The organism is Flavobacterium pectinovorum (genome assembly GCF_900142715.1).
In the GTDB taxonomy this organism is placed as follows: Bacteria; Bacteroidota; Bacteroidia; order Flavobacteriales; family Flavobacteriaceae; genus Flavobacterium; species Flavobacterium pectinovorum.
The window spans coordinates 403,700-448,520 of record NZ_FRBX01000005.1 but is presented as its reverse complement, the minus strand read 5'-3'; the positions used below and the strand labels follow the sequence as shown (position 1 = coordinate 448,520).

The following is a 44,821-nucleotide window of genomic DNA, read 5'->3' as shown; positions in this document are numbered from 1 at the left end:
TTAAGCCTGCCGCTAGCGTTCATCCTGAGCCAGGATCAAACTCTTCATCGTATATTGTTTGCTTAAATAAATCTAAGCTAATTATTATGCGATGATTCTCTATCGGTTCTTTTCAAATCTCTCGATTCCATTACTCTTATTCTTTTGTTTTGAAATCTCTTTCAAAACGGCTGTCAATTCAATATGTCTACGAACGTGTTTCAATTTTGTTTCGCTTGTGTTTCAAAGCGGGTGCAAAAGTAGAAAACTTATTTCTAACTGGCAAATGTTTTTTGAAGTTTTTTTAAAGAAATTTTAATTTCCTTTTTCCTCTTATTTACCAATCTGTCAATGAACTTTCCGTGTTTTGCGGGGTGCAAATGTAACTTCTGTTTTTAAATCTCACAAGCTTTTTTGAATCTTTTTTTGAAAAAAATTTTCTTTCCAAAATCCGTATGCCTGTCAGTATTTCTTAGAACGTCTGTCGCTGTTGCGGGTGCAAAAGTAGCACCTTTATTTACATTTACAAGCCTTTTTTTTATATAATTTTAATCTTTTTTCTAAATCACTGGTATAACGGTTTTTACAATGCAAAGTTTTTTTGATCGGATTGGGGTTTTGTGGATTTGTGCCGCTTTGTGTGGGTTTGGATGGGTTTGCCGCAAAGGCACTAAGGCCCCAAGATTTTTGTTTTTCTTCTTTTTATTGGAATGGAAAAGGCACAAAGCTGTATTTTGGGCTGGTTTTTGTTTCGCGCAAAGTCGCAAAGGCACTAAGTTTTCTTCTTTGTTCCTGAATTTTCCTCTCTTTATCCAAATGTTTTCTTGAAAACTAATGCCCTAGCCCCGATAGTAACGAAAATCCTTTTGTGCCGGGGTTCGGCACAAAAGATTGTAGTGCATAGCGGGAAATAGCTCCTTCTAAAAACTAAATTCCAAATTCTTCAAACTCCAAAATTCCAATTGGGCGATACTTCGGCTTCAGTTCAGCAGGATAAACTATACATATATAATTAAACAAGCTTCTCCTTATATATAGGTAGCAAAAAATAAACCCGACAAGTTTAAAAAATGTCGGGGTTAGGAAAGAGTAAATCTACTCTTTATATAATATGCAAAAATACACCTTATATATAGGTATGGATAATTAGTTTAAAGCATCAATTACTTCTTTAGTGATTTGGATGCTTTTTAGTTTTTTCTGATGATCAAAAATTGGGCTGGTTACCATTAGTTCATCAATTCTTGAATAGTCGATAAACTTTTTAAGATCTATTACCAGTTGTTCCTTATTTCCCGTAAAAGTACATGCCGTCATTTGATTGACATGAAAACGTTCTTCTTCGCTCATGATATCATCTAAAGACGGTACAGGTGGCTGTAGCCCTTTGCGATCGCCACGAATGAGATTTAGAAACATCTGATACAAACTTGTTGATAAAAATTCAGCTTCTTCATTTGTATCGGCTGCAATAATATTGACGCATGCCATTGTTTTTGGCTTATCTAAAGTGGCGGAAGCCTGGAAATTTTCACGATAAAACTCAAACGCCTGAATCATTTGGCGTGGTGCAAAATGCCCCGCAAAAGCATATGGTAATCCATAAGCCGCGGCAAGAGCTGCACTTTCCATACTTGAACCTAAAATCCAGATTGGAATATTTGCGCCTTCGGCCGGAAAAGCGCGCACTTTTGCTGTAGCATTTTCGACTGAAAAATAATCCTGAAGTTTGCTTACGTTTTGAGGAAAGCGCTGCGCCTGTTCAAAAAAGTCTTTTCTAATGGCTTCGGCGGTTGGCTGATCTGTTCCTGGCGCTCTTCCTAATCCTAAATCAATTCGGTTTGGATAAAGCGTTTCTAAGGTTCCAAATTGTTCGGCTACTACTAAAGGAGAATGATTTGGCAACATGATTCCGCCCGAGCCTACACGGATATTTTGAGTTTGTCCAGCAATATATCCTATTAAAACAACTGTTGCCGTACTTGCAACGTGTGCCATATTGTGATGTTCAGCTAGCCAAAAACGCTTGTAACCTAATTTATCTGCGAGTTGGGCTATGTCTTTTGTTTTTTGAAATGTTTCTGTCGCATTGCTATCCTGTGTGATGATAGCGAGTTCTAATATGGAGATTGAAATTGGGTTTTTCATGAAAATTTTTGATTTATACAAAATTAATTCATTTATAGAGATGTCTTTTCTTTTCTAGTGTTAATAGAATTATAATGTTTTCCTTGGAAGCAAAAACAATAACAAATAAGTATATTTCAATAATTAATTATTGTTTTACGATAATTAATTATATATTTGCAACAACAAAACTAATTTAAGCACAAATGAAAACCACTCACATTGTTTCTAAAATATTATTTTACGTAACACGATTTCTGGCTATTGTTTATTTTACATTATCAATTTATTCTTTACTTACTTTAAGTACCGGATGGTTTTTAAATTTTAAAGATGACGGAAAGTATTTCCAGATTTGTTATCCTTTTACGAATCATCCGCTAATGTTGGGCGATTACAATTTACCCTATATTATTTTTGATTTTTTGTCGCCTTTGAGTCTTTACGGACTTTTCTTTTTACTGATTAGCAATGTCTTTAAAGTGTTTTTTCAGCCTAAATTATTTACTCAAAATGGTATTAAACATTTAAGAAGATTTTATTTGGGCAATTTATTTTTACCTGGTACCATCATATTTATTTCTTCTATTTTTGTTTCACTAGATAATGAGATCTCAATATTTATTGTATTACATTTTATGTTGGGAATATTTGCTTATTTTTTAGCAGCTATTTTTAAACAGGGTTTAAACCTTCAGAACGAACAAGACTTATTTATATAATCATGCCGATAATTGTAAATATTGATGTAATGCTTGCTAAACGCAAGATGCAAAGTAAAGAGTTGGCTGAAAAACTAGGAATCACGCCTGCTAATTTATCGATTCTGAAAACCGGAAAAGCCAAAGGAATCAGATTTGATACTCTGGAAGCTATTTGTAAAATATTAGATTGCCAGCCGGGCGATATTTTAGAGTACGTAAGCGAATAAATCTTTTAAATCTTAACTAAAAAAAAATCGACTCTTGATGTCGACAGGGATTTTATTGCCTATTTTTTTCAAAATAATTATTTCAATCAATCATTAAATCAATCACAAAATGAACAGTTTATCAATCAAAAATCTCAGCAAAATGTATGAGAACGGCACGCAGGCTATAAACGACGTGTCACTGGAAATTACTAACGGAATGTTTGGCTTATTGGGGCCAAACGGAGCTGGAAAATCAACTTTAATGCGAACCATTGCGGCTTTACAGGAACCTACTTCGGGAATAATTGAATTTAACGGAATCAATATTCTTGAAAACCCAATGTTTATCAGAGAAAATCTAGGATATCTTCCTCAGGAATTTGGGGTTTATCCTAAGATTTCGGCTTATCGTTTGTTAGATCATTTAGCGATTTTGAAAGGAATCGTGAATAAACAGGAAAGAAATCATCAGATTCTGACTTTATTGCAGCAAACCAATTTATTGCAACACAAAGACAAAGCGGTTCACTCTTTTTCTGGCGGAATGCGTCAGCGATTTGGTATTTCACAGGCTTTACTGGGAAATCCGAAGATTATTATTGTCGATGAACCAACTGCGGGACTTGATCCTGAAGAAAGAAATCGATTCAATAATCTTTTAAGTGAAATTGGCGAAAGCATTATTGTGCTTTTGTCTACTCATATTGTTGAAGATGTTCGGGATTTGTGTACCAAAATGGCAATTATCTCAAACGGAAAATTGATTTTGGAAGGAAATCCAAATGAAACAATCGATTTATTGAAAGATAAAATCTGGATGAAAGCCATTCATAAATCTGAATTGGCAGAATATCAAACGCATTTTAATATTATATCCTCGCATTTGAATTCGGGTAAATTGAATATTCATGTTTTTTCGGATCAGCAGCCAGATTCTGGTTTCAACTTAATTTCGCCTGATTTAAGTGATGTTTATTTTAGTGTTTTATCAAATCAACTTAAAAAATAACGTTATGCTTTTAAAATTAATACAATTTGAATGGCATAACAATACCAGAAACTGGAGTTTTTATGCCACATTTTTAGTTTACTTAATCCTGGGATTTTTTATGAGTGCTTTTGCGAATTTTTCGTTTTCCGGCGCTTACAAAAACAGTCCTTATGTTTTGACCTATGCAATTGGTTTGATTTCTTTAACGACGATATTCTCGATAACACTTCAGGTTGCGCAGAATTTTCTAAAAGAATATGAAACCAAATTCGACTCCATTATCTTCACCACTCCTATTTCTAAGTTCAATTATCTAGGAAGTAAATTTATTGTCGCTTTTGGCATAACTGTTATTTCTTTTGGCATGTTTATTATCGGGATGATGATTGGTCATTTGATGCCCTGGCTTTCAAAAGATGAAATTGGGCCATTCTTTATTTTGAATTATTTTTGGCCGTATTTGGTTTTGGTGATTCCTAATATCGTATTGTGTCTTTCTATTTTAACGACTTTGGCTTGGTTAACCAGAAGTAAACTCTTTATTTATGTTGGCGGTTTTCTGATTTACATTTTATATATCGCAGGTTCGCTTTTCTCCAACTCTCCTATTTTTGCGAATGCTTCTCCTTCGTCTGCAGCGGCGATGTCTTTTGCGGCAAAAATAGATCCGTTTGGATTGGCGGCATTTTTAGAACAAACACGATATTGGACTTCAATTCAAAAGAATAATGATCTTCTGGAATTATCCGGTAATTTTTTATTGAATAGAATGCTATGGATAAATGTTTCCTTTCTTCTATTATTTCTTTCTTATAAATTATTTCCTTTCCGAAAAACGAAAACTAAAAAGGTAAAATCATTTAAGGTTTTAAAAATTGAATCTCTTTCATTTTCTACAGAAGCACCAAAAAATATCGAATTTAGAACTTTCAAACATAATTTTCTAGTTTTAAAAAGCTACATTAAAATGGATGTTTCCTTAATTTTAAAAGGAATTCCGTTTCTATTGATAGTTATTTTATTTTCAGGATTGCTTTTAATTGAAATTTCAGATGAGATTGATGGCGGAATCAGATTGGCACAAAATATTACGAATACAGCTTTGATGATTAGCACAATTATGGATCGTTTACCTTTTATTCTAATTATCATTTTGCTTTTTTATAGTAATGAATTGATAAACCGAAGTGAAACATCTCGATTTGAAATGTTGGAAAACACAACGCCTCATCAAAAAACGGTCGTTTTAACAGCAAAAATTATTTCATTTTTTACAATTCCGCTTATTATAATTGCTTTAAGTATTTTAATTGGTTGTGGTTTTCAAATCGTTGATGCCAATGCTCCTATAGAATTTGGACTTTATTTTTCGTTATTTTATTATTTAGGTTTGCCTATTTTATTGATTTCTGTTTTAATCGTTTTTATTCAAACTGTTATACCTAATAAATATTTAGGCCTTTCGGCAGCGGTTATTATTACGATTTTGATAAGTACCGGAATTGGGGAACAGTTAGGGATTTCGCATCCATTATTAAGGTTTGGAAATCCTTTTGAAAGAGAGTATTTTGATTTGAATGGTTTTGGAAAATATCCTATTTCGTTTCATGTTTCGATGTTGTACAATTTTGGACTGGCTTTAATTTTACTAATCTTAACTGGTGTTTTATGGAAAAGAAATACTTCCATCCTGAAATCATTTCGAAGACATTCGCTGAATTCACTTCAGAAAACAACTTTTACTTTGGCAATTCTTCTTTTTATTGGTTTTGGAAGTTTTCTGTTTTATAAAACCAATATTGAATATCCGTATTTAACTGAAGAAGATCACAACAATTGGAGCGAACAATATGAGTTACAATTTAAAAAATATATTGATTTACCTCAACCAACAATAACTTCCGTTAAAAGTGATGTTGCTTTGTTTCCTGCAGAAAATCGTTATGAAGTGTCTGGGAAATATCAATTGATTAATAATTCTGAAAAAGCAATTGATAGTTTACTCCTATATATAGATCGAAATTCAAAACTAACTTCAATCAAAATTCCGAATGCTGTAAAATTAAACGACGTTTCTCAATTCAATCATTATTGGTATCGTTTAGCAAAACCGCTTAAACCTCATCAAAAAATGGAAATTTCATTTTCATTTAAATCAGGCTGGTCGCCGTTTAAAGGTCATACTTCTTTTAATTCGGTTATAGAAAATGGTTCTTTTATGCGAATAAGTCGTTATTACCCAACTTTTGGTTATCAGGATGCGAATGAAATCAGCAGTAAAAAGGAACGTTTAAAAAGGTATTTGAAATCTCAAACTCCGCTAAAAAAACTCGAAGACAAAACAGTCAGTCCATACAATTTTATTGATTATGATGCTGTGGTTTCAACTTCTCAAAATCAAACGGCAATTGGTGTTGGTAATTTAATTGGAAAATGGACAAAAAACAATCGCAATTATTTTCATTATAAATCAAATGGGAAGATTCCGTTTCGGTTTGCTTTTTCTTCTGCTAAATATCAAATTCAAAAAACAAATTATAAAGGAGTTACAATTGAAGTATATTATGACAAAAGACATTTTAAAAATGTTTCGAAATTAATACAAGATGTAAAAAATACTTTAGATTATTGTCAAACCAACTTTGGAAAATATCCTTATAAAACAATCCGTTATGCCGAAGTTTCTGCTTTCGCCGATGGTTTTGCAGCAACTTCATATCCTTCGACGGTTTTTATGAAAGAGAATTTTGGTTTTTACAGCGACCTTTCCCATAAAGATAAGGAAGATGTTATCAATCAATTAACTGCACATGAGTTGTCGCACGAATGGTGGGGAAATGCACAAATTAGTCCGGAACAAAAAGAAGGCAGCTGGATTTTAACAGAAACACTAGCGCAATACACTGAACTAATGCTTTATGAAAAAGAACATGGTGTAGAAAAAGCTCTTGAAACTTTAAAAATTCATCTGGATTTGTATTTAAGCAGCCGAAGTTATGATCCGGAAACACCTCTTTATAAAACAAATTATGATACACCGCATTTACCTTATGATAAAGGAATGCTTGTAATGCATCAATTGCAAATGTTAATTGGAGAGAAAAAATTAAATCTTGCCTTAAAAAATTTTCTAAATCATTATAAATATCCAAACCAAATTCCTGATTCTGAAGATTTATTAAAAGAAATTCATTCGGTAACTGATCAAAAATTGCATTACAAATTAGATGAAATGTTTAAACAAATTATTACCTATTCATCAAATGTCGTTTCGGTTGAAAGCAATAAAAAGAATAATTTTTATGAAATTTCTTTTAAAGTAAATTCTAAAAAATATTCTGAGAATGCAACCGGAAAACGAAAACTGATTAAAAATGATTCTATAATAGATATTGGTGTTTACGATGAAAATGGTAAATTGTTTTCTTATCCTTTTTTAATAAAAAATAATGTAGTTAAAGGGAAAATTAAACTCAAAACCAAACCTCAACTTATTGTTGTTGATCCGTATTTAAAAAATACAGACACCTTTATTAAGGATAACGAAAAGGAAATTAACTAAAGTTTTTTGCCACAGATTAGATCTTATTTCACCAACTAAGTAGTAAAAATTTGCAAATCTGTGTCTGTTTTTATTCTAATTCATTTCTCTTTTAATTTCTAATTTCTTGATTTTTGAATTTAATGTCGATGGATGAATATCCAGGATTTCAGCAGCTCCGCCAATTCCGGATATTTTTCCATTGCATTTTTTCAGAATATATAAAATATAATCTCGCTCATTTTCTAAAATGGTTTTGATCGAAAATGATTCGCTTGCTTGTTCTGCATGCATTTTTGAAGATGTCGAAAATTCCATCTCTTTAATTGTGTTTCCGTCTGTCAGCAAAATAGCTCTTTGTATTACGTGTTCTAATTCACGAATGTTTCCCGGCCAATTGTAGTTTGTAATTTGCTGTAATGCAAAATCTGAAAGTAATGGAGATTTTCGTCCCATTTTTTCACTGTATACTTTTATAAAATGATTCGCTAATTCAGGAATATCTTCTTTTCGTTTTTTAAGCGACGGAACTATAATCGGAAAAACGTGCAGGCGATAATACAAATCCATTCTAAATCTTCCGGCAGCTACTTCTTCTTCCAAATTTTTATTGGTTGCAGCAATTATTCGAACATCTATTTTTATAGGCGATGCTCCTCCAATTCTTTCAATTTCTCTTTCCTGCAAAACGCGCAATAATTTTACCTGAAGTTCCATTGGCATTTCTCCTATTTCATCCAGAAAAATTGTTCCGCCATCGGCCAGTTCAAATTTACCAATTCGTTTATCCATCGCTCCGGTAAAAGCGCCTTTTTCATGGCCAAAAAGCAATGATTCGGCCAGATTTTCTGGAATTGCACCACAATTTATAATCACCAAAGGCTTATTTTTTCTTGGAGACAATGTATGAATACTTTGAGCGATCTTCTCTTTTCCTGTTCCACTTTCTCCTAAAACTAAAACTGAAGTGTCAGATGGTGCTACTTTTCGAATGTAATCAAAAACAGTAATCATTTGAGAACTATTTCCAATAATCCCTTCAAAACCAACTGATTTATTAATTGGTTTTATTTCTTTAATAATTGTTTCTTTTTGGTCTGAGTCTGAATTTGTTTTGGGATACATTTTAGTAATAAACTGAACAAATGTATTTTCAAGATTACTCAAAACTGCTATATTTTCGGGAGAATAAACATTAAAATTTCGACTGTAAAAAGTGAAATGAAATTTTTGAATTGCTGCAATTGAAAGAGGAAAAACCAAATAAGATTTAATTCCGAAATTATGCGCTATCAGACCTTTTATAGGCGCAACCTGAAAATTATTGATTAAAGATTCTTCACTATAAACAACAGGTTTTAAATCTATTTTTGATTTTTTATAAGTCTCGTCTAATTCTTTTATAGAAATATCTGCAATTTTTGAAAACTTTTCGGGATTAATAATCTGGTAATCATCTACATTTTTACGCATGACGCCAAGATTTGCATAATGCGTTGTATTTAAAAAACCAACTTCTAAATAATCAAAAGAGATAAAAGTCTGTACCACTTTTGCAAATGCCAACAAAGCATTTTCCCATTTAAGATTTAATTTTATAATTTCTGCAATATTATTCTGCAACTGAAACTGCTGCATTAATTGCGATTCTAAACTATATTCTTGACGATAAAAAGCAATTTCCAGTGTTGTTAAAACGTCCTGCTCACGAAATGGTTTTACGATAAAACCATAAGGTTGGGTAATTTTGGCCTGATCTAAAATACTTTTGCTTGAATTGGCAGATATATAAATGAAACTAATATGGTTTTCTTTTAAAATTTGAGCCAGTTCAATTCCGTTTCTGCTTCCTTTCAACATAATATCCACAAAAACCAAATCCGGTTTTTCCGTTTGAATTTGTTCCAAAGCCTGATCAACAGAACGCGAAATTCCGATTACTTCGTAATTTGCTTTTTCGAGAATTAACTGCAAATCATGAGCCTCAATAAATTGATCTTCAACAATTAAAATTCGCTTTTTTAAAGTAGGTTGAGATGAATTATTGGGAAACTCAGAAACCGTTTTCATAATTGTGGCATTTTTAGTGTTATAAACCTGTAATTTATTGGTATAAAATTAGTTAATTATTGCAAGTAAAATAACATTTTTACCAAATATAAATCATCAAAAACAACTTTAATGTGAATTTTCTTCATATTTTTTCACAAGACCACATGTCTTTTATTTTATATTTGTTTCCGAAAACTTCCAAAAAACTAATTCTCACCAAATTATGAAGCAATTCTATTCTCTCAATTTTTTATTCTTCATTATTCTTCCATCTTTGGCACAAAATTCACCTTCAGTCGCTAAATATGATTTAAAGAAAAAAAGATTGCTCATTCAGGCCAGCTCAATGTATTTGTATAATTCAAATCAAGGTGCAATAGATGCAGACAGCGCTGTTGTTTTGGCTTGTAAAGCTTATAAATTACCTGTTTCGTTAGCTTATGATGAAGGATTTAATGATGGCTCTTACCTGATTGGAAATGATTTAATTGAAAAGAGAAAAGTTAATGCAGTTAAAAAATTACTTCTAAAATCAAAAAATGAAGACCGAATTAAATTATTACTTCAACTAGGAAATTTTTATCTTTTTAAACCTGGTACAAAACCCGACGATTTACAAAATGCATTCTTGTATACAAAAGAATCATTTGATTTGAGTAATACACTTAAAATAAAAAAATGGCAACATCAAAGTTTACTCTTATTAGGTAAATATTATTTTCAGGCTAATAATCAGGCTGAAGGAAAAAAATGTTTTTTGCAGGTTATTACCCAATGCCGAAAACTAAATGATAAACCAGGTCTTGCTGATGCTCTGGATGCTTATGGAACTCTCTTATCCAACTTAGATCCTGAAAAAGAAAAAATTCTGCAAGAAACTGTTTCGCTTTATGCTTCTTTAGGATTAGAAGAAAAAAGGATCGAAAATTACATGAAAATTACAACCATTTATTTTTGGGGAGGAAAAATCAACGAAGCTAAAAAGAGACTCTACCAAAATTTGGCCGATCTGCGAAAAATTAACTTTGCACATCAGCAATTTGCAGAAACCACAATTGTTTATATTGAATTGTTTCAGCACAATATACAAACTGCTTTATATTATGCCTTAAAAAGTGTAAAAAGAATGGAAGCTGAAAAGGATTATACTTTTGGGGACGTCTTTTATATGCGCCTGGGCGATGTTTATAATCATTACGGTCATCATCAGGAAGCGTTGGACTTATACAAAAAAAGTATCGAAATCGGTCGGCAGACAATTAATACCGGTACTTGGTATAAAAGTTTTTTTAGTGCTGTAGCTGCTTTATCATTAAAAGGAAAAACTAAAGAAGCTGTTGATTACATCAATTCTATAACCGCAGAATTTCCTCCTAAAAGTACTTTTGATAAAATGTCTGTTGCTTACATAAAAGCTAATTGTTATGAAGTGCTGAAAGATTTTGCTAAAGCCGAAAAATATTTTAAAGAAACCGACTATTATGCAAAACAGCTAAAAGCGCCGGAAACTTTTAGAGAAGTTATTCATCAATATACAATAATGGCTTTGTTTTATATCAGAATCAATAAACCCGACAGCGCCAGGCATTATAAGGACAAAGTTTTTGCTCTTTCCAAGACTTATAATCAAAACTACAATTCAGAAGCTCTACAGCTTTTATTGTATAAAACAGATTCTATTGATGGTAACTATAAAGATGCTTTAGCACATTTTAAAAATTATAAAAAAATAAATGATTCTGTTCATGGAGTTGATAAAAACAAACAGATAGATGAACTTAAAATTCAATATGAAACGGCTAATAAAGAGCAAAAAATCATTTTTTTAAACGATCAGGATAAACTGCAAAAAAGCGAATTGCAAAAATCTAAACTTTTAAATAGTGTCTCGATCTGGAGCTTGATTTTATTACTTATTACAATTGGATTATTGTACAACAGATACCGATTAAAACAACGAAATCATGCAAAACTAGAACTTAAGGAAAAAGAAATCAATCAGAAAAATATAAATCTTAGGCATTTATTGGATGAAAAAGAATGGCTTCTGAAAGAAATTCATCATCGTGTAAAAAATAATCTTCAAACGGTTATCAGTCTTTTAAATTCGCAATCGGCATATTTGGATAATGATGTGGCTTTGTCGGCAATAAAAAATAGTCAGCACAGAATTCATTCGATGTCATTGATTCATCAAAAATTATATAATTCTGAAAATATTTCGACGATTAATATGCCGAATTATATTAGAGAACTGGTTGAATATCTAAAGGAATCTTTTTCGCTTGGGCAAAGAATCAGATTTGAATTAAAAATAGATCAACTGGAATTAGATGTAGCACAAGCCGTTCCGCTTGGACTTATTTTGAATGAATCCATTACCAATTCTATCAAATATGCGTTTCCTGATGAACGAAACGGGATGATTTATGTAACGCTTGAAGCAACAACTGAGAATCATTATTTACTAACAATTTCGGATAACGGAATTGGAATTGATACTGATTTTAGTGCCAAAAAACTAAATTCGTTTGGAATGAGTCTGATAAAAGGTTTAAGTGACGATTTAGAAGCCAAATTTTCGATGGAAAACAATAACGGAACTATTTTAAAAATTGAATTTTCACAAGAATTTCCAATGAATCAAAAAAGAAAAGTAATTTAAAACCTAAATTTGTAGTGTTAAAATGAATTTCGATTTTAACCTTTTCCTCAAATGATACACAAAATTTTAATTATAGACGACGAAGAAAAACTTAGAAGTCTATTGGCACGCATTATAAAATCGGAAGGATTTGAAGTTATTGAAGCCAAAGATTTGAAATCAGGTTTTAAAAAACTCGAACAAACAGATATTGATGTTGTTTTGTGTGATGTAAAATTACCGGATGGAAACGGCGTTGATTTTCTGCAAAACATAAAAGGAAGTTTTCCTTTGGTCGAAGTTATTTTACTTACCGCTTTTGGGAATATTCCTGATGGTGTTCAGGCCATGAAAAACGGTGCTTTTGATTATATCGTAAAAGGCGATGACAACGACAAAATTATTCCGCTTCTTTATAAAGCTGTAGAAAAAGTACAATTACAAAAAAAAGTAAAACAGCTTGAAAAACGCATAGGTGATAAATATTCGTTTAATACTATTATAGGAAAATCAAAAGGAATTGAACAGGTTATTGATTTGGCAAAAAAAGTCGCCAAAACCGATTCGACTGTTTTACTAACGGGCGAAACCGGAACCGGAAAAGAAGTTTTTGCACAAGCAATTCATGAAAATAGTAATCGTGTCGGAAAATCTTTTGTGGCCTTAAACTGTAGTACTTTTAGCAAAGAAATTCTGGAAAGCGAACTTTTTGGACACAAACAAGGAGCTTTTACAGGAGCTTTAAAAGATAAAAAAGGTTTTATTGAAGAAGCAAATGGCGGAACTTTATTCTTAGACGAAATTGGAGAAATGCCAATTGAACTGCAGGCCAAATTATTACGTGTTCTGGAAACCAGTGAATACATACCAATTGGTGATACAACTCCAAAAAAATCTAATTTCAGATTAATTGCCGCAACAAACCGGGATTTAAAAACTGAAAGTGACGAACACCGTTTTCGTTCTGACTTGTATTTTCGTTTGAATATTTTCGAAATAAAACTGCCGCCGCTTCGAGAAAGAGTTAAAGATATAGCGTCAATAACAAATTATTTTGTCAAACAATTTTCTGAAAAAACGAATAAAAAAACATTAAATATTTCAGATGATTTTCTTCAGAAATTAGAAAATTATTCCTGGCCGGGAAATATTCGGGAACTTAAAAATGTGATTGAAAGATCTGTTATTCTGAATAATGGAAACACTCTAACTTCAGATGTTTTACCTTATGAAATGCAGCATCAACCTGAAAAAGCAACCAAATCAATGTCGGCTTTTTCGATGCAAAGCGTTGAAAAATTGCACATTCAGAAAGTTTTAAATTATACAAAAGGTAATAAAGCAGAAACGGCAAGATTACTGGAAATTGGAATTGCGACTTTGTATCGAAAATTAGAAGAATATAGTATTCAATAAAAAAAATAAAATTCCAATCTCGATAGTTATCCGGATAAATTCCAAATTCCATTTAAAAGCTCCAGCGGAGCAAAATATTTATAGACAATTTAATCTGTTTTACACAAAGCTCCAGCGGAGCGATGATATATCTGGGTTGCTAAATTTGTCACCCCGATGGGGTTCTAACAACAAATCTATGTTTTTCTATAAATATGGCGTTCCTCCGGAACTCAAATTTTAAAATTAAATCCCTATCATTTCAATAAAAGCTTATCATTTTGATAGGCTTTTTTTATGCCTGTTTTTTGGCACAAAACCACATTCCTTTTATTTACAACACTTTACCTACAACTTTACTTTTTCGGAACATATTTTGGCATAAGGAGGAAGAACAAAAAAATTCATTCAAAATGAAAAATCAAGTCACCTCAATCTACAAACAAGCCGAACGCTTTGCCGAGATTACTAAAAAATCTATTATTTCCGGAAATATTGTGAGAGCCAAAAAATGTCTGGCACTTGCTGAACGGTTATTTATTACAGGAAGTTTTGAAACCAAAAATGCGATTTCAAATGTCTACATTTTCTCCGTCTCCTCTTTTATGGAAATGCGTCACTGCAATATTTCTCATCTTTTTCCTCAAACGCTTAAAGCGGAATATATCAAGCAAGTTAATACTTCGGGCGTATAAAAAGTTTAATCGGTTAATTGTTTAATCGTTTAATCGAATGACAATCTAAAATCTAAAATCTGAACTCTAAAATAATCTTATGATCACTTTTCTTTTACTCGCATTGGCAGTTTTACTGTTTGCTATTTGTTTCAAATCTGTTGAATTCTTCGAAAAAATCTAAATCATGACAGCACTATTTATTGTTTCCATCGCCGTTTTTGGTTATTTGGTTTATGTATTAATCAAACCAGAAAAATTCTGAAAAATGAAAAAGTCACAATCCCCAAAAAAGCTGCTACTATATGTATTTGCGGCCTGGACATTAGCCTTTGTAACACTTATTATGTTTTTATAAAAGTCTAAAATTTATTTAATTTCTAACAAACAAAATATGAACACAGAATTATTTGGCGTCATTAGTATTTTTATCATTTCGATAGTTTTAGCGATTCCCGTGGGAAAATATATTGCTAAGGTTTATTTGGGAGATAAAACTTTTCTTGACCCGATTTTCAATCCAATTGAAAAATTTATTTTTAAAATTAGTGGAATTAATTCCACAGAAGAAATGAACTGGAAACAACATTTAAAAGCACTTTTAAGTGTAAATATGATTTGGTTCTTTCTTTGCTTTTTTGTTTTACTTTTTCAGGGATCACTATTTTTAAATCCTGATAATAATCCATCCATGACGCCTGATTTAGCATTTAACACTGCTATTTCGTTCGTTGTAAACTGTAATTTACAGCATTATTCAGGCGAAACCGGACTTTCATATTTGTCGCAAATGGTTTTAATGTTCCTGCAATTTGTTTCTGCAGGTATAGGAATGGCCGCTGCAGCAATGGTTTTCACTGCAATGCGAGAAAAAACAACCGACAAATTGGGTAATTTTTACAATTATTTCATCAAAAGCTGTACTCGCATTTTATTACCCCTTTCTGCGATTGTAGCAGTTGCTCTATTATTTAGCGGAACTCCTATGACTTTTGAAGGCAAAGATGCAATTACCACTTTACAAGGAGACAATGTTGAAGTTTCCCGAGGACCTGCGGCAGCGTTTATTGCTATTAAACATATAGGTACAAACGGAGGAGGTTTTTTTGGAGCCAATTCAGCACATCCTTTAGAAAACCCAACTTATTTAACGAATGCAATTGAACTTTGGGCACAATTAATTATTCCGTTTGCAATGATTTTTGCGCTTGGATTTTTCCTTAACAAAAGAAAATTATCCTATATCATTTTTGGTGTAATGACGGTTGGTTTTTTACTATTGGTAATTCCAACAGTTATGACCGAACTTAACGGAAATCCGGCTATCGAAAAAATGGGAATCGCTCAAACAACCGGAGCGATGGAAGGAAAAGAAGTTCGTTTTGGTCCGGCTATTTCAGGCTTCTGGAGTATTGCCACAACGGTAATTTCTACGGGTTCTGTAAACAGTATGCACGATAGTTCAATGCCGCTTTCAGGAGCTATGCAGTTGTTAGCCATGATGGTTAATGCCTTTTACGGAGGCTGTGGCGTTGGCTATTTAAACTTCTACATTTTTATCATTTTGGCTGTATTTATTTCCGGTTTAATGGTTGGTCGAACTCCTGAATTTTTAGGAAAGAAAATTGAAGCACGGGAAGTTAAAATTGCCGCTTTTATTGCTATTCTTCATCCTTTATTGATTTTAGCCGGAACAGCTTTAGCTTCTTATTTTGCTGCACATGACACAGCAATGGGGTATTGGTTTAGCGGAAACGCCACAGGCTGGTTAAACAATCCGGGAAATCACGGATTCTCAGAAATGTTATATGAATATACTTCGAGTGCTGCTAACAACGGTTCTGGTTTTGAAGGTTTGGGAGACAACAATCCGTTTTGGAATATCACTACGGGAATTGTTTTACTATTAAGCCGTTTCATTCCGATAATAGGTCCATTGGCAATCGCAGGTTTATTGGCTAATAAAAAATACATTCCTGAAAGTGCGGGAACCTTAAAAACTGATACTACCATTTTTGGAGTTATGGTTTTTGCCGTAATCGCAATTATTGCTGCTTTATCATTCTTCCCGGCTTTGGCCTTAGGTCCATTGGCAGAATATTTTACAATCAAATAAAAATGCAGCAAATATTTTTAAACACATAAAACATAAACGCAAAATATTTCAAACATAGCCCGTGGTTTCAACCACGGGAAACGAATTGCGGGAACAAAGATTCTGACATACGTTGCGTCCCAGCGGTTGAAACCGCTGGCTATGTTCTATAATCTATGTGTTTTTAGTGCATAACATTTAACAAATAACATTTAACTTTTTACAAGAAAATGACAACTAATAAATCCGCATCATTGTTTGAAAGCAAACAGGTAAAAGAAGCCTTAGCGCAGTCTTTTGTGAAGCTTAATCCAAAATTGATGATCAAAAATCCGGTAATGTTTACCGTAGAAATAGGAACTGCTATTATGCTTGCCGTTTGTATTTCCATTTTAATGGGCGCGACAGACCAAGGCAGTTTCACTTATAATTTAATTGTGTTTTTAATTTTATTAGCAACACTTTTGTTTGCCAACTTTGCCGAAGCAATTGCCGAAGCCAGAGGAAAAGCACAAGCAGATAGTTTAAGAAAAACACGTGAAGAAACTCCGGCAAGACAAGTTTTACCTAACGGCGAAATCAAAAACATCAGTTCTTCTGAATTGAAAAAAGGAGATGTTTTCGTTTGTGAATCTGGCGATTTAATTGCAACTGACGGAGAAATTATCGAAGGATTGGCAACCATTGACGAAAGTGCCATTACCGGAGAAAGTGCTCCTGTAATTCGCGAAGCCGGTGGTGATAAATCTTCCGTTACCGGAGGAACAAAAGTGCTTTCTGATAAAATTAAAGTAATCGTAACATCAGAACCAGGTGAAAGCTTTCTGGATAAAATGATTGCTTTGGTTGAAGGTGCAAGCCGCCAGAAAACGCCAAACGAAATTGCCCTGACTATTTTATTGGCAGCATTTACCTTAATCTTCGTGATTGTTTGTGTTACGCTAAAACCATTTGCAGATTATGCTAATGCGCCAATTACAATCGCAGCTTTTATTGCCTTATTCGTCTGTTTGATTCCGACCACAATTGGCGGTTTGTTATCAGCAATTGGTATTGCAGGAATGGACAGAGCGCTGCGTGCCAACGTAATTACAAAATCAGGAAAAGCGGTTGAAACTGCCGGAGATATTGATGTATTGCTTTTGGATAAAACCGGAACCATCACAATTGGAAACAGAAAAGCAACCAATTTTTATCCTGCAAAAGGAGTTACTGAAGAAGATTTTATAAAATCTGCCGTGTTAAGCTCACTAGCAGATGACACTCCGGAAGGGAAAAGTATCGTGGAACTGGCAGGAGCCGAAACTGCCAATAAATTATCAATTGAAGGTGCTACTTTAATAAAATTTACCGCAGAGACCAGAACTTCCGGAGTTATTTTAAAAGACGGAACCAACATTAGAAAAGGTGCTCAGGATGCTGCAAAAAATATTGCAAAACAAGCCGGAAATGCATTTCCCGAAGATACCGCTCAAAAAGTAATTGACATTTCTACAAACGGAGGAACGCCATTGGTTGTCATTAAAAACAATCAGGTTCAGGGTGTTATCGAATTGCAGGATATTATTAAAACCGGAATGAAAGAACGTTTTGACCGATTGAGAAAAATGGGTGTAAAAACAGTCATGGTTACGGGAGATAACCCGCTTACGGCTAAGTTTATTGCCGAAGCTGCCGGTGTTGATGATTTTATTGCCGAAGCAAAACCTGAGGATAAAATGAACTACATCAAAAACGAGCAAAACCTTGGTAAACTTGTTGCCATGATGGGTGACGGAACCAACGATGCTCCTGCCCTTGCGCAAGCCAATGTGGGTGTTGCCATGAACAGCGGAACCCAGGCGGCAAAAGAAGCCGGAAACATGGTCGATCTTGACAATGATCCAACAAAATTAATTGAAATTATTGAAATTGGAAAACAGCTTTTAATGACTCGCGGAACGCTTACTACTTTCTCGATTGCGAATGACGTTGCGAAATATTTTGCTATTGTTCCTGCACTTTTTATAACTGCAATTCCAGCGCTTCAAGGTTTAAATATTATGCATTTGCATAGTCCGGAAAGTGCGATTTTATCAGCGGTAATTTTCAATGCGATTATCATTCCGATCTTGATTCCGCTTGCGTTGAGAGGTGTTGACTACAAACCAATTGGCGCAAGTGCAATCCTTAAAAGAAACCTGTTGATTTATGGTTTAGGCGGTTTAATCGTTCCTTTTATCGGAATTAAATTAATTGATTTACTGGTAGCACTTTTTATGTAACTGCTAAGGTGCTAAGTTGCTAAGGTTCTAAGTTTTTTTGCTTAGTGCCTTAGATTCTTAACCGTTTACATCATCAAAAAAATCTTAGAAACTTAGAGACTTAGTCTCTTAGAAACTTTAAAAACAATGAAAAATATATTCTCACTATTAAAGTTCACCTTGATTACTGTAATTCTGTTTGCAGTTATTTATCCTCTTGCAATTTACGGAATTGCACAATTTGCTCCGAATCAGGGAAAAGGAGAAACTATTTCGGTTAACGGAAAAGTGGTTGGTTACCAAAAAATTGGTCAGAAATTCGATAAGTCAAATTATTTCTGGGGAAGACCTTCGGCTGTGGATTATAATGCTGCCGGAAGTGCGGGAAGCAACAAAGGACCAAGCAATGCTGATTATCTGGCTTTGGTTCAAAAAAGAATCGATACGTTTTTAGTTGTTCATCCTTATTTGAAAAAATCGGAGATTCCGTCAGATATGGTTACGGCTTCGGGAAGTGGTTTAGATCCGAATATTTCTCCAGCAGGCGCTTTGATTCAGGTGAAACGTGTTGCTAAAGAACGAAAATTATCTGAAGAAAAAGTAAAAGCTTTGGTTGAAGCGAATATTAATACCCCAAAAGTTATGGGAACTCCAACGGTTAATGTGTTGGAATTGAATGTTGCTTTGGACGGATTGAAGTAATACGTTTTTAAACCCGACAGGTTTTAAAAACCTGTCGGGTTTGACAAAGCGTTATAAAATAAATACCTACAAGGTTTTAAAAACCTTGCAGGAGAATAAAACACCTTTTTACCCCAAAAGCCCTAGCCCCGATAGTAGTGGAAATCCTTTTGTGCGGGGGTTCCGCACAAAAGATTGAAACGGATTGCTTCGCCAATTCGCACTTTCAGGCTCGGGTGCGGGAAACAGCTCCTTAAAAACCTACTAATAAATACCTACACGGTTTTAAAAACCTTACAGAAAAAACAAACACTCTTTTACCCCAATAAAAATGAAAAAAATAATACTTACAGCTTTAATCGCATTCGGTTTTAGCAATTTACAAGCACAAGAAGAATCAAAAAGTCCGTTTACGTTTTCGGGATATTTAGACGTTTATTACAGTTATGATTTTGCGAAACCGGAAGATCATACGCGTCCGGGATTTTTTTACAGTTATAACCGAAGCAATGAAGTGAACCTGAATTTAGGTTTGGCAAAGGTGAATTATTCAAAAGACAATATTCGCGGGAACTTTGCTTTAATGGCAGGAACTTATGCGCAGTATAATATGTCGGCAGAACAGGATTTATTGAAAAATGTTTATGAAGCTAATGTTGGTGTAAAGATTTCGCAAAGTCATAATTTATGGATTGATGCGGGAATTATGCCTTCTCACATTGGTTTTGAAAGTGCCATTGGAAAAGATTGCCAGACTTTAACCCGAAGTATTCTGGCTGAAAACTCTCCGTATTATGAAGCGGGAGTAAAAATTGGCTACACATCAGAATCTGGTGCGTGGTATTTGGCTGGAATGTATTTGAACGGCTGGCAGCGAATTCAGAAAATTGAAGGAAATCAAACGCCTGCTTTTGGAACGCAAATTACTTATAAACCAACTGATAAAGTGGTTTTGAATTGGAGTACGTATGTTGGAAATGAACAACCTGATATTGACAAAAAATGGCGTTATTTCAACAATTTTTACGGGCAATTTAAGGTAACAGATAAAACAAATATTACGGCTGGTGTTGATGTTGGTTCGCAACAATCGGCTAAGAATAGTGACAAATATGATACTTGGTTTTCACCGGTTTTGATTTTGCAATATAAACCAACGGGTAAAATTCAATTAGCAGCGCGAGGTGAATATTATAGTGATGAAAAAGGTGTTATTATCGCAACAGAAACGCCAAACGGTTTTAAAACTTACGGATTTTCAGCTAACTTTGATTACTTAGTTACTGATAATGTAATGTTTAGATTAGAAGCAAGAAATCTTTCGAGTAAAGATGAAATCTTCACAAAAAATAACGTTCCAACGGATACGAATACGTTTGCAACGACTTCGTTGGCGATTAGTTTCTAAATATTAAAATTATTTTTTACCATTAAGATATTAAGAAAGTTAAGCTTTGCCTTTATTAACTTAATATCTTAATGGTAAAATAAAAAACTTTGTGACTTAGCGCCTTCGTGGCAAAAAACATGAAAGAAGAAAAAGAAAATAACGCACAGCACTTTCTGGATTTAATTCAGAAATCACGAAAAGGAAAGTTTAAAGTCTACATTGGTATGAGCGCCGGTGTGGGGAAAACCTTTCGTATGCTTCAGGAAGCGCATTCGTTGTTGAAAAACGGAATTGATGTGAAAATTGGTTACATCGAAACGCATATGCGAAAAGAAACGCATGAACTTTTATCTGGTTTGCCCGTGATTCCGCGGCGAACCATTTTCTATAAAGGAAAACAGCTTGAAGAACTTGATGTGCAGGCAATAATTAACTTAAGACCCGAAGTTGTTATTGTCGATGAATTGGCGCACACAAATATTGAAGGAAGCAAAAATGAAAAACGCTGGCAGGATGTTTTGGAGATTCTGGAAGCGGGAATTAATGTGATTTCGGCTGTGAATATTCAGCATATTGAGAGTTTGAATGAGGATGTAAAACGTATTACAGGAATTGACGTTCAGGAGCGGATTCCGGATAATGTTTTGCGATTGGCAGATGAAGTTGTCAATATCGATTTGACTTCTGAAGATTTGATTGCGCGTTTGAAGGAAGGAAAAATTTATACGGCTGATAAAATTCAAACAGCTTTAACCAACTTTTTTAAATCAGAACAAATTCTGCAATTGCGTGAATTGGCTTTGAAAGAAGTTGCAAGTCAGGTCGTTAGAAAAGTCGAAAACGAAGTACCTCAACTGCACGCTTTAAAACACGAAAAATTGTTGGCATGCATTAGCAGTAACGATAAAACAGCAAAAATTGTTATTAGAAAAGCGGCACGTTTGGCAAGTTATTACAACGGTTCGTGGTATGTTTTGTATGTTGAAACACCTAAAGAAAGCAGCACCAAAATCGCATTAGACAAACAACGCCATTTGATTAATAATTTTAAACTCGCGGTACAATTAGGTGCAGAAGTCATTAAATTGGAACACAAAAATATTGCCGATGCAATTGTAATTGCGGTAGAAGAAAAACAAATTACAACTGTCTGCATCGGAAAACCGCATTTGAATTTATTTAAAGTAATTTTGTCTACAACAATTTTCAGGCGTTTGTTAAATCGGCTTTCATTATCAAATGTTGACCTGGTTATTTTATCGTAAATTTTTTTAACCATTAAGAGATTAAGAAAGATTAAGCTTTGACTTAATGAAACTTAATTACTTAATGGTTCAAATAAAAAAACTTGTTTTTAAACATCATGAGAATTAAAACTAAATTGAATCTGGGAGTTGGGTTATTATTTTTATTAATAATTATACTCACATTGGTAAGTGCTTTTTATATTTTTTCTATAAAAAAAGATACTGAAAATATTTTGAAAGCAAATTATAATACGCTGGAATATTCCAGAAATATGCTTTTGGCATTAGACGAAATTAACGCTAATAAAGAAAATGCGATTGTTACTTTTAAAGAAAATCTCTTAAACCAAACGAAAAATGTTACCGAAGCCGGAGAGAAAAAAGGTACCGATAGTCTAAAGAAAAACTTTGCTCTTTTAGAAAAAAACAGTTCTGATGAAAGTTTAAAAATGCAAATCAGACAGGATATTTTTGAGATCATGAAACTCAATATGAATGCCATAAAACAGAAAAGCGATATCGCCAAACATACCGCCGAAACTGCCAATTTATGGATTGCCATTGTGGGAACTTTGTGTTTTTTAATCGCCTTTAATTTGCTGATCAATTTACCTCATAACATTGCCAACCCAATTAAAGAATTAACGCTGAGTATTAAGGAAATTGCCAATAAAAATTATTCAGAGCGTGTGCATTTTACCAATCATAATGAATATGGAGATTTGGCAAAATCTTTTAATACCATGGCGCAAAAGCTTCAGGAATATAATAATAGTAATTTGTACAAACTTTTCTTTGAGAAAAAACGACTGGAAACGCTTATTAATAATATGCACGATCCGATTATTGGTTTGGATAATGAAGGAATTATTTTGTTTGCCAATGATGAAGCATTGAAAATCATTGGTCTAAAACTGGAAGATGTTATCGGAAAATCGGCTTCTGCCCTTGCTTTATCGAATGATTTAATGCGTTCCTTAATTTTAAAAGAACTAGATGCTGATTCGCAGAAAAAGAAACCCTTGAAAATTTTTGCTAATGGAAAAGAAAGTTATTTCGATAAAGAAACGATCAATATCACGATAACACCAACGGGTGAGGAAAAAGAAATCAATATTGGTGATGTTATTATTCTGCGAAATATTACCTTATTTAAAGAATTAGATTTTGCCAAAACCAATTTTATTGCCACGGTTTCGCACGAATTAAAAACACCAATTGCGTCTATAAAACTGAGTTTGCAATTGCTTCAAAATGCTAAAACCGGCGATATGAACGACGACCAGAAACAATTGGTTGAAAGTATTAAAGATGATAGCCAAAGGTTATTGAAAATTACAGGGGAATTACTCAACTTATCACAATTGGAAACCGGAAATATTCAGTTGAATATCGAAAAAAGCAATCCGTATGCGATTGTAAATTATGCTGTTGAAGCGGTAAAAGTTCAGGCAGAACAAAAGCAAATTAAACTCATAATTGATGCCAATGAAAACTTGCAGGATGTAAAAGCAGACAGCGAAAAAACAGGCTGGGTTTTGATTAATTATTTATCGAACGCTATTACGTATTCATCTGAAAAAAGTACGATTCTTATCAAATTAAAAAATGAAAACGATCAGATTGTATTTCAGGTTATCGATACCGGAAAAGGAATTGATGCAAGATATAAAGACAAAGTTTTTGATAAATATTTCCAGATCCCAGGAAGCCAGAAATCAGGAACGGGATTGGGTTTAGCGATTAGCAAAGAATTTATTGAAGCCCAAAATGGGATAATTGGCGTAGAAAGTAATTTAGGTTTGGGAAGTACGTTTTGGTTTTCGTTGAAAGTTTAGATTTTTTTTCGCCACGAATTCACGAATTTTGATTTAAAATAATTCGTGAATTCGTGGCGAAAAAAATTATGCATTCGAAGTATTATTTTTAATCTCCATAACCTCTCTTTTTACCTCCAAAAGCAAATCTTTCATACTTTGCGATTCTGTTTGCTCGTGTCGTTTATCACTGCGTCCGATATTGCATTCGTATTCCCAGATTTCTAAAATATCTGAGGCTTTTACTTCATAATTCGGATAAAAACGATTGTCTGATTCCAGAACCAAACTATTCTTTTTATTCTTATTGAGACGCTTGTAAACCATTCCTTCATTTTTGGTAATCAGGATATAGGTTTTGCCATCCATCACCTCTCCCAGCCTTTCTACATAACGACCAATGATGATAGAACCGTCTTCGTGTGGAGGCATCGAATCTCCTTCTACAGGAAATCCGCGGTGTTTTCCCGGACCTAAAAACGGCAGCGAAACTTGTTGCAGACTCTCAATATATTCCGGATCAGCATATCCGTTAAGATATCCGGCTTTTGCTTTTTGAGATACAATTTCAATGTAATTCTCCCCAAAACTATCTACTTGTATAGGTAAAATAAGTCGATTGCCTTCTAATTTTATCAAGTTTTCTATATTGATTTTACGTATATCGACAGACAATAATAAATCGATACTCATATGAAAATATAAAGCAATCTGCTTTAAAATATCATACGGTGCTTCTGAAGTTCCGTCTTCGTATTTAACGTATCTACCACGGGTAATTCTAAGGTTTTCAGCTAATTTCTCCTGCGATATTTTATGCTTAACCCTCAATGCTCTGATATTATCTGAAAATAAGGACATAATTAATTTGTTATAATTTGGAACAGCAAATATACAAAAAAATGTTATCATCTGTACTAATTTTGTGATGTGCAAAAAATAAATTTTTGAAGTGATTATGAAATTGATGAATATAAATACCACGAAATCAATAGAATTCTACATTCCGGATGTAAGTTCAGAAGTAAATTTGCCATTTTTTGACGTTGGTATTAGCGCCGGTTTTCCTTCGCCTGCTGATGATTTTATCGAATTATCGATTGATCTCAACAAAGAATTCATCAAACATAAATACACCACTTATTTTGCAAGGGTAAAAGGTCATTCTATGAAAAATGCCGGTATCAGTGATGGTGATTTATTGATTATTGATAAAAGTCTGGAGCCTCAAAACAATAAAATTGCTGTTTGCCAAATTGATGGCGAATTTACTGTAAAGCGTATCAGAATAGAAAAAGACATCATCTGGCTTATTGCCGAAAATGAAGATTATCAACCTATAAAAGTAACTCCGGAAAATAATTTTGTGATTTGGGGAATTGTGATTCATAGTATTAAATCTTTTTAAGTTGTTGTCAGTCTGAGCGAAGTCGAAGCCCTTTTACACAATGAAGCCCTTTGACTCTGCTCAGACTGACAGAATAAGAAATAAAAAACACGTTTAAAAATGTTTGCTTTAGTTGATTGTAACAATTTTTATGCTTCTTGTCAAAGAGTATTTGATCCACGTTTAAGGGGAAAACCTATCGTTATTCTCTCTAACAATGATGGTTGTGTTATTTCGCGTTCTGATGAAGCCAGAACTCTGGGTATACCAATGGCTATTCCTGCTTTTAAGTATGAATCTGTTTTTAAGGAAAAAAATATTTTTGTTTATTCTTCTAATTATCCGTTATATGGCGATATGAGCAATCGGGTAATGAACCTCCTTCAGACTTATACTCCTGAAATCGAAATTTACAGTATTGATGAAGCTTTCCTGAAATTTTCAGGTTATGATTTATTTGATTTAAATGTGCTTGGTTTAAAAATGCGGAAAGAAGTGACACAAGGAACGGGGATTCCGGTTAGTATAGGTTTTGCGCCTACGAAAGCTTTGGCAAAAATGGCGAATAAAATTGCCCGAAAATTTGCAGATCGTACGCAAGGTGTTTATTGTATTGACTCTGAAGAAAAAAGGATTAAAGCATTAAAGTGGACTAAAATTGAAGATGTCTGGGGCATTGGAAGAAAACACGCCAAACGACTTAAATTAAAAAAAATCAACACAGCTTATGAATTTACCCAATTTCCGGATGCCTGGGTAAGAAAAGAAATGTCTGTAGTAGGACTTCGATTGAAACATGAATTAGAAGGGAAACCAACTTTGGAATTAGAAGATGCCACAGAGCGAAAAATGATTGCCACTACGAGATCTTTTGAAAAAAAATATACTACTTATGAAGAAATATCAGAAAGAATCAGCACGTTTACAGCTTCTTGTGCAGAGAAATTAAGGCGTCAGGATTGTCATTGCAATATGGTAACTGTTTTTATTCAAACTAGTTTTTTAAAGAACGAGCCATCACATTATTCGCGAAGTATTACCATCACAACTGATTTTCCAACCAATTCGACAATAGAGCTGAATGAAGCTGCCCAAAAAGGATTTAAAGCTATTTTTAAAAAAGGCTATCGTTATAAAAAAGCAGGTGTAATTGTAATGGGCTTAACACCAAATAGTGAAACGCAGCTTAATTTATTCGAAACTTCAAATCCCAAACATCGACCTTTAATGAAGGTTATCGATGAGATGAACCAAAATTATGGTAATAATAAAATCAAATTCGGTGTGCAGTCTTTAGGACGGCAATGGAAAATGAAGCAGAACAGATTATCTCCCAATTTTTCTACTTCTCTCAAAGATGTGATTACAGTTAAAGTTTAAAATTCTAATAATAAAAGATAACCTAACACAGATTTTAATTTAATAAGATAATAGAAAATAATCGATTTCACGTTATATAATAAAGATGAAAAAGCTGGAATATGCCATAGTAGATATCGAAACCACCGGTGGAAACGCCAGTGGCAGCCGCATTACAGAAATTGCCATTATTATTCATGACGGAAAAAATGTAATTGATCGCTTTGAAACACTTGTTAATCCGGAAAAGGAAATTCCGATTTCGATTTTTGCATTAACGGGCATTAATAACGAAATGGTAGCTAACGCTCCTATATTTGATGATATTGCAGAGAAAGTACTGGAAATGCTTACTGATCGCGTTTTCGTTGCACATAATGTCAACTTTGATTATTCTTTCGTACGCCATCAACTTGAACAGGCGGGGTTTAAGTGGACGGCGAGAAAATTGTGCACCGTTCGCGCGGCAAGAAAAATAAGACCTGGATTCTCGTCTTACAGTTTAGGAAATCTTTGCAATTCATTAGATATAAATTTAGAAAACCGACATCGTGCCGGCGGTGATGCTGATGCGACAGCAATATTATTTTCCCGATTACTGGAATGGGATTATGAAGGCGAAATCGAGAAAATGATCAAGAAAACAGCACAAGATCAACGTTTGCCTCCTAATCTTCCGCCTGACGATTTTAATCAATTGCCTGAAAAACCCGGTGTTTATTATTTTTATAATCAGATGAAAAAGGTTATTTATGTTGGAAAAGCAATTAATTTAAAAAAACGGGTAGCTTCTCATTTTAGTGGACATAAAATTAATCCGCAAAGGCAAAACTTCTTACGCGATATCTACAGTATTTCTTTTGAAGTTTGTGGCAACGAACTAATGGCGTTGCTCTTAGAATGCACAGAAATTAAAACACTTTGGCCAACATACAACAGAGCATTAAAACGTTTTGAGGCAAAATATGGACTTTACCAATATGAAGCCCGCAGCGGATACAAATATCTGGCAGTTGGAAAACTAAGCAAATTTCAGGTTTGCATTCATGAATTTAATAGTCTGTATGACGCAATAAATATATTGCGAAATCTGGCCGAACAGTTTGAAATCGATCAACGATTTTGCAAATATTCTAAACAGGAAGAAGCCGAATTTTTTCCGAACCAAGACATTAAAATATTGCCTGATGTGACGATTCATAACGATCAGGTTGAAAATGCCATTGAATTTTTATTAAGTAACAGACCCACTTTTGCTATTATAGACAAAGGCAGATCGGCAGATGAGCGCAGTTTTATTTGGGTTGAAAATGGACATTTTTACGGAATGGGCTACATAGCATCTGATATTACAATTACTGAACCATCAGCTATAAAAGATTATATAACCCCTTATAAAAGCAATCAATATATAACACATTTAATTTATGCTTATGCCGAGAAATATCCACGGAAAGTTTTTTTCAGCAAGCACTTCTTAAAATAAATTTTAAAATAGAGCTATAAACTTAAACATTGACTTATGACACTATTTAACGATACCGAATTATTTACTACTGGAAATCGTGGTAAAATTGTATATAATCTGCCTGACACAGAACTAATTTTGATTGATAATTTCTTCACTAAAGAAGAATCTGATCGTTTTTATGAAAAACTGCTTCATCAAACCAAATGGAGAGAATATGAAATGGAAATCTATGATAAAACTTATACTGCACCAAGAATGATTGCCTGGTATGAAGACAAAGACAATCACGGATCAAGTCCGAATGGGCTTGACTGGACTTATGAATTGCTGACAATAAGAAGCCGGGTGGAAAAAGAAACACAGCTTGATTTTAATGCCGTATTACTCAATTTATACCGAAACGGCAAAGATGGCGTGGGGTGGCATAGTGATAAAGAACACAATACGGGACAAAATCCGATTATTGCTTCGGTGACTTTTGGAGAGACGAGAATGTTCAGACTGCGTCATAAATTTAGAAAAGATATTCCGCAGGTCGAGATTCCTTTACATCATGGTTCTTTTCTGCTAATGGCAGGAACAACCAACAGTTTTTGGCAACACGAGGTTCCCAAAACAGCCCGAAATGTGTTACCCAGAATCAATTTGACTTTTAGAAGAATTTATCGAAAAGAAGATAACGTACAACATTTTCACACTAGAAATAGTGTACAAAAATTCCTCCTCTAAAAGTTAAAACACTCACAGTATGAACCTTTTATTAGGCATACCGTATTTTTTTTAGTACTTTCGCACCCTTTTTTTCATATATATAATACCAAAATGGCTTACTCAAACAATGATTTAATGCGTTTTTTAGATGCACAAAATAAACTTTATCTTACTGCTTTTTCTGAAATCAAAAAAGGAAAAAAAGAGACACACTGGATGTGGTTCATTTTTCCTCAATTAAAAGGATTGGGCACCAGCGATACTGCAAATTATTATGCCATTAATGATCTAAAAGAGGCTTCTGCATTTTTAGAACATCCTATTTTAGGAAAACACCTTATAGAAATATCAGAGTTGCTATTGACTTTTAAAAGAAAATCAGCAGATGGTATTTTTGGAGATCTGGACGCTCGAAAACTTCGTTCGTCAATGACTCTTTTTTCTTTGGCAGAAAATACAAATCCAATATTTAAGGAAATACTGGATGCGTTCTTTTCCGGAGAAGAAGATCCACTTACTTTGACCATTATTAATTCAACTATAAAACCTTCTATTGAATCTACTGTTTTTTAACCGAAAAGTTTAGACAAAAGTTTACTACGAATGGTTTTCTGCTCGCAAATTCGCTAAGGCGCAAAGTTTATTTTCTTTGCGATTCTGATGAGTTTGCGAGATTTTTTTTCACGCCAAATCCTAAGATTTCCTGTTGTTTTTTCTCTTTTAATAATTGATTATTTTGCACCATAATTAATTCTATATTAGTACTTACTAAATCAATCTCTTAAATCAACCAAAATGACCGAAAAAATCAAAACTCTCCAGATAATACATTTTGCACTTTGTGCAGGATTAATAGTTGCTTATTTTGTAATAGGAGAAATTTCAGTTGAAAAATTAAAAACAATTCCCACTATCGATTCTTCGTCGATTGTATTTGCTATTATACCTTTTTTAGCCATTATCATGGCTAATTTTCTATTTAAATCACAATTAAAACAAGTAGATCGAAATTTGAAACTTGAAGATAAATTACCTGTTTATCAAACGGCTTCGATTATTCGCTGGGCAATTCTTGAAGGTGTTGCCTTTATAATATTAATTCTGAAACCTGATTTTTTAATATTTGGAATACTTGTTATAATATATCTTATCTTTTTGAGACCAACAGAAGAAAAAATTACTAACGATTTTTCAGAATAGTAATTTTACCGCAAAAAAAGCAACCTTTTACACAAATTCACCAGGAAAAACAACTTCACAATCTCTCTTTTTTACATTTTACTGTTTCACAATTTCTCCTAACGAAATTTCACTAAACTAAAATAAATTAGCGAAATATAGTACTTCAAATAAGCTAAAAACAAGCATAATCACTACTCTTTCAGCACTTCTTCGCTGTGGCATATATATTGGTTTCTTATAAAAAATTAATCTTAAAACCACTTTATAATGAAGAATTTTGACTACCAAAAAATAGTATTAACCCTGTTTATTATTTTAGCAAATACTACTATGAAAAGCTATGCACAAGTTGATTACGCAACAGATCCGCATTTGACACCTGCGGTAAAAGAATTTTTGAAACCACTAAATTCGGGAGGAGCACCATTAGAATCGCTTCCGGTTGCCGATGCCCGAAATGTACTTGTTGGTGCACAAAACGCATTTAAAGTTGATTTATCAGGAATCGATGAATCTGAAAAAGAAATTACTGCCGATGGATATAAAATAAAGCTCAACATTGTTCGCCCAAAAGGAGCAAAAGGAAAACTACCCGTTTTCATGTTCATTCATGGCGGAGGCTGGGTTTTGGGTGATTATCCCACACACAAGCGTATGGTTCGCGATTTAAGTGTACTTACCGGTTATGTTGGTGTTTTTGTAAACTATTCACTTTCGCCAGAAGTTAAATATCCACAACCTGTAAATGAAGTTTATGCAGCAGCAAAATGGATCGCTGCACATGGAGATGAAATAAATGTTGACGGAAGCAAATTGGGAATTGTAGGTAATAGCGCCGGCGGAAATTTAGCCACTGCAAGTGCTTTAATGGCAAAAGAAAAAGGAACGCCATTGTTTAAAGTTCAAATTTTATTCTGGCCCGTAACCGATGCAAATTTTGAAACGGAGTCTTATAAATTGTATGGAAAACAGCGCTTTCTAACCAGCACTTTGATGCAATGGATGTGGGACCAATATGTTGATCCATCAAAAAGAAATGAAATTTACGCTTCGCCTTTACAAGCTAGTTTAGCGCAGTTAAAAGGTTTGCCACCAACTTTGATTCAGGTTGCCGAAAATGATATTTTAAGAGATGAAGGCGAAGCTTACGGGCGTAAACTGAGCGATGCAGGAGTAGTTGTAACAACAATTCGTTACAATGATGTAATTCATGATTTTGGCTTATTGAATGGTTTAGCCGAAATTCCGCAAACTAAAACTTTGTTTCTTCAGGCTGCCGCCGAACTTACAAAATATTTAAAATAATTGTATCAGCAGACATATTTATAAAAAACAAAGCGCCTTAAAAACAAGGCGCTTTTATTCTATTTAAAGTCTTAAATTTTATCGCTTGAAAAAATCCTTAGAATCTTAGCAACTTAGAACCTTAGCATCTTTCTTTAACTCTCTTTTGGTTTTGTAAAATAATAAACCGGAATTCCGATTAGCATGATTAAAATTCCCCAACCACAGGTTGAAAATTTTGTAATTAATAATGAAATACAAATTGCAGTTGCAATCACGATATACAACATTGGTAAAAACGGATATCCAAAGGCTTTATAAGGTCTTTCTACATCCGGCATTTTTTTTCGCAAAATAAAGATTCCGTAGATTGTTAGGATGTAAAAAATCAAAACAATGATGATCACAAAGTCTAATAAATCTCCATATTTTCCTGTTAGACACAAAGCCGAAGCCCAGATACATTGCGCCCATAATGCCCATTCAGGAACGCTTGCTTTATTCAGAACTGCCGCTTTTTTAAAGAATAAACCGTCGTTTGCCATCGTATAATATACTCGTGCGCCCGCCATGATTAATCCATTATTGCAGGCAAAAGTCGAAATCATAATCATAATTGCAATAATCAACGTTCCAATATTTCCAAAAATATATTGAGAGGCCACTACTGCTACCCTATCCGATTTTGCTGTTGCGATTTCGTCTAGTGGAATTACAGCCAAATACATCAAATTTGTTAAAACATAAATAATTGTTACGATAAAAGTTCCAAGAAATAAACTAAAACCAACGTTGCGTTTCGGATTCTTAATTTCTCCTGCAATAAAAGTTACTCCGTTCCAGGCATCACTTGAAAATAATGATCCTACCATTGCAGCAGAAATTCCGGTAATCAAAGCCGTTCCACTAATTGGTAGCCAAGATCCGCTTTCAGCATTGTATGAGCGTGTTGTCCAGGCATCTGCCCAATTGGCATCCCATATTGAAGCTTTTGCTGCAAGCGTTAGTCCAAAAACGATTAAACCTACTAATGATAAAATTTTGATAATCGTAAGAACAGTTTGAAGAATTTTTCCGTTTTTAACACCGCGACTATTAATATAAGTCAATAAAACAATTGTCAAAATCGAAACAATTTGTGCGGCATTCAATTTAAAAGAGCCTAATTCAAAAAGTATATTTTCATCACTTAATGGTTCATAAAGATAAGCTGCAAATTTCGAAAAAGCCACACCAACGGCAGCAATCGTACCGGTTTGAATCACTGCAAAAAAGCTCCATCCGTACAAAAAGGCAATCAGTTTGTTGTAAGCTTCTTTTAGATAAACGTATTGTCCGCCTGCTTTTGGAAACATTGCACTCAACTCGCCGTAGCTAACAGCAGCAATAATCGTAATTAATCCGGAAATAAGCCAAATCAGCGTTAACCATCCTGCAGATCCTACTTGTCTGGCGATATCGGCGCTTACAATAAATATTCCTGAGCCAATCATAGAACCCACAACAAGCATGGTTCCGTCTAGTAATCCGAGTTCTCTTTTAAAATTTTCCTGGTTTTCTTCTTGCATTATTTTGTTTTTTGGGTTGGTTAAAGATATACTTTTTTCTGAAATTCTAGATTTTAGATTTTAGATGCTGCAAAAATATTTTGGGCGTGTCCCTCCGGGTCGGGCTTTCGGCTATATCTTTTGTTCCGTTTCACTTCACAAAAGGATACCGCCTCTATCCCTCACGCAAACCTCATTTCATTAGAAGTTTTTAGATAATAATTGCGTTTACGGTTCTTTGCCAAAATTATAATTATTCAATTGTTTACATTTGAGAAATAAAAAAGAGAATTAATAATTAGAACAAACACCAAAAATGAATATTGACATTCTGCTTTATATAATTTTTATAATTCCAATAGTTATTGTGGGATTTCAAATCGAAAAATTAAATCAACAAAAGATATTCCTAATTTGGATTTCAATTTCAATCTTATTGATCATTGCCGGAATTCTAATTGAAGATAACTCCAATAATGAAATGAGAAATCTAAGTTATTTCGGTTCGCAAATGCTTTTTATCTTTTTAATTATTCAAAAAATAACCAGAACGCTGTACTTCAAAATATTTAAAAGAGAACCGGAAATTGGAAAATTTCCAAAACACAAAATTGATTATCTCTACACTTTTTCATTATTATTTGGAACTATGATTCTTCCTTTTCTAATAGATGATTATATCTTTAAAAAGTTCTAATTAAAACAGAAGAAGTAGTCAACAATATTCCTGGACAAAGAAAAATAATTCAATGAAGAAACAACAGATATATTTATTTTCAATACTTCTAATTGGCGTAACATTTTACACTTACACTTTTGTGCCTGCAAAATTTAAAATTGAAGGAGGCTCTTGTTATCAAGGAATAACAGCTCTAATTTGTAGATTCTTTTTAGAAATATGTGCCATTCTAAATTTAACAGCATTGTTTTCTTTATTTAAGTCAAAGGTAAACAGAGCAAGAACTTTGAGTATAATTTCTGTTGTCATTTGGTCTTTGCTTACCATTTCTCATACAGTTAGTGAAAATCAGGAGGATTTTATAATTGCTATCAAGTATTTTGCTCCTTTTCTAATTATTACTATTTTGCTTATTATCCTTTGCCGTATTAAAAAAACTGAACCTTTAAAAAGCTAAACATCATTTTTCATTCAATGACTTCTAAAGAAGAAATAATAAACAAAATCGCTCAGGATAAAATTGACTTTAAGACTGGGTTAAAACTTTTATTGGAAGATGAAGAATATAATTTTGAAGGACTTTTTACAACATTAAAAAACTACATATTTAATGCTATTCCGAATAAAACCGACTACAATTCAGAAACTTATCAGAAGGCAATAAATACCATTCCTTTAAAACCGACTTATACTCCAATTGTAATTCTAAAAAATTATTCTACAAGAATTGCATTTAACAAATTGCTTACACTTCCCAAAATTGAAAATAAAAAAACAATAACCGCTTTGCTTTGGGTCTTTAAAATTACTGATACAGAAAGAAGAAATACAGAATGTAAAAATGGTTGTGCCCATTTTTGGCATCAAATTGAATAAATAAAAGCATCTATTTTTCACTCTATTAGTTAAACAAAAACTTTTTTTATTTGGCACTTCTTTTTCTACCAGAGTAAGAATGAATTTGTTTCAAATTTTAAACGACAGCCTCTAAAATACATACAAAATACTAAAAATCAATACATTAAAAATTAATCCGTTTAAAAAATAAAATTAACCAGAAAAAACAAACCGTTTGTAAAACCGTAATATTTTTTTACTAATTTTGAGTTAAGCGATATAATGATGTTAAATTTTAAAATTTTTATTAACATTTGTTTAAAAATTAGAACAATCTCGCTCCAAAGATTATTATCAAGGAATATCTTTTTTCCACAAGAGACAACCAAAAATCAGAATCAGATTATCAACCAACAAACTCGAAAACTATGTCTAAATCCCAATTTTTTAAGAAGTTGCGTTTTGCAAATGTTTTCATACTTATTTTAATAGTTTTTGTTTGCTGTGCTTTATTAATTTGTATTAACTTTTTTACCATCAAAACATTATCTGCAACCAGAGCTTATGTAAATGGTGAATCACATTATTCAAAAGGACAAAAAGATGCTTCCCGCCATTTAATAACCTATTTATACACTAAAGACAAAAATCAATGGAAATTATATCTTGAAGAACTAAAAGTTCCACAAGGTGATGGAACCGCCAGAGTTGCATTACTAAAAGCCGGAGATAATGCAATTGCCCGCAAAGCATTACTTGTTGGCAGAAATCATCAGGAAGATTTAGACGATCTTGTTTGGTTATTTGTGAATTTTAAGAAGGTTTCATTTTTAGCCAAAGCCATTAACGAATGGGAACAGGGCGACAAATTAATCTTCAAATTATTCATTATAGAAGAACAAATTAATGCCAAAATAAAACATAACATATTAACCGCTGCCGACCAACAAAAATTCCTCCAGCAAATTAGCATAATAAGTGATAAACTCACCATTAATGAACGCAATTTTTCGAATACATTAGGCGAAGGAACACGCAAAATAAAAGACTTACTGATCTTTACTAATGTTTTTTTTATTCTGATTATCATTTGCAGCGTTTGCCTTTATTATTCGATAATGGTAAAACGCCTCATTGTTTCTAAAAAAGAAATAGAAGTTAAAAATGAAAATTTAATATTGGTTAATCACGAACTCGATCATTTTGTTTACAGTGCATCACATGATTTGAGATCTCCTATAACCTCTTTACAAGGATTAATCAAAATTACCCAAGAAGAAGACAACCTTAATCAAATTAGGGAATATTTGACTTTAATGCATACGAGTCTGGCCAGGCAAGACCAATTTATTAGTGATATTATCGATTATTCTAAAAATAAGCGAAAACAAATCATCTTGGAGCCTGTTAGCTTACAGGAAATATTTGATGAAGCAATCTCACAATTAATGCATTTTGAAAATGCCAGCCAAATATCCATTACAAAAGAATTATTGGTAGATGAAATTCAGAGTGATAGTTTACGCTTAAAAATTATTATCTTCAACCTACTTTCAAATGCCATTAAATATGCCGACAATACCAAACAGCAAATGTTTATTGCTATTAAAACCTACATTGCTGATGGTTGTAATAAAATTGAAATATCTGACAACGGAATTGGAATTAAAGATGAATTTAAAGACCACATTTTTGAAATGTATTTTGGAACAAACAAAAACAAAGGATCAGGACTGGGGTTATACATTGTAAAAGAAGCCGTTGAAAATATTAGAGGAAATATTTATGTCTTGTCTGAAAACAATATCGGAAGTAAATTCATTATAACAATCCCTAACCATCATGGATCTTAAACCTGTATTTTTATTAATTGAAGACAACCTGATCGATCAGCTCGTTATCAAACAGCTTATAAAAAAATCTCTTGATAGTGACATAAACATCACTAACAATGGCAGAGAAGGTTTGGAGTGGCTATACAACCATCAGGACTTAAACCAAACTTTAATTATTCTATTGGATATACAGATGCCAATAATGAACGGTTTTGATTTTTTGGAAGAATACGATAAGTTAAGTGACGAATTTAAAAAAGAAAATCAGATTTATGTACTTTCGTCAACTCTGGATTCTGACGAAATAAAAAAAATCAAAGAGAATAACTATGTAACTGAATTTTTAAATAAACCTTTTCCAATCGAGGATTTCAAAAAGAAATTACATTTTAATTAATTTCTCTTTTATTGCAAAACTCTGTTTACTTGTGAAAAAGCTCGTTGGTAATATGGTTCTTTTGTTGACGAAATCATTACACCGCCATGAGTTGAAGAGTGAACAAATTTAATTTCACCATCAACAACTTCTACTACCATTCCAACATGATTAATTTGTCTTCTTCCATTTGTTTTAAAGAAAATCAAATCGCCTTTTTGGGCTTCATCAGTAGTAACTTTCATTCCAATGCGGGATTGCTCTATTGAACTTCGGGGCAATTTAATATCAAAATTACTAAAAGTCGAAATCATTAAACCTGAACAATCAAAACCTGCTTTTGTAGTACCGCCCGATCGATATCGCGTCCCGATATTTTCTGTAGCGTTTACAATTAATTGATCGACTAATTCAGAATGATTACTCACTTTTATAATTGTACTCGTTGAATCAGTTTGAATTGCCGGAGATGTATTTTCTGCAATTTGCGTTTCTGACGATGGTGTTATTGTCTCTTTTATTTCTTGTGGAGAAACCAAAGCTGCAGCAGCATCTGCTTTTTCTTTTGAAGTTCTAATTTTCAAAACATAACCAACCGGTAATTTCCCTTTAATAAATGGATTTTGCCTTTCTAATTCAGCCACTGTCAATCCATATCTTTTTGCAATTGCGTATTTAGTTTCTTTTGGCTGAACTTCTACAACCACTTCAACATCTGTTACAATTTTAAGATCATCAATTGGTTTTTCTGATACTGCAATTGAATTGGATGGAATAATAATTTGCTGTCCAATTTTTAAACCTTCTGTTTCTAAAAGCGGATTGGATTTTTTTAAATCTTCGACTGAAATATTGTATTTTTTGGATATTCCCCACAGCGTTTCTTTAGCCAAAACCTCGTGTGTTCCAGAAGAAGTATTATTTACAGCAACTTCATTTGTTGTTGCTACAGTAGTTTGATTTGTATTGGGAATTAGCAAAACCGAGTTTAGCTTTAAAATTTTAGGTGCATTAGGATTTGCATCTATAATAGCTTTAGGTTTTACTCCGTACTTTTTTGCAATTGTAGTGATATTATCACCTTTAGAAATAGTATGCTTAATATATTTTTCCTGTGAAAAAACACTTAAACTTAAAAACAACATTATGACGACTAACTTAAAATTCATTTCTTGGGGGGAATTTTTTTTTAAATTTTGTAGTTCATTTTATAAACTCAAAAAAAGAACGATTCTTTTACTAATAAGGCGAATTTAACATTTTTATGCAAAAAAAACGTCTTTTTTAACAACTTATTAAGTTCAAATTAACAAAATTCAATCGATTTAAAAGTAATAAACTCAAAATCACTACATTAAACAAAACATATAAAATTCGTTATTAAATCGAAATATATAAGTTTTATCCTGCAAATATAATTATTTTTTATTAAATATCATACTGCAGCTTACCTGAAATAAAAAACGCCCTGTTTTCACAGAGCGTTTTTAGCATAATTAAATCATATAGATTAAGCTTTTCCAGCAGCAATTAAATTTAATGCTGACCCCGCAACGAACCAGCCAATCTGACCTGCATTGTAAGTATGGTTTGCCAGGATAATATCTTTAGAACCATCTGTATGAAGAAACTCTAACGTTAATGGTTTTCCAGGAGCGAACTCAGTTAAATCAATAAAGTTAATTGTATCATTTTCCTGAATTTTATCGTAATCTGCTTCATTAGCAAAAGTTAATCCTAAAAGCCCTTGTTTTTTAAGGTTTGTTTCATGAATACGTGCAAACGATTTTACTAATACCGCTTTAACACCCAAGAAACGTGGCTCCATAGCAGCATGCTCACGAGAAGAACCTTCACCATAATTGTGATCTCCCACAACGATTGATGGAACTCCGGCAGCTTTGTATGCACGAGCTACAGCAGGAACTGCATCATACTCTCCTGTTAACTGATTTCTAACAGAATTTGTTTTTTGATTGAATGCATTTACAGCGCCAATCAACATATTGTTAGAAATATTATCCAAATGTCCACGGAAACGCAACCATGGTCCAGCCATAGAAATGTGATCTGTAGTACATTTTCCAAATGCTTTGATCAACAATTTAGCACCTGTAATATTTTTACCATCCCAAGCATCAAAAGGAGCTAATAATTGCAAACGTTCTGATGCAGGATCTACCACAACCTGAACTCCTGAACCATCTTCAGCCGGAGCCTGAAATCCAGGATCTTCGGCATCAAAACCTCTTGGAGGCAATTCGTCTCCTGTTGGTGCTTCAAGTCTTACTTCTTCTCCATCTTCATTGATCAAAGTATCTGTCAATGGATTGAAGCCTAAATCACCGGCTATAGCCATTGCAGTTACCAATTCAGGAGAACCCACGAAAGCTAAAGTATTCGGATTACCATCTGCACGTTTTGAGAAGTTACGGTTAAAAGAGTGAACAATAGTATTTCTTTCTTCTTTCTCTGCTCCATCTCTGTCCCACATACCTATACATGGTCCGCAGGCGTTAGCAAAAACGGTAGCGCCAATTTTTTCGAAAGTATCGATAAATCCGTCTCTTTCAATTGTATAACGAACTACTTCAGAACCCGGAGTAATTGTAAATTGAGATTTTGTTTTTAAGTTTTTAGCACTTACTTGTTTTGCCAAAGAAGCGGCACGAGCAATATCCTCGTAAGAAGAGTTTGTACAAGAACCAATTAAACCAACCTGAATTTGTAACGGCCAGTTATTTTTAATCGCTTCTTCTTTCATTTTAGAAATTGGAGTTGCCAAATCAGGTGTAAAAGGACCGTTTAAATGTGGCTCTAATTCTGATAAATTGATTTCGATTAACTGATCAAAATATTTTTCCGGGTTAGCATAAACTTCCGGATCTCCTGTTAAGTAAGGAGCTACTTTATCTGCAGCATCTGCAACATCAGCTCTGCCTGTAGAACGCAGGTAACGACTCATAGAATCATCATAACCAAAAGTTGAAGTTGTAGCTCCAATTTCAGCACCCATATTACAAATAGTACCTTTTCCTGTACATGACATAGAAGTTGCACCTTCACCAAAATATTCAACTATAGCACCTGTACCACCTTTTACAGTAAGTATACCGGCAACTTTAAGGATAACATCTTTGGGAGCAGTCCATCCTGATAATTTACCAGTTAGTTTTACTCCAATTAATTTAGGGAATTTTAATTCCCAAGCCATACCAGACATAACGTCTACGGCATCAGCACCACCAACACCAATAGCTACCATTCCTAGACCACCTGCATTTACAGTATGAGAATCGGTACCAATCATCATTCCGCCCGGAAAAGCATAATTTTCAAGCACTACCTGGTGAATAATTCCGGCTCCTGGCTTCCAAAAACCAATTCCGTATTTATTAGAAACTGACGATAAGAAATCGAAAACTTCGTTACTTTGTGTTTTTGCTCTGGCCAAATCGGTTGCAGCATCCACTTTTGCCTGAATTAAGTGATCGCAGTGAACTGTTGTAGGAACAGCAACTGTTTTCTTTCCGGCATGCATAAATTGTAATAATGCCATTTGAGCTGTTGCATCTTGACAAGCAACACGGTCCGGTGCAAAATCAACATAATCAACACCTCTTCCAAACGCCTTCGTTGGATTTCCATCCCAAAGGTGATTGTACAAAATTTTCTCCGTTAAAGTAAGTGGACGACCAACAATCTCGCGTGCTTTATCAACACGACCGGGCATGTTCTCATACACTTTTTTTATCATTTCAATATCAAAAGCCATAAGTTATAATTGTTTTGTTTTTTTATTTTGAACACGACAAGGTACAAAAAATAGAGGAGCCAGAAAAGAAAAAGCCCGAGTTTATCACTCGGGCTTTTTATATATAATGATTATAACTAATGGTATTATTACATCACTAGTTGCTTGCTAGAAGGCGCAAACTTAGTCAAACTAATACCTTCTACTGCAGCTGTATATTCATCCATTGTAGGAGTTCTGCCAAGAATTGTAGACAAAACTACTACTGGTGTTGAAGAAAGCAATGATTCTCCTTTTTTACCTTCAGTATCTTCTACAACTCTTCCTTGGAATAAACGTGTCGAAGTTGCCATTACAGTATCTCCTTTTGCCGCTTTTTCCTGGTTACCCATACAAAGGTTACACCCTGGACGTTCTAAGTACAACATGTTTTCGTATTCTGTACGTGCTGCACCTTTAGGAGCATTATCGTCAAATTCGAAACCAGAGTATTTCTGTAAAACTTCCCAGTCTCCTTCAGCCTTAAGTTCATCTACAATGTTATAAGTTGGCGGCGCTACTACAAGCGGCGCTTTAAACTCAACTTTACCATGTAAATCTTCTATATTTTTAAGCATTTGGGCAAGGATTTTCATATCTCCTTTGTGAACCATACAAGAACCGATAAATCCAAGGTCTACTTTTTTTACTCCTCCATAAAAAGAAAGAGGCCTGATAGTATCGTGCGTATATCTTTTAGAAACATCAACATTGTTAACGTCCGGATCGGCAATCATTGGCTCTACAATTTGATCAAGATCCACAACCACTTCAGCATAATACTTAGCATTTGCATCTGGAGTTAAGGCTGGTTTCTCAGCTGATTTAATTTCAGAAATTCTCTTATCAGCTTTATTAATCAATCCCTGAAGAACTTGTTTGTGATTATCCATCCCTTTATCGATCATAATCTGGATTCTTCCTTTTGCAATCTCCAGTGAATCAATCAAAGTATCATCTTCAGAAATACAGATAGAAGCTTTTGCTTTCATTTCTGCAGTCCAGTCTGTAAACGTAAATGCTTGGTCAGCAGTAAGAGTACCAAGATGAACTTCAATAATTCTACCCTGGAATACATTTTCACCACCAAATTTCTTAAGCATTTGAGATTGTGTTGAATGAACTACATCACGGAAGTCCATATAACCTTTCATTTCTCCAATAAATGTCACCTTTACAGATTCCGGAATTGGCATTGAAGCTTCTCCCGTTGCAAGTGCAAGAGCAACTGTTCCTGAGTCAGCACCAAAAGCAACACCTTTTGACATTCTTGTATGAGAGTCACCACCAATAATGATAGCCCATTCATCTATTGTAATATCGTTTAAAACTTTGTGAATTACATCCGTCATTGAATGATAAATGGCTTTAGGGTCACGTGCTGTGATTAAACCGAAATCATTCATAAATTTCATCAATTTTGGGATATTTGCCTGAGCTTTTTTATCCCATACTGAAGCTGTGTGACAACCAGATTGGTAAGCACCATCAACGATTGGTGAAATAACTGTAGCAGCCATAGACTCCAATTCCTGAGCAGTCATAAGACCGGTCGTATCTTGTGAACCTACGATATTAACTTCTACACGAACATCAGAACCAGCGTGTAATACTTTACCCGGAGTGATACCAACAGCATTTCTGTTAAAGATTTTTTCCACAGCTGTAAGACCTTGCCCTTCAATAGAAATCTCTTTTGATGGAGCAAATACAAGTGGTGCTTCAATATCAAGAACTTTCGCTGCTAATGTTTGAAGTTTTTTACCAAATACAATTGCATATGACCCTCCAGCTTTAATGAATTCCATTTTCTGAGGCGTGAATGCCTTTGAAATATCAATTAACTCTTTATCGCCATTATAAAGCTTCTTCGTTTTTGTATTTATTGTTAATACAGTTCCTGTAGCAACAGAGTATGCTTCTTCCAAAATTGGCTCATTATTCTCATTACGAATAATATCACCATTTGCGTCAAGCTTTTTTACCCAGTTTTTAAGGTCCAAACCAATTCCACCAGTAACATCAACAGTTGTTAGGAAAATTGGAGAAATACCATTTGTTCCTGCAACAATTGGAGCAATATTAATAAATGGAACGTATGGACTTGCTTGTTTACCTGTCCAAAGTGCCACGTTATTTACACCTGACATTCTTGACGAACCTACACCCATTGTACCTTTCTCTGCAATTAACATCACACTTGCATCAGGATACTGAGCTTGCAGCATCTTGATTTCGTCTTGTGCCTGAGGAGTAATCATACATTTACCGTGAAGTTCACGATCAGAACGAGAGTGAGCCTGATTACCCGGAGATAATAAATCTGTAGAAATATCTCCTTCACCAGCGATATATGTAACCACTTTAATTTCTTCAACTACTTCTGGTAATGAAGTAAAAAACTCTGCCTTTGCATAGCTTTCCAGAATTTCTCTGGCAATTGGATTTTCATTTTTAAATGCTTCTTTTAAACGGTCTGTATCCGCCTCATAAAGGTAAACTTGCGTTTTAAGAACGTTTGCTGCTTCTTTTGCAATAGCAGCATCATTACCAAGGGCTAAATCAAGCAACACCTCAATTGAAGGCCCACCTTTCATGTGTGATAATAACTCAAAAGCAAAAGCAGATGTTATTTCTTTTACTATGGATTGACCAAGAATGATTTCTTTTAGAAATTTAGCCTTCAGACCAGCTGCGCTCGTCGTTCCCGGTACAACATTATAAATAAAGAACTTAAGAGAATCTTCTCTGTATTCATTATTCAAATCTTTAATTTGTTCAATGATTTCGCTTAATAATTCAGCACCATCAATTGGTTTCGGGTGAAGCCCTTGACCTTTTCTTTCTTCAATTTCCTGGATGTAATCCTTATAAATGTTCATAGTAGAGGTATTTCTAGGTATTTTTATTTTTTTGTTCGCAAATTTAGCTATTAAAGCCGAGAATTAAAAAAAATATAATAGAAGTCGCCTTTTCAAAAATTATTATTGTTAAAAAACGATTTTGATCGCTTGTTATTGCGAAAATATCAATTTTGAAATAAAAAAATGAATTATTGATATTTTAAAATCTTTTCTTTAACAAAGTCGAAATTTGTTGTTATAAACAAACCCTATTTTGAGCCTGTTTTAAGTAAAGAATCTTTCTAAATTAGAATTTACATCGTTATAGTTGACGTCAAATTCACTTTTTCAATGATATTGAAATAAAATTTTATCGAAGTTTTATTAAAGATTATTTTACGATATGAATTTCAAATCAAACAAAAAAAAGCCTAACAATTTAATGTTAGGCTTTTCGCAAACTTTGTTAGTTTTATAATAATTTCTGAATAATAATTTCTTCCGTTATTCCTTCAGCATCAGCTTTATAATTTTTAATAATTCTGTGGCGTAAAATACCAATTGCAACTGCTTTTACATCTTCAATATCAGGTGAAAATTTACCATTAAAAGCGGCATGTGCTTTTGCTGCCAAAATTAAATTTTGAGACGCTCTTGGTCCAGCTCCCCAATCTAAATAATTTCTAACAAAATCATTTGTCAACTTATTATCCGGACGTGTTTTACTTACTAAAGACACCGCATATTCAATAACATTATCTGCCACAGGAATTCTGCGGATTAAATGTTGAAAATCGATAATTTCCTGTGCTGTAAATAATGGATTTATAGTTGTTTTAGCATCAGAAGTTGTACGTTTTACGACTTGCACTTCTTCTTCAAAACTAGGATATTCTAATTTTATAGCAAACATAAAACGGTCTAACTGGGCTTCCGGCAACGGGTAAGTTCCTTCTTGCTCAATTGGGTTTTGAGTTGCTAATACAAAATAAGGTAAATCTAATTTATGATTTTCACCAGCGATTGTAACAGAACGTTCCTGCATCGCTTCAAGTAAAGCTGCTTGTGTTTTTGGCGGTGTTCTATTAATCTCATCAGCCAGGATAATATTAGAAAAAACAGGTCCTTTTATAAATTTAAACCTTCTATTTTCATCTAAAATTTCACTTCCTAAAATATCTGACGGCATTAAATCCGGCGTAAATTGAATTCTTTTAAAATCTAAACCTAATGCCTGAGACAAAGTATTTATTAATAATGTTTTTGCTAATCCCGGCACACCTATCAAAAGAGCATGTCCGCCCGAAAATATACAAAGTAAAATTTGATCTACAACGGCGTCCTGCCCTACAATTATTTTTGCTATTTCGGTTTTTAATTCGTTACGTTTTTGAACTAAATTATGAATTGCTGTTACGTCAGACATTTATGAATATATTTAAAATTAAAAAGAGTTAGCGCTATGAAATCATAAAACTAACTCTTTTTATTTATTTAATAAAAATTATTTTTTCAACCAATTGTTTGTAAAAGTACAATCTCTGTACTCTCCAATAATTTTGATATAGGTATCTTTTATTTTTTCGTCAAACCATTTAGCAATGGCATTGATTTGTTTTTCTTTTAATGCTAATTCTTTAATTTTAGTATAATCTTTAGCATAATCCGCCGTATGTTCTTCGATTCTGTTGGTAACGGTAATTAACTTATATGTTTTTTTACCTTTTT

At 33.5% G+C, this 44,821-nt stretch carries 35 protein-coding genes (1 of these 35 only partly in view); 26 read left to right on the top strand and 9 right to left on the bottom strand.

Annotation, left to right across the window (positions count from 1 at the left end; all coding sequences use genetic code 11):
• Positions 1 to 1,125: 1,125 nt before the first annotated feature.
• Entirely contained in the window at positions 1,126 to 2,127 is a 1,002-nt protein-coding gene (locus tag BUE22_RS18740) for an LLM class flavin-dependent oxidoreductase (protein WP_073397336.1), read from the bottom strand.
• Between the two features lie 185 nt (positions 2,128 to 2,312).
• On the opposite strand from BUE22_RS18740, the gene BUE22_RS18735 reads away from it, so the two are divergent.
• From BUE22_RS18735 to BUE22_RS18720, 4 genes are all read left to right on the top strand, one after another.
• A complete protein-coding gene (locus BUE22_RS18735; RefSeq protein ID WP_042564042.1) occupies positions 2,313 to 2,828 on the top strand; it encodes a DUF2975 domain-containing protein in 516 nt (171 codons plus the stop codon).
• Positions 2,829 to 2,830: 2 nt separating this feature from the next.
• On the top strand, positions 2,831 to 3,037 hold the full coding sequence (locus BUE22_RS18730) for a helix-turn-helix domain-containing protein (RefSeq protein WP_073397334.1): 207 nt from the start codon (positions 2,831 to 2,833) through the stop codon (positions 3,035 to 3,037).
• 109 nt (positions 3,038 to 3,146) lie between these two features.
• Positions 3,147 to 4,028, top strand: coding sequence for an ABC transporter ATP-binding protein (locus BUE22_RS18725; RefSeq protein ID WP_073397332.1), 882 nt, complete (start codon positions 3,147 to 3,149; stop codon positions 4,026 to 4,028).
• 4 nt (positions 4,029 to 4,032) lie between these two features.
• Positions 4,033 to 7,572 carry an ABC transporter permease/M1 family aminopeptidase gene (locus tag BUE22_RS18720; RefSeq protein WP_084540287.1) on the top strand — a complete coding sequence of 1,180 codons (3,540 nt, stop codon included), beginning with the start codon at positions 4,033 to 4,035 and terminating at the stop codon, positions 7,570 to 7,572.
• A 75-nt stretch (positions 7,573 to 7,647) separates the two neighbouring features.
• On the opposite strand, the gene BUE22_RS18715 is transcribed toward BUE22_RS18720, so the two are convergent.
• A complete protein-coding gene (locus BUE22_RS18715; RefSeq protein ID WP_073397328.1) occupies positions 7,648 to 9,621 on the bottom strand; it encodes a sigma 54-interacting response regulator in 1,974 nt (657 codons plus the stop codon).
• A 205-nt stretch (positions 9,622 to 9,826) separates the two neighbouring features.
• Between BUE22_RS18715 and BUE22_RS18710 the strand changes: the two genes are divergently transcribed.
• The 10 genes from BUE22_RS18710 to BUE22_RS18665 all read left to right on the top strand — a co-directional run bounded on the left by BUE22_RS18710 (position 9,827) and on the right by BUE22_RS18665 (position 23,810).
• Positions 9,827 to 12,268 carry a sensor histidine kinase gene (locus BUE22_RS18710; protein ID WP_084540285.1) on the top strand — a complete coding sequence of 814 codons (2,442 nt, stop codon included), beginning with the start codon at positions 9,827 to 9,829 and terminating at the stop codon, positions 12,266 to 12,268.
• Between the two features lie 51 nt (positions 12,269 to 12,319).
• Positions 12,320 to 13,663 carry a sigma-54-dependent transcriptional regulator gene (locus BUE22_RS18705; RefSeq protein ID WP_073397324.1) on the top strand — a complete coding sequence of 448 codons (1,344 nt, stop codon included), beginning with the start codon at positions 12,320 to 12,322 and terminating at the stop codon, positions 13,661 to 13,663.
• Between the two features lie 392 nt (positions 13,664 to 14,055).
• Positions 14,056 to 14,337 (top strand): DUF7674 family protein, encoded by a 282-nt coding sequence (locus BUE22_RS18700; RefSeq protein WP_042564085.1) that lies wholly within the window; start codon positions 14,056 to 14,058, stop codon positions 14,335 to 14,337.
• Positions 14,338 to 14,503: 166 nt separating this feature from the next.
• Positions 14,504 to 14,581 (top strand): K(+)-transporting ATPase subunit F, encoded by a 78-nt coding sequence (kdpF, locus tag BUE22_RS18695; protein WP_073075461.1) that lies wholly within the window; start codon positions 14,504 to 14,506, stop codon positions 14,579 to 14,581.
• Positions 14,582 to 14,710: 129 nt separating this feature from the next.
• Positions 14,711 to 16,432, top strand: a complete 1,722-nt coding sequence (gene kdpA, locus BUE22_RS18690) for a potassium-transporting ATPase subunit KdpA (RefSeq protein WP_073397322.1) — start codon at positions 14,711 to 14,713, stop codon at positions 16,430 to 16,432.
• 209 nt (positions 16,433 to 16,641) lie between these two features.
• Positions 16,642 to 18,675, top strand: coding sequence for a potassium-transporting ATPase subunit KdpB (gene kdpB / locus BUE22_RS18685; protein WP_073397320.1), 2,034 nt, complete (start codon positions 16,642 to 16,644; stop codon positions 18,673 to 18,675).
• Positions 18,676 to 18,801: 126 nt separating this feature from the next.
• Positions 18,802 to 19,356 carry a K(+)-transporting ATPase subunit C gene (locus BUE22_RS18680; RefSeq protein ID WP_073397318.1) on the top strand — a complete coding sequence of 185 codons (555 nt, stop codon included), beginning with the start codon at positions 18,802 to 18,804 and terminating at the stop codon, positions 19,354 to 19,356.
• A gap of 310 nt (positions 19,357 to 19,666) precedes the next feature.
• The gene (locus tag BUE22_RS18675; protein ID WP_073397317.1) at positions 19,667 to 20,743 is read left to right on the top strand and encodes a porin; all 1,077 of its coding nucleotides are present in this window, start codon (positions 19,667 to 19,669) and stop codon (positions 20,741 to 20,743) included.
• Positions 20,744 to 20,862: 119 nt separating this feature from the next.
• Positions 20,863 to 21,990: a universal stress protein gene (locus BUE22_RS18670; RefSeq protein WP_073397315.1), complete on the top strand. Its 1,128-nt coding sequence runs from the start codon at positions 20,863 to 20,865 to the stop codon at positions 21,988 to 21,990.
• Between the two features lie 98 nt (positions 21,991 to 22,088).
• On the top strand, positions 22,089 to 23,810 hold the full coding sequence (locus tag BUE22_RS18665) for a HAMP domain-containing sensor histidine kinase (RefSeq protein WP_073397314.1): 1,722 nt from the start codon (positions 22,089 to 22,091) through the stop codon (positions 23,808 to 23,810).
• A 66-nt stretch (positions 23,811 to 23,876) separates the two neighbouring features.
• On the opposite strand, the gene BUE22_RS18660 is transcribed toward BUE22_RS18665, so the two are convergent.
• A complete protein-coding gene (locus BUE22_RS18660; protein ID WP_042564084.1) occupies positions 23,877 to 24,650 on the bottom strand; it encodes an XRE family transcriptional regulator in 774 nt (257 codons plus the stop codon).
• 97 nt (positions 24,651 to 24,747) lie between these two features.
• Here BUE22_RS18660 and BUE22_RS18655 point away from each other — a divergent pair, with 97 nt between their 5' ends.
• The 7 genes from BUE22_RS18655 to BUE22_RS18625 all read left to right on the top strand — a co-directional run bounded on the left by BUE22_RS18655 (position 24,748) and on the right by BUE22_RS18625 (position 31,204).
• On the top strand, positions 24,748 to 25,197 hold the full coding sequence (locus tag BUE22_RS18655; protein WP_082036927.1) for a LexA family protein: 450 nt from the start codon (positions 24,748 to 24,750) through the stop codon (positions 25,195 to 25,197).
• 99 nt (positions 25,198 to 25,296) lie between these two features.
• A complete protein-coding gene (locus tag BUE22_RS18650) occupies positions 25,297 to 26,556 on the top strand; it encodes a Y-family DNA polymerase (protein WP_073397312.1) in 1,260 nt (419 codons plus the stop codon).
• Positions 26,557 to 26,641: 85 nt separating this feature from the next.
• Positions 26,642 to 28,021 carry an exonuclease domain-containing protein gene (locus BUE22_RS18645; protein WP_073397311.1) on the top strand — a complete coding sequence of 460 codons (1,380 nt, stop codon included), beginning with the start codon at positions 26,642 to 26,644 and terminating at the stop codon, positions 28,019 to 28,021.
• 36 nt (positions 28,022 to 28,057) lie between these two features.
• Positions 28,058 to 28,735 (top strand): alpha-ketoglutarate-dependent dioxygenase AlkB family protein, encoded by a 678-nt coding sequence (locus BUE22_RS18640; RefSeq protein ID WP_073397310.1) that lies wholly within the window; start codon positions 28,058 to 28,060, stop codon positions 28,733 to 28,735.
• A gap of 93 nt (positions 28,736 to 28,828) precedes the next feature.
• On the top strand, positions 28,829 to 29,290 hold the full coding sequence (locus tag BUE22_RS18635) for a DUF1810 domain-containing protein (protein WP_042564026.1): 462 nt from the start codon (positions 28,829 to 28,831) through the stop codon (positions 29,288 to 29,290).
• 222 nt (positions 29,291 to 29,512) lie between these two features.
• Complete coding sequence (locus tag BUE22_RS18630; RefSeq protein WP_073397308.1) at positions 29,513 to 29,917, top strand: MFS transporter; 405 nt, start codon at positions 29,513 to 29,515, stop codon at positions 29,915 to 29,917.
• Positions 29,918 to 30,166: 249 nt separating this feature from the next.
• Complete coding sequence (locus tag BUE22_RS18625) at positions 30,167 to 31,204, top strand: alpha/beta hydrolase (protein ID WP_089075977.1); 1,038 nt, start codon at positions 30,167 to 30,169, stop codon at positions 31,202 to 31,204.
• A gap of 134 nt (positions 31,205 to 31,338) precedes the next feature.
• Here BUE22_RS18625 and BUE22_RS18620 read toward each other — a convergent pair whose 3' ends face one another.
• A complete protein-coding gene (locus BUE22_RS18620; RefSeq protein WP_073397307.1) occupies positions 31,339 to 32,751 on the bottom strand; it encodes an APC family permease in 1,413 nt (470 codons plus the stop codon).
• 295 nt (positions 32,752 to 33,046) lie between these two features.
• Here BUE22_RS18620 and BUE22_RS18615 point away from each other — a divergent pair, with 295 nt between their 5' ends.
• The 5 genes from BUE22_RS18615 (at position 33,047) to BUE22_RS18600 (ending at position 36,478) form a co-directional block, all read left to right on the top strand.
• A complete protein-coding gene (locus BUE22_RS18615) occupies positions 33,047 to 33,427 on the top strand; it encodes a hypothetical protein (protein WP_073397305.1) in 381 nt (126 codons plus the stop codon).
• A 52-nt stretch (positions 33,428 to 33,479) separates the two neighbouring features.
• The gene (locus BUE22_RS23635) at positions 33,480 to 33,866 is read left to right on the top strand and encodes a hypothetical protein (RefSeq protein ID WP_124020529.1); all 387 of its coding nucleotides are present in this window, start codon (positions 33,480 to 33,482) and stop codon (positions 33,864 to 33,866) included.
• A gap of 17 nt (positions 33,867 to 33,883) precedes the next feature.
• Positions 33,884 to 34,285, top strand: a complete 402-nt coding sequence (locus BUE22_RS18610) for a DUF5958 family protein (RefSeq protein ID WP_073397304.1) — start codon at positions 33,884 to 33,886, stop codon at positions 34,283 to 34,285.
• Positions 34,286 to 34,674: 389 nt separating this feature from the next.
• Positions 34,675 to 36,099: a sensor histidine kinase gene (locus BUE22_RS18605; protein WP_073397302.1), complete on the top strand. Its 1,425-nt coding sequence runs from the start codon at positions 34,675 to 34,677 to the stop codon at positions 36,097 to 36,099.
• Positions 36,089 to 36,478 carry a response regulator gene (locus BUE22_RS18600; RefSeq protein ID WP_073397300.1) on the top strand — a complete coding sequence of 130 codons (390 nt, stop codon included), beginning with the start codon at positions 36,089 to 36,091 and terminating at the stop codon, positions 36,476 to 36,478. Before BUE22_RS18605 ends, BUE22_RS18600 begins: the two co-directional genes overlap by 11 nt.
• Positions 36,479 to 36,486: 8 nt before the next feature.
• Here BUE22_RS18600 and BUE22_RS18595 read toward each other — a convergent pair whose 3' ends face one another.
• From BUE22_RS18595 to BUE22_RS18575, 5 genes are all read right to left on the bottom strand, one after another.
• Complete coding sequence (locus BUE22_RS18595) at positions 36,487 to 37,626, bottom strand: C40 family peptidase (protein ID WP_073397299.1); 1,140 nt, start codon at positions 37,624 to 37,626, stop codon at positions 36,487 to 36,489.
• 341 nt (positions 37,627 to 37,967) lie between these two features.
• On the bottom strand, positions 37,968 to 40,232 hold the full coding sequence (locus BUE22_RS18590) for an aconitate hydratase (protein WP_073397297.1): 2,265 nt from the start codon (positions 40,230 to 40,232) through the stop codon (positions 37,968 to 37,970).
• Positions 40,233 to 40,360: 128 nt separating this feature from the next.
• Entirely contained in the window at positions 40,361 to 43,132 is a 2,772-nt protein-coding gene (locus BUE22_RS18585) for a bifunctional aconitate hydratase 2/2-methylisocitrate dehydratase (RefSeq protein ID WP_073397296.1), read from the bottom strand.
• 433 nt (positions 43,133 to 43,565) lie between these two features.
• Positions 43,566 to 44,519 carry an AAA family ATPase gene (locus tag BUE22_RS18580; protein WP_073397295.1) on the bottom strand — a complete coding sequence of 318 codons (954 nt, stop codon included), beginning with the start codon at positions 44,517 to 44,519 and terminating at the stop codon, positions 43,566 to 43,568.
• 78 nt (positions 44,520 to 44,597) lie between these two features.
• On the bottom strand, positions 44,598 to 44,821 hold the end of the coding sequence (locus BUE22_RS18575) for a peptidylprolyl isomerase (RefSeq protein WP_073397293.1). 1,207 nt of this gene lie beyond the right edge of the window; 224 of the gene's 1,431 nt are visible here — the last part of the coding sequence; its start codon lies beyond the right edge, outside the window; the stop codon is at positions 44,598 to 44,600.

Excerpts from the sequence above, each read along its gene's own strand:
- BUE22_RS18610 (WP_073397304.1), top strand. The coding sequence starts at position 33,884 with ATGACTTCTAAAGAAGAAATAATAAACAAAATCGCTCAGGATAAAATT.
- BUE22_RS18700 (WP_042564085.1), top strand. The coding sequence starts at position 14,056 with ATGAAAAATCAAGTCACCTCAATCTACAAACAAGCCGAACGCTTTGCC.
- BUE22_RS18735 (WP_042564042.1), top strand. The coding sequence starts at position 2,313 with ATGAAAACCACTCACATTGTTTCTAAAATATTATTTTACGTAACACGA.
- BUE22_RS18715 (WP_073397328.1), bottom strand. The coding sequence starts at position 9,621 with ATGAAAACGGTTTCTGAGTTTCCCAATAATTCATCTCAACCTACTTTA.
- BUE22_RS18650 (WP_073397312.1), top strand. The coding sequence starts at position 25,297 with ATGTTTGCTTTAGTTGATTGTAACAATTTTTATGCTTCTTGTCAAAGA.
- BUE22_RS18655 (WP_082036927.1), top strand. The coding sequence starts at position 24,748 with ATGAAATTGATGAATATAAATACCACGAAATCAATAGAATTCTACATT.
- BUE22_RS18675 (WP_073397317.1), top strand. The coding sequence starts at position 19,667 with ATGAAAAAAATAATACTTACAGCTTTAATCGCATTCGGTTTTAGCAAT.
- BUE22_RS18710 (WP_084540285.1), top strand. The coding sequence starts at position 9,827 with ATGAAGCAATTCTATTCTCTCAATTTTTTATTCTTCATTATTCTTCCA.
- BUE22_RS18670 (WP_073397315.1), top strand. The coding sequence starts at position 20,863 with ATGAAAGAAGAAAAAGAAAATAACGCACAGCACTTTCTGGATTTAATT.
- BUE22_RS18615 (WP_073397305.1), top strand. The coding sequence starts at position 33,047 with ATGAATATTGACATTCTGCTTTATATAATTTTTATAATTCCAATAGTT.
- BUE22_RS18640 (WP_073397310.1), top strand. The coding sequence starts at position 28,058 with ATGACACTATTTAACGATACCGAATTATTTACTACTGGAAATCGTGGT.
- BUE22_RS18595 (WP_073397299.1), bottom strand. The coding sequence starts at position 37,626 with ATGAATTTTAAGTTAGTCGTCATAATGTTGTTTTTAAGTTTAAGTGTT.
- BUE22_RS18730 (WP_073397334.1), top strand. The coding sequence starts at position 2,831 with ATGCCGATAATTGTAAATATTGATGTAATGCTTGCTAAACGCAAGATG.
- BUE22_RS18660 (WP_042564084.1), bottom strand. The coding sequence starts at position 24,650 with ATGTCCTTATTTTCAGATAATATCAGAGCATTGAGGGTTAAGCATAAA.
- BUE22_RS18590 (WP_073397297.1), bottom strand. The coding sequence starts at position 40,232 with ATGGCTTTTGATATTGAAATGATAAAAAAAGTGTATGAGAACATGCCC.
- BUE22_RS18725 (WP_073397332.1), top strand. The coding sequence starts at position 3,147 with ATGAACAGTTTATCAATCAAAAATCTCAGCAAAATGTATGAGAACGGC.
- BUE22_RS18605 (WP_073397302.1), top strand. The coding sequence starts at position 34,675 with ATGTCTAAATCCCAATTTTTTAAGAAGTTGCGTTTTGCAAATGTTTTC.
- BUE22_RS18705 (WP_073397324.1), top strand. The coding sequence starts at position 12,320 with ATGATACACAAAATTTTAATTATAGACGACGAAGAAAAACTTAGAAGT.
- BUE22_RS18630 (WP_073397308.1), top strand. The coding sequence starts at position 29,513 with ATGACCGAAAAAATCAAAACTCTCCAGATAATACATTTTGCACTTTGT.
- BUE22_RS18665 (WP_073397314.1), top strand. The coding sequence starts at position 22,089 with ATGAGAATTAAAACTAAATTGAATCTGGGAGTTGGGTTATTATTTTTA.
- kdpA (WP_073397322.1), top strand. The coding sequence starts at position 14,711 with ATGAACACAGAATTATTTGGCGTCATTAGTATTTTTATCATTTCGATA.
- BUE22_RS18620 (WP_073397307.1), bottom strand. The coding sequence starts at position 32,751 with ATGCAAGAAGAAAACCAGGAAAATTTTAAAAGAGAACTCGGATTACTA.
- BUE22_RS18625 (WP_089075977.1), top strand. The coding sequence starts at position 30,167 with ATGAAGAATTTTGACTACCAAAAAATAGTATTAACCCTGTTTATTATT.
- BUE22_RS18580 (WP_073397295.1), bottom strand. The coding sequence starts at position 44,519 with ATGTCTGACGTAACAGCAATTCATAATTTAGTTCAAAAACGTAACGAA.
- BUE22_RS18585 (WP_073397296.1), bottom strand. The coding sequence starts at position 43,132 with ATGAACATTTATAAGGATTACATCCAGGAAATTGAAGAAAGAAAAGGT.
- BUE22_RS23635 (WP_124020529.1), top strand. The coding sequence starts at position 33,480 with ATGAAGAAACAACAGATATATTTATTTTCAATACTTCTAATTGGCGTA.
- kdpB (WP_073397320.1), top strand. The coding sequence starts at position 16,642 with ATGACAACTAATAAATCCGCATCATTGTTTGAAAGCAAACAGGTAAAA.
- BUE22_RS18680 (WP_073397318.1), top strand. The coding sequence starts at position 18,802 with ATGAAAAATATATTCTCACTATTAAAGTTCACCTTGATTACTGTAATT.
- BUE22_RS18720 (WP_084540287.1), top strand. The coding sequence starts at position 4,033 with ATGCTTTTAAAATTAATACAATTTGAATGGCATAACAATACCAGAAAC.
- BUE22_RS18635 (WP_042564026.1), top strand. The coding sequence starts at position 28,829 with ATGGCTTACTCAAACAATGATTTAATGCGTTTTTTAGATGCACAAAAT.
- BUE22_RS18600 (WP_073397300.1), top strand. The coding sequence starts at position 36,089 with ATGGATCTTAAACCTGTATTTTTATTAATTGAAGACAACCTGATCGAT.
- BUE22_RS18740 (WP_073397336.1), bottom strand. The coding sequence starts at position 2,127 with ATGAAAAACCCAATTTCAATCTCCATATTAGAACTCGCTATCATCACA.
- BUE22_RS18645 (WP_073397311.1), top strand. The coding sequence starts at position 26,642 with ATGAAAAAGCTGGAATATGCCATAGTAGATATCGAAACCACCGGTGGA.
- kdpF (WP_073075461.1), top strand. The coding sequence starts at position 14,504 with ATGACAGCACTATTTATTGTTTCCATCGCCGTTTTTGGTTATTTGGTT.